Origin of the sequence: Enterococcus sp. DIV1083b (genome assembly GCF_051713705.1) — a bacterium.
In the GTDB taxonomy this organism is placed as follows: domain Bacteria; phylum Bacillota; class Bacilli; order Lactobacillales; family Enterococcaceae; genus Enterococcus_D; species Enterococcus_D casseliflavus.
Genome location: NZ_JBIOQJ010000001.1, coordinates 1,845,258 through 1,897,500, shown reverse-complemented (window position 1 = coordinate 1,897,500; position 52,243 = coordinate 1,845,258). Strand labels below are relative to the sequence as shown.

Below are 52,243 nucleotides of genomic sequence, written 5' to 3'. Positions count from 1 at the left end.
TTTGTTATTACAATGATGTATCATTTTTCTAAAAACAATCACTTAAAATAACTTTTTATGGAAAAAAATGATACACTAGTAGTGAAGTATTTTTAGGAGGGATCATATGACTGACGATGCCAAAAAAGAACAAAAATTTGTTCAAGATCAAGACGTTGTTTCAGTTTCAACGAATGAAGAAGTATCCTTTGGCGATATCAAACAAGTCGCTTCAAAAAATATCGGTCAGATGCTGCAAGACCTGCAAGATTTTGAAGTAGCGATCGAAAAAGAGGATATTCCTGAAATTTATCGTATATATAATGGTCGATTGCATAAACAGCTAAAAGAAACATCAAATCAAAATCATGAGATTGACGAATTACTATCAAGAAAGTTCCATGATAACTTCACCCAAACATTTCCTTTCATGATGCATTGTGCCAAAATATCTCCTACCGTGCATTACTATAAATTAGGGACCTATTATCATGAGCGAGCGACGATTGGTATCGATGCGAGCATTCCAGAAATTTTTGTGATCCCTGAGATAGATGAAGAATGGGAAAAGTTTCAACGAGGCGATCGTGAGATGCTGACAGCCATCGAACAACAAATGGATAAGCTGGAAGCCAAACGGATCACTGCCCTATCAGAAGTAAAGGAAATCCAAAATCAGATCGATAAGCTTACGGCATCCGTAAATGAATTGACTGAGTCAAAGGGCTTTTTCAATCGGACAAAAATCGATGAAGAACTAGAGCAGTTGACTTCTGAGCGAAAAGCATTAGAAGCCAAACGTCGGGAATGGGAAAGATATTCAAATAATGACGAAGAGGTTTTTGCTGAAAAAGAACGCCTGCAACAGCAATACCAAACATTGCGCTTAAAGAAAGCAATCGTGGAAAAAGAATTCCGTCAAATTGATACCTTTTTTGGATCATTTGATGAATTTACGGCAAAAATAATGGCTTTCTTAGCTCACTATACTGGAAAGGAGCTGACTGAAGTTGACGAAAGAAACGCAGACGAATCCTGAGGAATCACAGCTGCTGGAGCAGGAACCGACTCTAGAGGTCCAAACAGAAGGAGCTAATGAAGTCGAGGAAAACGTATCAACAAATGCGACGGACTTAGTGAATGACGGTCCTTTAGTAGAAGATAGTGGAAATGTAGGGGATGATTCTTTTGATTCAGCAAAAGAAGAAACTGACTACGAAGATGATTATTATGCTGTAAAAGCGCAAGATCACCAACGAATCGAATCGCTTATTGAGCAAGCCGAAAACGAACTAGCTGATTTAAAATTGAGAAAATCAATTATGGAAGCTGATTTTTCTGGATTGCTTGCTCATTACCGCCAGTTGATTTTAACAGATCAAGATATTTCGGTGATCGCCAAAAAGACATTGCTTGAATACTATGCCTATGAATTCTTGAAACCATTAAAAACGATTCATTTAACTGCTACTGATAACTATGACACATGGAAGACAAAGCATTTCAATGTCCGTTTTCGTTTAACAGAAACAAAGGAGCTCGAGTTTAGTTTCAAACTTAATCCAGTCAATTCTACGTATCAATCTAATTATTTGACATTGTTGACTATCAATTCAAACTCCCAGTCGGTGGTTGTCAATGATGAACAGATTTTGCATTTAATCAGTCAATGGCATGCGGAGAATATTTTCTCGGTCAATCAGCTTTCGCTCTTTAATTATGATGTCAACTTGGTATTGGCGCATTTAAAAGAATTAGGCTTTACGGTTTCACCAAGCTTGATCGACAATACCCAAACATTGGCTGTCGATATGGAGACGGACTTTGCTGTTGCAGCAGAAGTTCTCGATCAAATTTTCATTATTACAATGGAGAATCAGCAATATGATTTTATCACAGAAAACAAAGGTGAAATTCTTGTTTTACTTGATAAAAATCAACGATTGACGATTCATTTGTATACAGAGTCCACTTTACTAACGATTGATTCAGATCAATGGAAGCGATCCTTATTAGATTTCTTCACAAGCTATCCATTTTTGGTTCCGCTTGTCGTGGAAGGTGAAGAATAAATGTTCTAAATTCATTAAAAGTGCTAGAATGGTTTTTATAACTATTCAGCACTTTTTTTTTGGAAGGAGCAGTATGATGAAAAACAAAGCACTAGGTTTTTATGAAGGACGATCTTTAGATGAGTCAAATGTATTTATTGAAAAGGAAATTCCGATACCCAATTGCCAAGCAAATGATTTATTGGTGGAAGTACAGGCAGTTTCGGTCAATCCAATCGATACAAAAAGACGGCAAATGACTGCTTTAAGTGAAGCGTTCCAGATCCAAGGGTATGACGCCGTTGGGATCGTTAAAGAAATCGGCTCAGCAGTTAATGGCTTTGCCGTTGGTGATCGGGTGTTTTATGCTGGAACCACACAACGACCTGGTGCGAATCAAAGGTTCCAAACAGTTGATTCTCGGATCACAGCAAAGGCACCAGCCGGCTTTTCTGATGGCGATCTTGCAGCTATGCCATTAACGAGTATTACAGCGTGGGAATTGCTTTTTGAAAAATTTGGGTACGTGCCTGAAGAAAACGCGAATGATGGATCGATTTTATTGGTCAATGCCAGCGGTGGTGTTGGCTCAATTGCGGCGCAACTAGCAAAATGGGCAGGATTGACAGTCTATGGCACTGCGAGTCCTAAGAACGATCAGTGGCTTAAAAACAATCAAGTGGATCAAGTACTTAATCATCGCTTGCCGTTGGCTGAACAAATCACTGAGCCTTTTTCAGCCGTTGCAATTTTTTATGACGCCTCGGCCTATTTGCCACAATTAACGAAAGCAATCTTGCCGTTTGGCAAAGTCGGAATGATCGTGAATACGAAAGAAGCGCTAGATTTAAATCCATTTAAAAACCTCGGCATCGATTTTTATTGGGAGTATATGTTCGCAAAAACAGATGCTCAGTTGATGATTGAAACACAAGGGAGCATTTTGCAACGGATCGCCTCGTTACTCGCTGACAAAAAGATCCATACGACTGCGGTCCAAACGTTTGATGGAGGAATTACCATCGAGACCTTAAAGCTCGCTACAAAAGCGGTTGAGCAAGGAACAAAAGGAAAGACAGTGATCACTGGAGGCGTCCGCTAGATGGAAGAAGAGGAAGCGATGCTGTTTTGGGATGAATTTGCCCAAGAATATGCACAGATTCAAAGAGAATCCCAATTGAAAATTGCCGAAGAGGTAGCAGCTTTTTTGGTGGAGCAGAAAGTGTTCCCGATATCGGCCTTCGTTGACTTTGCTGCGGGGACTGGCCGCTACATTTCAGCATTTTATCCTTATGTAGATGAGTATTACGCAATTGATTTTTCAAAAGAAATGTTAAAAATCATTGAAGAAACGACGGAAGATCCGATGAACAAGCTCCATCTGGTTCAGCAGAGCCAAAAAGACTTTTTATCCGCAGACCAGCACTGGCCCTGTATTTTTATGGCAATGAATCCAGCAGTCAGAGACAAAGAAGCATTGCTTCAGTTTCAAAAAAAGGCCCATCAATTGATTATTCTAAGAATGATCGCAGAAGAAGAAAACGTGTTTCAGCCTTATGAAAAAAATCTTTCAGCGAAGAATGACCTGAACCTAAACAATTGGTACAAGAAGTGGTTTTCAGAAGAAGCGATTGATTGGCAGAGTCGGCAATTCGAGTATATTTTGAAGGAAGAGATCGATCAAGAATTATTTCATCTTTATTTTGAGGAGGAGTACTCATCGGAACAACGGCAACAAATGGTTCAACATGTCTTTGGTGAGGCATTGACTGTCGAAAGCCAAACGAAAATCACCTTTGAGCTTCTCATAGCCTAAGTAAAATCACACAATGGGTATCAAAAAAACGAGATTCTGACATAAGATCAAGAAACAGGTACAGGAGCTAGGCTTCTTTTGGCTGCGGACTGGAAACATCTTATGCTGGAATCTCGTTTTACAGTGAATTTGCTACAATAGAAGGTATACGATGCTGCCTAATAACAGTAAAAAAATGATGTTGACGATAAAAAACAGCTTTTGAAACGTTCTCGCTTCTTTTGGTTTGGCTTGTTTCAATAATTTGTACCCAATCAAATTCGCCAAAGAAGCAATCAATGTACCCAAACCACCAACATTGACGCCCAAAAGAACGGCTTTTTCTAAATCGGTGAAAGGAGCAATCAAAATTGCTGCTGGAACGTTAGATATTCCTTGGGAGAGTAAAATACTACCTAAAAAAGCGCGATGCGTTTCTTGAAAATACGGTCGAATGTGATCGGTGACCAGAGATAGGTCTTGAATATTCCCGACGATCAAGAAGAAGCAGAGAAAGGTAAGTAGTAACCGATAATCAACTTTTGCAAATAATCGTTTATTGCTAAACCAAACCACGGCTGCGACGACAAGCACGGCGATTGAAATAGGGAGAATACTAAAAATACCAAGAATCATAAGGACAAATAATCCTGAATTAAGCAGCGCTGGCTTTTTTTCAAAGGGTTCTTCTTGCAGGGCGATTTCCAATGGAGTCTTTGGGATGAGCTGGATCGAAACAAGGAGTAATAGTAATGAAAGTCCCACAAAGGTGCCGGTAGTCCACATGAATTGTGGCAGCGAAATCTGATAGTAAGAAAATAAAAATAGATTTTGCGGATTTCCAAATGGAAACAGGCTGCTTCCTAAATTGGCTGCTACGATCAAATAGACAGCGCCTAATAAGACACTGGTGTGCTGTTGTTCTTTCCTCGTTAAGAGTAAATAGATGGGCAATAAAGTTAAGATAGCCACGTCATTTGTTAAAAACATCGAACTGAAGAAGCTTAGCAAGACGATTGCGCGGATCAAGTCACGCAGATTGCGACTTTTTTCCACTAATTTTTGTCCAAATGCTCGTAAAAGACCAGCTTCTTCTAACCCATTGATTACTAACATTAATCCAAACAGTGATAAAATCACTTTAAAGTCAATAAACGACCAACGGAAGGTGCCGAAAAAACACGCAATAAGTGCTAGTAGCAGGGAAATCGAAAATAATCGATCCGTTCGAAAAAATGCTAACATTCGTTTTCCCATAGTTCACCACCTTTCTTCTCAAGAATTTTACCATTCCTATGCTTTAGGAACAATAAATCACGCTTTTTCCATCGAACTCAAAGACATTCAGGCAATTTTTATAGTTGACAAACGACTCATTAATTGGGAAATTAGTATGTGAAAGGTGAAGGAGGTTCAAGAATGAATGTGATGCAGCTGCTTGAAAAAAATCAGCAGGTACATTTTCAAATTTTGGCTGTTTTTTTTCAGAATGGCTCAGAAGTCTCTTATAAAAAGCTTGCAAGAACGTTATCTATTTCCGCGCCCACTTTGCAAAAAGAACTTCAAAATCTTCATCAAAATTTAGCTGCTTTCCATGAAGACGCAGCTTTGATCTATTCAGAAAATGATCAAGTGCAATTGGTATTGCCTCTTGATTTTTCCCTGAAGCAATTTTTTTATGCCTATCTTTCAGAAGCAATCGATTTTCAGATATTGTCGTATTTGTTTTTTCATCGAGATGAGTCAACGACGAAAATGATGTTAGAACTGATGTTGAGTGAAGCTTCATTGTTTCGTCGATTCAAAGCGATCAATCAGTTATTGAAAGAATTCGACATCCAATTAAAAAATAAAAAATTGATTGGGGATGAAAAACAGATTCGCTTTTTCTATTATCAGTTTTTTTCACAAAGTTATCCCAATGAAGAATTGATCGCTCGCTTGAACGCACCAGCCATCAACAATTTGATTCGAGTCATTGAAAAACAGTTGCAGACAACGTTTAGTCAAGCAGAGCGTTGGAAAGTCGGGCTTTGGTTAGGCATTATGGAAGCCCGTTTTGATTATCGCGGCTCGCAACAGCATGAAGCCTCGTATCCATTGTTGAAGTCATTGGAAAATGAAGCGATGTTCCAGCTTTTGCGGAATATATTAGGGCGCTATCTCAGTCGTTTTGCCGTATCCTGGAGCGATTATGAAACGGTATATTTCTATTTATTTTTATTAGCTGAAGGCTTGATTCGCCCTTCACTGGATGACTCCTTGCAAAAATCACTTTTCTTCCAAGAGATCGATGCGTTAAATGGGGAGCTGCTGCAGGCCATTGGTGATACTGAAAGAAAGACTACGGAAACTTCTACGGAATTACGCGTCTTCTTGACGAGTGTGACGATCCAAGCATTGTATATTCATGGCGGCATTATTGCCTTTGCTGAATTTCAGCCGCAAAGTGTTGCGAATGAGAGCTTGATCGAAGTGGCACAGCAAGCAATCGAACAGTTAGAGAAAAACGTAAACCAGTCCTTTTCTCTTGAGAAAAAGCAGCATTTGACCAATGAATTGCTTTTGATCCGTCAATGGATTCAAGTAAAACAGGAAAAAGCATTTACGGTAGGCATTTTGCTGACTCAATCACGATTACGCAGTGGCTTTTTACGGCGCTTTTTGATCAAAGAATTGGCTGGCTATCCGAATATTCACTTCGATGGGACGAAGGAGAAGGACTATGATCTATTGATCGTTGATCATTCTGAGATCTCGGAAGGCTATCGTTATAAAAAACGATTGATTTTAACAGGTGGTGCAACCCCATTTGAAGAAGAGCGGCTTCATCAAATCGTGGATGAAATACGAAATGAGAACCTTGAAAGCGAGTTGGAAAAGATATGAGAATAGTGATTATTGGAGGCTCTCATGCAGGAATTGCTGCTGCCCGTCATTTAAAAAAAGTTGACCCAAAAGTCGATGTGATAATTATAGAAAAATCAAGCGTTCTTGGTTATGTTGCCAGCAGTTTGAATTTAGTGCTAGAAGGCTACATTCAGCGTTTGGAAGATTCCAAAACGGCTACTGCCAGTGAACTTCTTTCAGAAGGAATCAATGTGATGCTAAATAGTGAAGTCACAAAAATCTTTCCGCAAGAACAAACGGTTCATTTTGTCACATCAACGGAATCTTATCAGCAAGAAGACGAAGTGAGTTATGATGGTTTGATTTTGGCGATGGGATCGAGTACTTTCCGTTCGGAGTTTGCCTCAGATGTTGAAGCACATATAACGACCTACAAAACCATTGGTCAATCAAAACAAGCATTAGAAAAAATTGAGAATGCCCAAACCGTTGCGATCGTCGGTGCTGGTCTGATCGGGTTTGAATTAGCGGAATCTTTAAGCGGACAACAAAAAGCCGTTCATTTGATCGATCGCATGGATACGCTGTTGTTCCGTTATTTTGATCATGAAATTGCCAAAATTTTGATGGAACGCTTTCCTAAAAATTTGCAGATCTATCTTAACAGCAATGTCGCTCATACGATCAAAAATGAGAAAGGCGATTATCAAGGAATTGAGCTGTCAAATGGAACGAAAATTCAAGCTGACGTGGTCGTTTATGCTGTCAATCCACGTCCAAATGTTGCGCTAGTAGAAGATTTTCTGAAACTAAATCTGGATGGCACGGTATCGACAAATGAGTATTTGCAAACGTCTGACCCAGCGATTTATGCAATTGGGGATCTTGTTTCGATCCCATTTAATCATTCGGATAGCTTCTTGTATATTCCTTTAGTAACAAATGCTTACCGCACCGGGATCGTTGCTGCCACCAATTTATTGGCAAATGAACGGGGAACAACGAAAATTCCTTTTCCAAAAATGCAACGGACCGTCGTCAGTAAATTGTTTGGCTATTTCGTCAGCAGTTCAGGTATTAATGAGACTGAGGCACCGTATTACGGCTTTGAAGTAGATTCAGTGACGCAAACATTTCATTCTCGGACATTTTTCGCGACAGATGAGGATTTTGAAGTAACGTTAAAACTGATTTTTGATCAGCAAACGAAAGTGATCATGGGGGGACAAATCATTACGAGTGATCGTGGAAGTTTGGAGATCATCAATACGATCTCAACCTTGATCAATAGCAAGACGACCTTGCACCAGTTAGCAACAATGGATTACTTTTTCAATCCAACCATCTCATTTCCACTGCACTTTTTGAATCAATTGGCCCTTGATGGCTTGTTAAAGTAAAATAGTAAGTCTTGATAAACCTGCGATGATCGCAGGTTTATTTTTTTTGAATTGACGTTATTCGGGAGAAAATAGCGATGGCACGATGAAAAGTATCGCGTATTAAAACCAGGTGAGGTTGTGCTGAACTTCGATGCCAACTGGTATCGCTATCTTTTTGATGAAGAAACTCGTAAAAAATATGACGACCAACGTTTTATGACTGAACGATTTCCGGTAAAGGATTGTTATCGGTAGACGAATATTCCTTGGATGGAAACGTTAGCTCAACAGTACCCTTTATCTGAAAAGCTACGCCCAGCTTGGGATGAGCATGTGTGAACTAAACAGGGGGTTCAACAGATTGAAACGATGGAACGTGTAAATGAATTGTTATTAAATGAAACTCAGAAGTTGAATCTAGCCTTCTCAAGTATTTATTTGATTAAAGCGATTAAATAGACTTCGTTGATAAAAAAAGACGTGCTCACAGTCTTTTATTAGAGAAAAATATCACATAATCCCTTACCTACGCAGATTCGTTTTCACTGAAATTGCTTTGGTAAAGGGTTTTTTTAAAAAAACTTCTTGTGATTTTAAGTGAAATACGTTACCCTATTAAAGAGAGTGAGAATCATTCTCAATAAGGGGGGGCGGGGCATGTTGAAAAAAATCGGATTACTGCTGATCTTGATTCTTCTTGTGGGCTGTTCGTTACTGGTAGGTACCCATGATTTATCATTAAGTGGTTTACAGCAGGGTGATCCGAATCATTGGCTTGTTTTGGTAAAAGTTAGGCTCCCACGGACGATCAGTTTGATCATTGCAGGTGGAATCATTAGTTTATGTGGGAAAATCATGCAGCATATGATGCAAAATAAATTTGTGGCATCTGAGTCGATCGGATTATCTGATAGTGCTCGTTTAGGAATTTTGCTAGTCATGCTTTTTCTGCCAAATGCTTCAAACTTGATTCGGACAACCGCAGCATTTGTGTTTGCTTATGCAGGTGTTTTGTTCTTTTTATTTTTAAGCCAATTTCTACCAAAGAAAGATCCAATGATGCTCCCTTTGACCGGGGTGATGTTCGGTAATATCATCGGTGCCATTAGCAGCTTCTTGGCCTATCGCTTCCAATTGGTTCAAAATGTCTCTTCTTGGCTTCAAGGAAACTTCGCTACTATTATGGCTGGCCAGTATGAACTTTTGTATTTGACGATTCCAGTATTCGGTCTGTTGTATTTCCTAGCTTATGAGATCACGATTGCTGGTTTAGGAGAAAGTGCCGCCAAGAGTCTAGGGATCAATTATCTGTTTTTACGCTTTGCTGTGTTCGCTCTGGTGGCGTTTGCCAGTAGTGTCGTTTTATTGACCGTTGGACAAATCCCTTTTCTGGGGATCGTTATCCCAAATATGATCGGCATGGTGTTTGGGGATCATTTGAAGAATAATCTACTGCTGATCAGCTTTGCTGGAAGTGCATTTTTACTTTTATGTGATGTATTGGCACGCATCGTGATTGCTCCGTATGAGATGCCCGTAAGTGTGGTTGCCGGTGTACTAGGTGGTTGCTGCTTCTTGATTTTGCTGCTGGGGAGGAAGTTTCAATGAAGAAAAAACTCTTTCTTTTGTTCTTTCTGATCCTTTGTGCCGCTACTGCCTATCTGACCTATAACACCTATGGTAATTGGTCATTTGCTTTTGTATTGCGGGGCCGTCGGATCTTCGCCTTTGCTCTGGTGGCGATCGCAATTTCCTTTAGTACGATCACCTTACAGACTGTTACGAGCAATCGCTATTTAACACCAGGAATCTTAGGCTTGGATCAACTATATGTCCTGGTTCAGACCCTGTGTTTCTTTTTTATCGGCGGGATCCAGATGCTAAGCCAAGAAACAGCAGCGATGTTCTTATTCTCTGTCAGTCTGACTGCCATTCTAGGAAGTTTATTGATCGGTTTTTTCTATCAAAAAGCCGTTAACGGATTGTTTTTGTTGTTGATGGCTGGAATGGTCTGCGGCACGATGTTCAGTAGTCTGAGCACGTTTTTGCAAGTCTTGATGGACCCGAATGAATATGATTTACTGCAAGGACGCTTATTCGCTAGCTTTGGCAATATCAATACGCAACATCTCTTAATTGCTGCTGTGATCATTTTGATTGGTAGTAGCTGCCTGATTCTGTGGATTCCAGAATTGAATCTGTTGCATTTAGGAAGCAGGCAAGCCAAAAGTCTAGGCGTTCCTGTTCAATGGCTTCATAGAGGTATTTTATTTTTGATTGCGCTTCTGACAGGTACCGCTACGGCACTCGTAGGTCCAGCTGTTTTTCTCGGCTTTGTAGTGGCAACGATCACCTATCAGCTTTTTCCCACCTATCGCCATAGTTGGTTGTTTGCTGGTGGCAGCCTGATTGGTTTTCTCCTGTTAGTAGGAGGGCAGTTCTTAGTGGAACAAGTGTTTCAATGGCAAACGACCATCGGCACCGTGATCCAATTATTAGGCGGTATCTTCTTTATAAGCAAATTGCTGCTGGAAAGGAAAAAATCATGATCGAAACAAAAAATGTATCCAAAAATTATGCGAAAACACAGGTGTTGACCGAGTGTTCTTTAGCATTACCTGAGCAGAAAATGATTGCCTTTATCGGGCCAAATGGTGCGGGAAAAAGCACCTTACTCTCCTTGGTCAGTCGGATGCTGGACCAGAGAACTGGTGATATTTATTTAGATGGAACTGAGATTCGCCAATGGAAATCCAAAGAGCTAGCCAAAAAAATGGCTTTTTTGCAACAAAGCAATCGCTATGCAGTCAATCTGACTGTAAGAGAACTGGTGGCATTTGGTCGCTATCCGTATAACCGCGGGCAACAATCGGCAGCGGATAATAGGATCATTGATGATTCTTTGGCTAAGCTATCCCTTACCGAATACGCCGATCAATCGATCCATGAGCTTTCTGGTGGTCAGCTACAACGAGTTTACTTGGCGATGATCTTGGCTCAAGATACAGATTATCTGCTGTTGGACGAACCGTTAAACAATCTAGATTTGAAGCACGCCAACCAGCTGATGAAGCTATTGACCACCTTGGTGGAAGACTATCAGAAAACCGTTGTGATCGTTTTGCACGACATTAATTTTGCCGCTCGATACGCCGATCACATCGTTGCTATGAAAGACGGTCAAATTTTTAAAGCGGCCGACACTGAGGCTGTGATCCAGGAGCAAGTGTTGGCATCGTTATATGAGATTTCAATCAAACTGGTACAAGTGGATGGTCGGCAATTTTGCTATACCTTCCAATAAAATGTATTTCTAAGGAGGAAAAAAATGAAAAAAATTGTAGTAAGCTTTATGAGTATTTTCGTATTAGCGGGGTTGACCGCATGCGGATCAAATAATACTGGTACAATCGAATCGACAGGGACACAGCAAAGCCAAACTGCTCAGAGTGAACAGACACCGACAGAGGTTGAAATCACTGATAGCAATGGAACTGTTACTGTTCCTTATGCACCAGAAAAAGTGGTGATTTTTGACAATAGTGCCTTAGACACGATGGATGCGCTTGGCCTTGGGGATCGAATCGTTGCTGCTGCGACCAGCAATTTACCAGATTATTTATCAGCGTATGCAGATGTTGAATCAGCAGGGGGAATCAAAGAGCCTGATTTAGAAAAAATCAATCAACTGCAGCCAGACCTAATCATTATTTCTGGGCGACAACGTGATTTCCAAGAGGAATTGTCTGCAATCGCGCCAACCGTTTTCTTAAGCGTTGACAATAGTGATACTTGGGCATCGATCGAAGCCAACATTACGACCATTGGTCAAATTTTTGGTAAGGAAGAGGAAGCGCAAGAACAACTAGCATCGTTACAAGGTCAGATCGATACCTTGAAGGAGCAAGCGCAAAATGCTGACGAGAAAGCCTTGGTTGTTATGGTAAATGAAGGCAATCTTTCTGCTTTTGGGCCAGGTTCTCGTTACAGTATCTTGTATGATACGTTTGGTTTCCCTGCAGTAGATGAGGAATTAGAGGCGTCGACACATGGACAAAGTATTTCTTATGAGTACTTGCTTGAGAAAAATCCTGATATCATTTTCGTGATCGACCGGACAAAAGCGATCGGCGGCAATGAAAGTGAAAGTGAATTTGTTGCAAATGAAATCGTCCAAGAAACAAATGCTGGGCAAAACGATCAAGTCATTGAATTGGATGCTGCGGTTTGGTATTTAGCAGGTTCAGGCTTGGAGTCGATCCAACTAATGATGGACGATGTCAAACCAGCCGTTGAATAAATAGGTGAGAAAAGCAATCAAGTAATTAGGACACGCGTATCAGTTTACTGAGAATGCGTGTCCCTTTTTATTTTCCTATTTTCTAAGACCTACGACTGATTTTTGATAACTTTCCCTACTTTACTTTACCTGTCGTAGTAATTGTTTTATAATTAGTACGACAGATGAAGTAATTTAGGAGGCGATTGCGTGATCTCGAGTGACGGAATTCGCGGCTATAACGACGCAATCATTTTATCCATTCTTTCCAATGAAGATTCTTATGGATATGAAATATCCAAGCGTATTCGCGAAGGAACAGATGCTTTATATGTGATCAAAGAAACGACGTTGTATTCCGCTTTTACTCGGTTAGAAAAACAAGGATTGATCCGCTCATATCCTGGAGAAGTGACGCATGGCAAAAAGCGGACGTATTACCAGATAACTGCAGACGGAAGAGCAAGCCTTACGGAGAAACTATTGGAGTGGCAGCAGACAAAGATCGTCGTTGACCAGTTCTTACAAGGAGGAGACAAATGAAAACCATTCATGACTATCTAGACAGCTTATTTTTATCAGTACCCATCACACCGGAAACCAAAAAGGCGAAAGAAGACCTCTTAGCGATTATGGAAGACCACTACTTAGAACTGATTCACCAAGGGAAAAGCGAGCATGAAGCCATCGGTGCAGTAATCAGTGAGTTTGGTTCCGTAGATGAGCTGTTGCAAGAGTTAAATGTTTCAAAAGAAGAAGCGCCGATTGATGATTGGTCCGATGCCATCACAGAAGACGATGCGTTTGATTATTGGGGAACTGTGCGACACTTTGCTTTCTCGTTATCTATAGGAATCGGTTTTTGTATCGCATCCCTAGCAGCCTTGATGCTCTTTGTTAGTATATATGCTGAGACCTTTGGAATAATGGTGATGTTTCTTTTTATCGCCATCGGGGTCGGTTTTATTATCTCTAGCAGCTTGCACTTTTCCGGTGCTCGTAAACAGTTGGATGATCGTCCAATAAAAAGGGATGCCAAACGAGAAGCCGCTCAGCAACTCGCAAATTATGAAAAAAGTTTTCGGATTGGTCTTGTTTTAGGAATTGGTGCCTGTATTTTATCACTTGCGCCTGTACTTTTAAGTGAGTTGTTTTATTATTCTGTTGAATTTGGGATTTCCTTGTTTTTCTTGACGGTTGCAGCAGGTGTGTTCTTTATTATTTATGTAAGTATTATCCGTACAGGCTTTGCGAAGCTGGCAACTGAGACGTATTTTATTCGCGACGAAGACCATCCGGGGGATCGAGCAACACGTTATAAATATGGCGAATCCGCTGGTAGAGTTACCTTTTTTCGAACAGTTTACTGGCCAGTGATTTTGGTCGTTTACATGCTTTGGTCCTTCATGTTTCATGCATGGGCTTACTCTTGGGTCATTTTTGTTATTGGTGGTGTCTTAGAGGACTACTTTATCGGACATACGAAAGCAAAAAAATAAGAGACACTTCAATCGAGAGTGCTTTCTTTACTTTTAAAAAAAGGAAGATTATAATACGCCTTGTAACTGAACCAATCAAAAAAGAACAGCGAGAAATATGGTTCTCTCAATGCTTTTTAAAAGTTCAGAATACAAGAAAAGAGGCAATGAATATGTTAGAAATTCATTATCTGAAAAATGGCAGCAAAGAAATAGCAACAGTCGAATCTCCGGAGCGCTTTCTCGCAAGTCAATACTTGGAAGTTCCACCTTTTCAAGACCATTACCCAGTCGAAGAAGTTTTTTTAGACGGTAAGCGGATTACATTGAGGGATCGAACGATCAGTGGATTGTTCAACTATTTAAATACTAAATAAAAAATTGCCTTTTTCTATGGCTCACTTTACTTGGTGAGGAATCATAGGAAGAGGCAATCTTTTTTATTTAATTGAGAATGAGGGGTGTAATTGAGAATCTAACAACTAGGGAATTGAAATGGAAACGATTAGTCAAACTTACAACTATACTCTATTTGTATTGGATAGGAAATAAATATGCTCATTTCTGAGGAGGATAACATTTTTTTTGACTATTTCTGAATAAACTATTGCTTTTTATAGTTAGATATACTAATAATTAATAGAGATTATTCTCAAATAATTATTCTAATTGGAGGAAATGATATGTCATTAATTGGAAAAGAGATTGGTTCATTCGAAGCGAAAGCTTACCACAATGGAAAATTTATCGATGTTTCATCAGAAGATTTTAAAGGAAAATGGAACGTTGTTTGTTTTTACCCTGCAGATTTCTCATTTGTTTGTCCAACAGAGCTTGAAGATTTGCAAGATCAATATGCATCATTAAAAGAATTAGGCGCAGAAGTTTATTCTGTATCAACAGATACTCATTACACTCATAAAGCATGGCATGATCATTCTGATGCCATCAATAAAATCGAATATATCATGATTGCAGATCCTTCTCATGTGATCTCAGAGATCTTTGATGTACTAGATGAAGCTTCTGGGTTGTCTCAACGTGGAACATTCATCATCGATCCAGATGGCGTAGTCCAAACAGTTGAGATCAATGCGGACGGTATCGGTCGTGATGCTAGTGGCTTGATCGATAAAATCCGTGCTGCACAATATGTCCGTACTCATCCAGGTGAAGTATGTCCTGCAAAATGGAAAGAAGGCGAAGAAACTTTAACGCCAAGCTTAGACCTTGTAGGCAAGATTTAGGAGGCTCTCATGGCATTAGATAAGGCAATCAAAGACCAACTGACGCAGTATCTCGCGATGCTAGAATCAGAGGTTGTTTTTGCGGCAACTTTAGGTGAGGATGATTCTTCCACAAAAGTACGTGAATTCTTAGAAGAAATCGCAGAAATGTCGCCAAAAATCACTATCCAAGCTGTAGCAAGTGAACGGACACCAAGCTTTTCGATCAATCGTCCCGGTGAAGAAAGCGGCATCGCTTTTGCTGGTTTACCGTTAGGACATGAGTTCACTTCGTTTATTTTAGCGTTGCTTCAAGTAAGCGGTCGTCCGCCGAAAATTGACGAAGCACTTCAAAAGCGCATCAAAGCGATCGATAAGCCATTACATTTTGAAACCTATGTCAGTTTGACCTGCCATAACTGTCCTGATGTTGTTCAAGCGTTAAATATCATGGCAGTGCTAAATCCTTCCATCAGTCACACCATGATCGAAGGTGGGATGTTCAAAGAAGAAATTGACAAGAAAAAAATTATGGCTGTGCCAACCGTCTTTTTAGACGGTGAAGAATTTGCAAGCGGCCGTCAAACGATCGAACAGTTGTTGGAAAAAGCAGCTGGTCCGACGAGTAAAGATGACTTTGCTGAAAAAGAGCTTTTCGATGTGTTAGTTGTCGGTGGCGGACCTGCAGGCGGAAGCGCAGCGATTTATGCAGCGCGTAAAGGCATCAATACTGGGATGGTCGTCGAAACAATGGGTGGACAAGTAATGGAAACCCTGGGGATCGAAAACATGATCGGTACTCCTTATACCGAAGGACCAAAATTAATGCGTCAGGTAGAAGAGCACATCAACGAATACAATGTAGACGTGATGAAAGGGCAGCGTGCGAAAGATATTCGTCGCAATGATGTCATCGAAGTTGAATTAGAAAATGGTGCAGTATTAAAAACCAAAACGGCCATTTTAGCAACTGGCGCTCGCTGGCGTAACATCAATGTTCCAGGAGAAAAAGAATTCAAAAATAAAGGTGTTGCCTATTGCCCACATTGTGACGGTCCGTTATTTGCTGGGAAAGAGGTTGCTGTCATTGGCGGCGGAAACTCTGGGATCGAAGCAGCGATCGATTTAGCTGGCATGGCAAAACACGTCTATGTTCTTGAATTTTTACCGGAACTAAAAGCGGACCTTGTGCTACAAAACCGTTTGAACACGTTAGAAAATGTGACTGTTATTACGAATGCGGCAACGAAGGAAATTGCTGGATCCGATCATGTCGAACAATTGACCTACGTTGATCGAGAAACGAATGGCGAATTCACATTAGCTGTTGAAGGTGTCTTCATCTTGATTGGCTTGATGCCGAATACCGAATGGTTAAAAGATCGCATCGTTTTAAACGAACGCAATGAGATCGTCGTAGACAAACACGGCGCAACCAATATTGAAGGGGTCTTTGCAGCAGGGGATTGTACCGATAGTGTATACAAACAGATCATCACTTCAATGGGTTCAGGTGCGACTGCGGCATTAGGTGCCTTTGATCACCTGATTCGCTCGTAAGCGCCTTGCATCATTTAAAATCAAAAAACGTCTCAGGGGCTTCTAGGAGCTGCTGAGCGTTTTTTCTTTTTGTAAGGGCAGTTTGGGTGCAGTTGACAGAAGGACAGCTTCTATATTACAATGAAAAAAACTCGTTCAAAAAAGAAAGAGGTATATTGATGAGTGTCGTAGGTATCTAATCAGCCAATTAAAACAAATAAGCAAAAACAGACTGTTTATTTGTTGTGCCTGTAGATACCGATAAAAATCGTTATTGATGAATCAGGTGATGGGAAACTATCGCTTTTTTTGTACACTTTTTTGGACGGGGATCTGATCGGAATCCTCAGGCACAAGAAAGGATAACTCATGAAGATACCTCAAGCAACTGAATTTGAACAAATTAAAGAACAAGTAAGTAAAAAAATAATCAGCGATTACGGCAAGGCGCGCTTTGCGAATGAAAAACCAGCAGCGACGATCCACTCTGCCCAAAAACGAGTGACAGAGACCACTGAAGCGATGGCGCTATTAGCCGCTGGTCGTCAAGTGCCTTTTATGGGGCTACAGCATGTCTTACACCATACGGAGAAAATTGAAAAAGGGTTTGTTTTAGAACCACAGGAGCTTATCGAATATGGAGACTTTTTACGGTCTTTTCGAATCATCCGTCAATTGTTCGAAAAGAATCAATCGATTGCCCCAAGATTACATCAATATGCACAAGGGTTAGAAGACTTTTCTGAAATCGCCGAAATGATTTTCCAAAAGATTCGCAATGGTCAGGTTGATAGTAATGCCAGCCGAGAATTGCGGAAAATTCGCGGTACGATCGAAAAATATGAAGCTGATCTGAAAAAAGTTTTTGCAAAGTTTTTTAAGGAAAGTCGCTATTTACAAGAAAATCGTGTCATCAAAAAGAACGACCGATATACGTTACCTGTGCGTGCTGAATTTCAACAGCAATTTAACGGAACGATCATCGAACGTTCCAATAAACGAGCGACTGTCTTTATTGAACCGGAGGCAGCTGCCCGTTTAAATGATCGATTGATCTTGGCGCAAGCAGAAGAAACAGCCGCTCAATACCAAGTGTTGTCAGAGTTGACAGGGGCGATCGCCGAACAAATGAACGCCGTGTTTACCTGTCTTGACATTTTAGTTGTGCTGGATATTATTTTTGCTCGGGGAAAATATTGTCGAGAAATCAACGGGCAACCGATAACTATGACTGAGGAAGAAGTTTTGCTTCTTGATCAAGTCCGTCATCCTTTGCTGGGACGTGATGCGGTTCCTCTTTCTTTAAAACTTGGCGAAGAAAACCGCTGCATGGTCATCACGGGTCCCAATGCTGGAGGCAAGACCGTCGTCTTAAAAACCGTTGGACTTGTTTGCGCCATGGCTCATTATGGCTTATTTCCAGCGCACAATGGCAAAAGTACTGTTCCGTTTTTAAAAAGTCTTTGGATGGATATTGGCGATCAACAAAGTCTGGAAAATTCTTTAAGTACCTTCTCTGGACACATGTCGAACATTGCTCAGATTATGAAGAATGCTACCCGACACAGTATTGTTTTATTGGATGAAATCGGCAGCGGCACTGAGCCCAATGAAGGGGCTGCTTTGGCGATCGCCATCATGGAATCCATCTATCGCTCAGGAGCTTTAATGATCGCAACAACGCATTATGGTGAAATCAAGCAGTTTGCCGTCGATCATCAAGATTTCGAAACAGCGGCAATGGCTTTTGATGCCAAAACCTTGACACCAAAATATCGTTTGCTGACGAATGCAGTCGGTGATAGTAATGCGTTTTGGATTGCCGAAAAGATGGCGATCCCCGCTGACGTAGTCCAAACAGCAAAGGAATATTTAAAGCATAAAACCTATTCTTTTGAGAAGCAGCTTTTTGAAAAGGGGAAGAAACAACCCCCTCAACAAGAAGCCAAGATAGATCTTATTTTTCAAAAAGGAGACTTGGTCTTTTCAACAGAACATAACCAGCGCGGACTTTTTTATGAGTATTTGGAACAAGGACAAGCGAAAATTTCAATTGAGAAACACTTTTTTGTTGTTGTCGCACGTCGCTTGCAACTCCTCACAAAGCGAGAGGTGCTCTATCCCGCAGGTTATGATCTTGATCAGCTATTCGTTGAGTTTGCGCAGCGCAAGTTTACTCGAGATATTGAACGGGGATCTAAAAAAGCGCAGAAGCAGTTACGAAAAGCAGCGCAAGAACGGCAAACCAATCGACCCGTGGATTGATAGATTAAGAAAACTTTCAATCGATAGACCAAAATCAAGCAAGCAGTCCTTTTTCAGCACCTAGAAAAAGGACTGCTTTTTTTAAATGTTCGTTTTTTTAATAACGTCCTTTATCGATGCCGTTCCTTTGTTTGGATGATTATTTTGGTTGTTTTTTCTTTATAGAGCAGAAAATATTCGAAATATCTAAATTCTTTAAGAAAAGTTAAAGAAAAATAAAAATAACAGAGAATTGGTTGTATCTTTATTCGAGGAAGGGTACCATTCATATTGGATTGAAAAATAACATATAACCTTGTTAGGTGAGGCTCCTATACAAACACAAGCTATTGCGCAGAAACGTCGAAAGACGCCAATGTGTAAAACAGGAATTGTCGGATTAAGGCTTTTCATAAAATAGCTAAGAGAGCAAATGACTTTCTTTACGTTGTATAGTGCTAAAACTCGGACGATGAGATTGCTGCTAAAGTCTGACGTCCTAAGAGAAGTGAGACTTTTTTGCTTTTCTTTCTGATGGATGACGAAGCTCATAGAGCAAAATAACTGGTACCGTCTGAACACCTACTCCAAGGCAAGAGGAGTGGAAGCAATGATAGAAAAAAAGAAGATCGATTGGCTGCTGATCATAGCTTATTTGCTATTGAGCCTTATCGGTCTTTTAATGATTTATAGTGCAAGTTCATACCGTTTATTAACGAGAGATCAACCACCAGCGTCGCTATTTATCCGTCAATTGGTCTTTTTGTTACTTAGCTGGGTTCTTTTATTCATTATTCAGCGGACGCGAAGAGAGATTTTGCTTAGCAAATACTTAGCGATCGGTCTGCTAGCATTTGGGATCTTTACCTTGCTCTTAGCTCGTTTGCCCTTTTTCGGTGTCTCTGTTAATGGGGCACAACGCTGGGTCTCGATCGCAGGGATTCAATTTCAACCATCAGAGATTGTGAATGTAGGGATGGTCTTGTACCTTGCTCATTACTTTCAAACTGCAAAAACCACCTTGCAGGAAATGAAACGTCCGCTTTTCGTTTTGTTTTTGTGCTGTGTGTTGATCCTGTTTCAACCGAAAATAGCCGGTGTGATGATTTTGCTTTTTTTAGCATTTGTCATGATAACTACGGTACAAGTCCCCGTGAAGCTGACGGCTCTTTTATTTGGTGGCTTAGTGATCAGTCTATTCTTGGCTGCCCTGTTGATCATGTTTTTAGGCGACAATGATTTATTGCCTCATATTTTTATGCACGTATATAACCGAATTCGCCTAGTAGGTGATCCATTCTCCGACCCTTACAATCAGGGGTTCCAAATGATCCATTCTTACTATGCTTTATTTAATGGAGGGCTTACTGGTCTCGGTTTAGGAAACAGTATTACGAAAAAAGGCTTTTTACCAGTTGCGGAAACCGATTTTATTTTTTCCGTTTTAGTAGAAGAGCTTGGCTTGCTTTTCGGGATTTTTGTTATTGGCTTATTATTCGTAATCATCTTACGTTTATTTATTCGTTCCGCAGCTATTGAAAACCCTCAGATTGGATTGATATTGCTAGGAACAAGTACATTACTTTTGTTGCAAACAAGTATCAATATAGCCAGTATTTTAGGGTTGATGCCGATGACGGGGGTACCGTTACCATTTATCAGCTATGGTGGCTCCAGTTACTTTATTCTTTCATTTGCCTTTAGTATGTGCCTGAAATTAGAGCGAGAGGAGGGCAAACGAAATGAAGTTCCTCAAACGACATGATGCAAACTATGCCTTGCTGCTACCCGTTTTTCTGCTTTTTTTGCTAAGCATTTGGGTCCAGCATCAAGCTTCTGTGATGGATGGCAATGATCCTTCTGGAATCGTTTTTCGACAGATCGTTTTTTGTGTTCTATCCGCCATCGCGCTCTTCGTTACGAGTTTGATCCCAACCAATTTGCTCTTACGCTTTTCGGGTCTTTTGTATGTATTGGCGCTAGGTCTGATGGCTTCTCTTCATTGGTTCTACGATCAAACGATGTTTGAGCAGACGCATACCAAACGCTGGATCAGAATCGGCGACTTTACCATTCAGCCCTCAGAGTTTATGAAAGTGGCTTTTATGCTTTTTATGGTCTATCTCACCTTAGTATATGAAAAACGAAAAGCCGAACGGACCATTAAATCTGATTTGATCTACGTCACTAAGATCTTGCTTTATAGTATACCGACATTTCTATTGATGTTTATGCAACGGGACTTTGGTACGAGTTTAGTGTTTATTGTGATGTTAGGGGCTTTATTTATTATCTCGGGTGTTCATTGGAAAATTTTGACCGTAGTGATCGGTTTGATCGCAGCCCTCGGCGCTATTTTATTGCTGCTCGTGTTTACGGAATGGGGCAATCGTGTCTTGTTTCGACTTCATTTCTCGCAGTATCAATTAGACCGAGTGCGAGCTTGGGCAGATCCCCTAGCTTACCAAGACTCTATCGCGTTCCAACAAGTTCGCAGTATGTGGGCGATTGGCTCAGGAGGCTTATTGGGAGCGCCTGACACCCATACGACAGTGTACGTGCCGGTTCGTGAATCAGATATGATTTTTACAGTTATTGGTGAAACCTATGGCTTTTTAGGAAGTACCTTAGTGATCTTCTTGTATTTTTATCTCATCTATCAAATCATCTTCGCAGCGTTAAAAACGAATAACAAGGCGTCGGTCTATATCGCCATCACGTACGTTTTTGGCTTAGTCTTTCAGATCTTTGAAAATATCGGAGCGGCGATTGGGTTGCTGCCATTAACGGGAATTCCTCTGCCATTCTTAAGCCAAGGAGGAACCTCGTTGATTGCGATCAGTATTGCGATGGGAATTATTTTCGGGTTAGAAAAATTCCCGACTAAAGCGAAGAAACGATCGTACGCATTAAAAGAAAGTAGGGGATTAACATGAGCAAGACAGCAAAACAAGGGGTGATAGGTGGACTGCTTTGTAGCTGTTTCGCATGGTTGTTTTTCCTTGTAGCAATAGAGCCGCAGTGGTTCCAAACGCTTGATACCCTGTTTTCCCACGTGCCTCAATGGCGGACGGCTACAGTAGAAGCGATTTTTGTTCCGCTTGCTAGCACGGCAACGATCGTCCCGATAGCGGCTATTCATTTTCTATTGGCAGCAATTTTGTTTCTTCGGAAGAAAAGGATCGAGAGTTTTTGGTTGATGGGAAATATGATCATAATCAGTGGTGTTGGCCAAGTGATCAAGAAATTCGTTGATCGCCCAAGACCGGAGTTTGCTGACAGTATGGAACGGGCGTCCGCCAGTTTTCCAAGTGGCCATACACTATTAGCGACCACGCTAATTATTTCTCTCCTCTTTTTCTTCGCACAAACAGCGCCTGGCAAAAGAGGCAAACGTCCTATTAGCCAAAAACTAGCTATGTTTTTGGGATTGGTTTATTTACTGCTTATTATGATGAGCCGCTTGCTATTTGGGGTTCACTATCCTAGTGACTTGTTAGCGAGTATCTTGTTGGCAAGTGGAATCAGTTTTATCACATCTGCTTTTGTATTTTCGTTCAAAAAAAGTGTGCGTAGGGGGAAGTAAAATGAGTACAGCGAAAAAACTGATAATTGTCTTCTTAGTACTGTTGATGGGCATCGTATCCGCCGGAACCGCCTATGCTATTAGGGTGTATTTTCAAGTAGAGGATGTCGTGGAGTCTATCCATCGACCGATCGAAGGGCGAGAAGAGGCGGAGGTTATCGAAAACGTCGAGCCCTTAAGTCTTCTCTTGTTAGGGATCGCCAATGACTCTCGTCGCAAAACGGATTACCGGGCAAACACGATCATGGTAGCGACGTTGAATCCTGCTACACGCAAAACGACCCTCACAAGTATTCCTCGAGATGCTTATGTGGAGATCGTTGGGCAAGGCTATCAGGATAAGATCAATCATGCCCATTCATTCGGTGGCGCAAAAATGATGATCGAAACTGTCGAACAATACTTGGATATACCGATTCATCATTATTTCTCCTTAAACATGGATGGGATGGCAGATCTTGTCGATGCGATTGGTGGAATCACGGTTGAAAATGAATTTGCTTTTACGGCAGAAAAAATCGATTATCCAGAGGGGACGCTCGAATTAGATGGCTGGGAGGCACTTCAATATACTCGTATGCGCAAAGATGACCCCGAAGGTGACTATGGACGCCAACGTCGTCAGCGAGAAGTGACAGAGATTTTGGCCAATGAATTAGTTTCTCTATCAAGCGTGATGCGGATTCAGGATCTGTTAACGATTATTGGGGAAAATGGTGAAACAGATTTAACGTTTTCTCAGATGAGTCAACTATTCACCCAATATCAATCGGCACTCGTTACTGTCGAATCTTACCAAATGGCGGGTACTGGGTTCACTGGCGATGGCTTTAGAGGTGAATACGGTATCTCTTATCAAGAAGTGTCGCCTGAAGAACAACAAGCGACGAGTCAGCGTTTAAAAAGCGAATTAATGCTTGATTAAGTAAGCCTTGGGTTTAATTAGTAATAACACCACTTCCTCTTTGTTCCTCTAGTAAATCGTGATTAGAGTTGACATCTGCTTTTCCTCAGGATACTCTTTAGTCAAGCAAAGCAATTCGGCTTGAAGGGTAGCAAGAGCCTGTTCGGAAAAGGACTGTTAACTCTTTATTTGTTGCTATATCGTTTGGTTAAAAGTTACAAGGGGGGAAAAGAATGACTATCATCTTTAAAGATCAATTACCAGCGGATTCAAATCAGATACTCGCTTTGTATAAATGTGCTGGCTGGGTCGCCTATACGAAAGAGCCAGAGCGACTATTAAATGGCCTAGCTCAGTCGCAGGTGATCACTGCCTATGTTGAAGAGCAGCTAGTCGGACTTATTCGATGTATAACCGATGGACAAACTATTCTTTATATTCAGGATCTGTTAGTAGCGCCAGCGTTCCAACGTCAAAAAATTGGCCAGCGATTGCTCAAAAAAATGCTGGCGAGATATCCATCGATTCGACAAAAGGTTTTGATCACGGACAACACAGAGAAAACGCGCCGATTTTATGAGTCTTGCGGCTTTTCCTCTGTAGAAACGCAGCAAATTGCAGCATTTATTTATTCACCTAAAAACGAGTAAATAGCCAGAAACCCGATCGCTAGTTGAAAATGGTCAATTTATTAACGGTTTTATGTTTGATGAAGGAGTGGGAGAAATGAAGCTGCGATTTGCGTTATTTGTGTTAAGTTTAGTGATTGGTGTTGGCGCATGTGGAGGAAGCATGCTGGCGTTTATGAGTATTGAGCCATTAAGGAAAGGACAGTCATTTGCTGGATTGGAATCGTCCATGCTCCAAGGAACGCCATTTACAACATTTCTGATTCCCGGGGTGTTTTTGCTAATTGTGTTAGGACTGGGCAATTTATTGGCAGCTATCCGATTGTGGCGCAACCAAGGGTATCATGGCGAATTGCTTTTAGGCATCTGTTTAGTTATCTGGATCATTGTTCAAGTGATTTTATTAAGGGGCGGGAATGTTTTGCATCTGATTTTCTTAATGTTAGGTTTACTCCAGCTCGGTGTGGCAGCTTACTGTATCAAACACTTGCAACTCTCGGTTCCTTTTTCTGCTCATCAAAATTGATTTTGCAGAAGGGTTTTATGGGTAAAATAATTAAATTAATCAAAAGTTTCCTGTGAAAAACGTGGATTTTTGAAAAAATATTCGCAAAAGGATCATTCGCTTAAAAAATTATGATAAACTGAAAGAAGTGAACGTATTTTCTAGAATCAGGAGGATCAATTATTGGAGTTTCTTAAAAAATCAAAAATTTTTGCAGGTCTGGTGATCGTCTGCCTTTTAGGGATCGCCGTCTGGATCTATTCAAATATACTGTTTGTTTTTCGACCATTAGAAGCAATCTTTTCTAGTGTCTTTTTACCTGTACTGATATCAATTTTTATTTTTTATATCTTTTTGCCTTTCTTTAATTGGGTAAAAAGAAGGACGAAAAAGAAAAGCATCGCGCTGTATGCGACACTGTTGTTGATCGTTTTTGCAGCTTATTTGATCATTCAGGTGATTGGACCCGCATTAGCCTATGAGATGGGACGCTTTATCAATCAAATACCCGTTATTATCAATTTAGTGATCGATAACATCGATCATTCCTATTTGGAGGAACTTTTCGGTCCTTTCATTGATTCGATCGATATTTCGCAAGCGAGTAATTTCGCTTTGCAGTTTATTACAGGGGCAACGAATAGTCTGACGAGTTTGATCTCCATCGTTTCTCACTCAGCAATCGTTTTGTTTACGATCCCACTGCTCTTAGTCTATATGTTTAAAGACGGTGAGAAAGTGCCAGACTTTTTAGCAAACAAAACACCGAAAAAGTACCAAGGTTTGATGCGTCAGTTATGCAGTGATTTCCACCAAGCAGCGTCTGCTTATATTGGCGGGAAATTGCTTGTATGTTCGTACGTTGCCGTTTCCAGTTATTTGATTTTTTCTTTGCTAGGTTTGCAGAATGCGTTGCTTTTAGGCCTGATTTGCGGTGTCTTGGATATCATCCCATACTTCGGACCATTTATCGGAGCGGCACCCGCATTTCTATTTGCTTTAAGTTTAGATATCCGGACTGCCATTTTATTGGTAGTGGGCATCACGATCATTCAATTGGGTGAATCGTATCTAGTTTCACCTCTAGTAATGAATAAAGTGTTGCATATCCATCCGATTATTGCGGTGTTCTTATTATTGATCGCCGGCAACTTGCTGGGATTTGTTGGTATGATCGTTGCACTTCCAGTGTATTCGATCATTATGGCGATGTCTGGCACGCTACTCCGTTTTTTCCAGGAATGCAAACTAGAACGTTCTGTGATCGATAAGGAGTCATTGTAACAATAAAACTTGCTGTTGAAGAAATCTTCATCAGCAAGTTTTTTGTTTTAGGTGACACATAGCACGGTAGAAAGACTCATGATATACTGATTGAAACGAAAACGACGATAGGAGTGAGGAAATGAAGGTTTTGTGGAATGATCAGATCGTTGATCGAGAGGCAGTGAGAATTGATATCGAAGACCGTGGCTATCAGTATGGTGATGGGATCTATGAAGTTATCCGAATATATAATGGCCACTGTTTTATGTTAGCGGAGCATATGGCTCGATTGGAAAGCAGTGCACAAAAAATTAAGCTAACGTTACCCTATTCGATTCCCCAATTGACTGAAAACCTAAAGTTACTCATAAAGACTGAAGGAATCACAGAAGGAGAAATCTATCTTCAGATCACCCGAGGAATCGCTTCTCCGAGAAATCACGAGTTTCCACCAGCTGGATCGGTCAAAGGGGTGGTGACGGCAAATGTGATCCCCTTTGAACGACCAGATGAAATGCAGCAAGCAGGGCTTTCGGCAACCGTCCTTCCTGATGAACGCTGGTTGCATTGTGATATCAAATCATTGAGTTTGTTAGGGAATCTTTTGGCGCTGGATCAAGCGATCGAAGCTGGTTTCGATGATGCGTTACTGCAACGAGATGGCTTTTTTACAGAAGCATCTGCATCCAATCTTTGGTTTGTCATTGATGGGATCGTCTATACTCATCCGGACGGGCGTTTGGTGTTACCAGGTATTACGAAAATGAAGGTCCTTCAGTTGTGTCGCCAATTAGAAATTCCCTATCGAGAAGAACCCGTCCCGATTGAGGCACTACGCGACACGCAAGAGTGTTTCTTGACCAACTCAGTTTGGGAAATCGTTCCGATCGTTGCCATTGATGGGAAACCAGTTGGCACTGGCGTATTGGGTTCAATCACGAAACAATTGCAAGCAGCGTATATCGCTGCCACAAAGAATAAAAGCGATTCATTGTGATTATTCAATAGAAACCACCTAAAAAAGCTTTGGCAACACCCAGTATTTTTAAGGCTGGGTGGGACCAAAGCTTTTTCTTGCGTTGAAAATTATTTCTTACCATTCACTAGGGTTCCACAACTTCCCGTCAAGTTCTCCTTGTTTCAATTCGATGCGGGTTTCTTGCTGCTGCAACAACTGTCCCAGCTCTTGCAAAAATGCTTTTTCGTGGTAATCAGTGGTTTCTTGAATGGATTGTTCTATCAGCGGTGTTAGCCAATCATGACCCATCAAAGCACCTCCATTTCAGCTAAAGCATCTTCTAATTCGTTCAACGTTTCATGGTTTTCCTGCAACAGGGATAGCAAAGGAGAAAGCGGCGGTTTTTTAGAAACCAAATGTGCCAGTTTCTCAGCAAACCATTGTTGCTTTTGGTCAAACGTAAAGGGAGCGGGCATCGATAATAATTGCTGATAGGCAATGACAAAGGCACGCTTTTCTTTTTCCGTTTTATACATCAGTTGGTCAAGGACAACGATGGGTAACACGGTCATTTGGTGTTTTTTTGCCATCAGTACGAGTGGATGCAAAATTTCGTTAAAGGTCGTATTTTCTCGACCGCCTAACTGAAATTCTTTGGCAGCAACACCAGTAGAAACGGCAAAACTGATTTCTTTTCCCACCAAAGCAGGCGCGCAATTTTCCCAAACCGTATCGATCCAAGCTTTCATTTTTGCTGGAACACTGTACCAATATAAGGGGAATTGTAAAACCAAACGGTCACAGTTTTGCAGCAGCGCCTGTTCATCGGCAAGAGAAAAGTCAGAAAAATCATCAAGAAAGTGTATGGTGACATTAGAAAGTTTGGCACTTTCACTGAAAAAACGTTGGGAAAGAGAGTTGTGGAAATCTGGGTGGCTAGCCACCACTAAGGTTTTTATCATGAGATTGATCATCCTTTCCTACTACATGTACCATATTTTACCAGAAAGGGAAACTAGTCTGCTTTGCTTTTCGTAGTGTTGGTTCTCTTTTAGTTTGATTTAAGGTACCTCGTCTATATTCATTGTTAAGGAAGTGTCAGTAACAACTTACACGTGAAGGAAATGGGGGAATAGAGGATGGAACCAAACGATCCCTTGATCAAAGGTCTAGCAAATGTAGTAATGTTCGCCGCCAATACAGTGGAATATGTCGAAAATAAACTTGTCAGTTGCCGACAACGAATATCTGGAAAGCAACCCTCAAAAGAAAGTGACTATGGCAATGGGCAAGAGTTTACAGAATTGACTGCGCAAAAATGATAGATAGAGAGAAAATAGAAGAAGTGGCTCACCTTTTACCTGGTGAGTCACTTTTTTGCTGTCAAGTTCTTCATCATCAGTTGGTACTTTTCTTGATGGAAGGTATAATGAGTAAATGAAGCATAGTGGAGAGGAGAAGAATAAAGAAACAGTAGAGAGGAGAAGCAGGTGATGAACCATTTATACAAACGAATCCAATACAAAATCCCTGAGCTAAACCGAGTAGAACGAACCGTCCTTAACTATTGTTTGAGGGCGCCTGAGAAAGTTTCGGAAATGACGGCCGATGAGTTAGCTTCTCAAACCTATACTAGTCAAGCAACGATCAGTCGAATGGCGAAAAAGCTTGGCTTTACGGGTTTTCAAGAATTCAAATTTTCATTGAAAAGTTATCAAAGCCTTGAAAGAAACGAGTCTGCTTCCCAAGCCTCTCTTGGCTTATCCCCACTGATCAAGCAAATGATTGACCAGCTGACGACATCCTTATCAATGATTGAAGAAGCTGACTTTCAGCGTGCCGTGGAAATGCTGCAGCAAGCACAACGAATCGAATTTTTCGCTTTAGGGCAAAGTGCGCCGGTCGCATTATCTGCAAGTCGAAAATTGCGCTTTTTAGGTAAAACAGTGGGTGCATCAACGGATTGGGATGAATTGACAACCATCGCGAACCAACTATCAAAAAATGATTTAGCTCTTTTTATTAGTCATAGTGGAGAAACGATCGGGATGCTAAATTATGCTACTCGTTTGAAACAAAGAGGCGTGCCAATTTTAGCCTGTATTGGTCAACCAAAAAGCACGTTAGAAAAGCTTGCCACCTTCTCTTTTCCTGTTGAAATGACAGCGATTTATCATCATGAAGTCGATTTGAGCCCGCGGATCTCCTTAGCGGCGTTACTGGATATTTTAATTATTCAATACGCCAATCAAATCGAAGCAGGACTTGATCCTGAATGACCATTCCATTTTGTGAATGGTCATTCTTCTTTGGGGAACTGTATTGTAAGCCTTCTTGATATCGTTTACATTTTAAGAGATAAAAGTGTTAGGAGGAAATGATATGCAAAAAGGAAAGAAAGCAAGCTGGATGGAAATTTTTCAAGGACTTGGGAAAACATTTATGTTGCCAGTCGCTTTACTCGCATTCATGGGTTTATTTTTAGGGATTGGTAGTTCATTTTCATCTTCTTCAACGATTGACGTTTTCCCATTTTTAGGTGCCCCTTGGCTCCAAGTGGTTTTTCGTTTCATGTCAACGATCGGTGGGTTTGCCTTTAGTTACTTACCCGTCATGTTTGCGATGGCGATTCCTTTAGGTCTAGCAAGAAAAGAGAAGGGAGTTGCGGCATTCTCAGGCTTTGTGGGCTATGTCGTGATGCATTTATCCATCAATTTTTATTTGCAAAAAACGAATCAATTAGCTGCTGCAGATCAACTACGAGAAGCAGGGCAAGAGATCGTTTTTGGCATTCAAACATTATCAATGGGTGTTCTAGGAGGTATTATCGCAGGATTGATCGTTTATAAATTGCATATGCGCTTCTACCATTTTCAATTGCCAGATAGTTTTGCATTCTTTTCAGGAGCACGTTTTGTTCCAATCATCACCTCGCTTACTTTAGCTATGGTCGGGGTGATCATTCCGATGATTTGGCCGTTGTTTGCTATGATCATCACAGGAATCGGACATTTGATCCAACAAGCTGGTCCTTTCGGTCCGTTCTTATTTGGTTCAGGTGAGCGCTTGTTACTGCCATTTGGATTACACCATATTTTGGTTTCCATGATTCGCTTTACCGAAGCCGGGGGAAGTCAGCTGATCGATGGTCAGCAAGTCTTTGGGGCGTTGAATATTTTTTATGCGGAATTACAAAACGGCTTGAGCATCTCACCAAGTGCAACTGCGTTCTTGTCTCAAGGGAAGATGCCAACCTTCATGTTTGGCTTACCGGCAGCAGCATTAGCTATGTACCACACGGCAAAACCTGAGAATCGTTCAAAAATAAAAGGTTTATTGATTTCAGGCGTCATTGCAACTTTTGTGACAGGAATTACTGAACCAATCGAATTTTTATTCTTATTCATCAGCCCTTTATTATGGATTTTTCATGTCATCATGACAGGTGCTGGATTTATGGTAATGAGTCTATTAGGTGTCACGATTGGAAATACCGATGGGGGCGTGCTTGATTTTCTTATCTTTGGCGTGATGCAAGGCGCATATACAAAATGGTGGCTCGTTCTGATTGTAGGAGCTTGCTGGTTTGCCCTTTATTACTTTGTCTTTAAAACAGTAATCCTTCGCAAGAACTTGAAGACACCTGGTAGAGAAGAGAACAGTGATCAAACGAATGAGTTGGAAGAGGAAATGACCTATTCTGGAAAGAGTGGCTATGATGCCCATGGTATTTTGGCAGCATTAGGGGGAGCAAGCAATATTGATTCTTTAGACAATTGCATTACACGGCTACGCCTCGTTCTAAACGATGGTACATTGGTTGATGATGAACGGCTGAAAAAACTAGGTGCGCTTGGGGTCGTTCACTTAGATGATACTAACGTTCAAGTAATCATTGGAACGAAAGTAACAACAGTCAGAAATCAACTTGATGCGATTCTTTAGCAAAATTGTCAAGTAGTAGGAGTGAAGAAAATGTTTTTTGATGAACCAATCAATCGTAAAGGAACCCAGTGTACTCAATGGGATTATGTTGAAGACCGTTTTGGTGAAAAAAACTTGTTGCCATTTACGATTTCCGATACGGATTTCAAGGTGCCAGCTGCAGTTGAAGCGGCACTTATCAAGCGGATGCAGCACCCGGTTTTTGGGTATACACGTTGGAATCATAATGAATTCAAGCAAGCGGTCTGCAAATGGTATTCTGAACGTTTTAACAGCATGATCAAAAGCGATTGGCTGGTCTACAGTCCTTCTGTTATGTATAGCGTTAAACAGCTCGTCACCCTACTCAGTGAACCAGGAGATGGGATCATTGTTCAGACGCCAGCGTATGATGCGTTTTATAAAATGATCAAAGAGAACAAAAGAAAAATCGTACCTAATGCACTCATCTATAATGCTAAGTCGTATCGCATTGATTTCGAAGAGCTAACAAGATTGATGGCACAGCCTGAAAATAAAGTTCTTCTCCTCTGTAGTCCTCATAACCCAACTGGGAGAGTCTGGCAAAAGGATGAGTTGCAACGAATCATCGAATTGGCGAAAACCCATGATGTATTTATCATCTCTGATGAGATCCATATGGACATTGTAAGAAAAGGACAAAGGCATCAACCGATCATTGATTTGTTGCAAGAAAATGTAGCCCTTGTTACTTCGGGAAGTAAAACATTTAATTTCCCAGGGTTGATTTATTCTTATGGAATCATTCCTGATCCCAAGTTGCGTGAGCGCTTCTTAACTCAGTTAAAAGAAGCCGATGGGTTGAGCTCCACCAGTATTTTTGGCATGACCGCAACGATTGCTGCCTACGATAATGAAAGTAAGTGGGTGGATCAGCTCAATGACTATCTTGATGGTAACATTGCTTATGTGATCGCTTATTTACAGGAACATCACCCAGAACTCGTGGTCACGAAAAGCGAAGCCACGTATCTTATGTGGATTGATTGTACAGCACTGGGTTTAACGATGGCGGAATTGCAGCAACGAATGATTCGAAAGGGGAAAGTCGCGATTATGTCAGGAGAGATCTATGGGAAAGAGGGGAGAAATTTTTTGCGCCTAAACATTGGCTGTTCGCGAGAAAAACTCATTGATGGCTTGAAGCGATTCACATTGAGTTTGACATAAAAAAGAACCCACTGAGCGATCAGAAAGATCCTGTATTCTTTCTGATCGCCAGTGGTTTTTTAGTCTTTCGTCGTGCGGGGAGTCATTGCAGTAGTAACGGGGATTGGTTCAACGACATGGAAATAACCTTCTTTGTCTTGAATGATCAGCATATCTTGCTGACTCTTGCTCTTGATGATCTCACCTTTAACAATTTCGTTGGTGACAGTCCGATAAATGCTTGTAGTCATGTTCATTCCTCCCAACGGTTTTTACCAATTGCTCTTCAATAGGGGGACCAGTACAAATCAATTGCTTGATTTGTACCAGCAAGGAAAAAGAAAACGAATTGGTATCTTTAGTATAGGAGAGCAATGTTTAGATTGCTGCAATTCCATGTAAAGTTTTTGTTAATCCTTTTATTTTCAGCGATTGACTAATCGGCTAAAGAAAAACGCAAGGCCATTTTATTACTGCCAGACTCCACCATTTTTCCTAGTAACGTTGTTGCATTTTTTAAATACAGTTCGGCCATCTCAGCGTTGGCTTCTTCAAGCAGACGAGTAGGCTGCTTGTCAGCGGAAGCTTTACGATCAGTTTCTTTTTGGATGCGGCGACAAGCCGCCATCGTTTCCATTTCAAAACGGTTAGCAAGATCACTATAGCGATCGTAGTCGCTGTCCCCAATCAACGCCAAGGTGCGTCCTAACCAATAGCTATTGGTTGGATCGTAGGTCTTTGTCGTATCGCAATAGCCAAGCGGGGTCTTAGTGATAGCTGCATAAAAAGGCACAACGCCGTTGAAGGTATTGGGGCCAAAGGCAAGCCAGTGAATGCCAGCGATTGCTGCGGGCACGTGGTTGCGGATCTGTAAAATATGGACTTGCTGGTTGCGATTGAGAGCAATCGATCGAAATTGTGTTTTTTGTGTCTCGGTCCCTGTACCGTAAGGGTCAAAAGGCGTATTTTGGAAGTGAGAGCTCAATGCCCATTTTACATCTTCCACGGATAGCTTTTGTTTTGGATAGCATACAAACGGGAGCTCTTGATCGATCGGTTCAGCAGCTGTTCCGCTAAAGTGTTTTTGAATGTACCATGCCCGCGGGTTATTGTAACGGGTATCTTTTTCTGATGAGCTGCCAAAAATATGGCGTAGATTAATGCCTTCAAAATCAGGATTCAATTGATAGTCTTCAATCAACTGTTCGAGATCCTGCGAACACAACGTCATTTCTGAGGCGAAGTCGAAGTGATCAATGTTTAGGCGATTGGGTGCCACGACATAGGCATCATCTGGTATACGAACAGCTGCCCAGTGATGTCCACCGATGGTTTCCATATACCAGATTTCCTCCGCATCAGAAAAAGCGATCCCGTTGGCTTCATAGGTCCCATAGGTTTCTAAGAGTTCCCCTAAGCGTAAAACACCTTCTTTAGCGGAATGGATGTAAGGCAGTACGATGCTGACGAAATCAGCTTCCCCGATACCATCTTCCACATATGGATCAATAGCCAAAACGCGTGAATTGGTTGTAATCGTTTCTGTTGCAGTCATGGCGATATTTTCTTCATTGATTCCTGAAGCTGCCCAAACTCCTTGCGATTCATCTGCTTCAGGGGTTGAAGTATAGCGTAATGATTTTGCTGGCAAACTGATTCGACAGTCGCTTAAAACAGCGTAAAATTCATTTCCTTGCTGTTCTGGAGTGATGACGACGAATTTTTGCGGTTCCGAACCGCTTCCAGAATCTTCATTGCGGGCAATCATGGTCGAGCCGTCGATCGATGCTTTTTTTCCTACTAGTAAAGTGGTACAGGACGCTTTTTTTCTATCCATCTTTCCAACACTCCTTCATTTCTTCTTACGAATGATTGAAGCTAGTATACCCATAGTCTCATGGTTTTACAATGCTTTCTATAGAGAGGAACAAAAAAATTTCGCCTTTTTTATTAATTTTTAGTAGAATAAGGTGTTGTAAAAAAAAATCAAAGGAGCCATTATTATGAAGAAAACAGTTGTTTTTAGTTATATTTTTTTACTAAGTCTGGTTTTTGCCGGCTGTGCCAAACCATCGATGGATGCGGGAAACTCCTCCAGTGAATCTTCGTCAGTCCAACAAAACGCCGAAGAGCGCACTGCCCAAATCAGCTTCAATAATAAAAGTGAAGAGCAAGACCAGGAGATCGAAACCAAAACGGTCACTTTTAAAGAAGGGGTTTCTTTGATGACTATCATGAAAGAGAACTTTGACTTGGAAGAAAATCAAGGGATGATCACCAGCATTGACGGTTTAGCGCAAGATGAAAAAGCTGGCTATTATTGGACATATACGATCAATGATGAAATGATTACAACTGGGGCAGATGATACCTTTTTAGGAAACAACGATAAAGTGGTTTTCACCTATGAAAAATTCGAATAAACCTCTTGCATTTGCTGGAAAAGAAATTGCTTATTTAGGGCTGCTTGTGGCAGCGGCCGTCGTCGGCAGGTCACTTTTTCAACCCTTACCCAATGTTCAACCAATGACGGTGATCTTTTTATTAGTAACCATCCATTTAGGTCTTAGTCGTGGATTGATCGTTTGTCTGCTCTCGATGCTGATTACCAATTTTTACATGGGAATGGGAATATGGACGATTGCTCAATTAGTTAGCTATGCAATCATTATTTTGGGGATGTATCTGTTGTCAAAAAGCAAGCTGTTTATGAAACGGTTGCTTTTACAAGTCAGCTACAGTGTATTTGCAGGGGTTGCTTATGGCTTTGTGATATCTTGGATCAGTGTCAAACTTTATGGGTTTCCTAGCTTTTGGGCTTATTATTTTCAAGGATTGAGCTTTGATGCCCTCCACGCAATAGGCAATGGCATTTTTTATCTGTTACTAGCACCGATCTTTCTGCGGCTTTTCCAACACTACTATCCAAAGAACAACAGCGAAGGGCACTAAGCGCTTCGCTTTTTTTGTTGAGTTAGCTAGTGTCGGGCAAAACGTCCATGACTAGAGGAAAAAGTCTTTGACGATCAAATGAGGTGAAAGGGGTTATGTGAGGAAACAAGCAGGCATATTGTTGTGCAAAAGCGGTTTCTGCAGGTATCCTTAAGGTATCTAAGGAAGGATGTGGCTTTTGATGAAATGGATCGTGAAAAAAGATGATTTAGAAAGCTACCGTGCGAAGTTCCATGGAAAACTGGCTGGTTATGCCGAGGAAGCCAAAATGATTGCCCTGCCAACACCAAAGTATTTTATCGTGGTGGTTGACGAAGAAAAAATCCACTTGATTCAGTTAGATCTGCAATTTCATGAAAAAGGGATGCAGACAATTATGATCCACGAGATCACAAAATTACAACTAGGCGGTGTGGTAAATAAAAAAGTCCAGATTCAGACACCTTCGACCACTGTCAAACTAATGATCAAACCGTTGGCGATCGGTATCAAAGAGGAGCAAAAAGCCTTGATCGATCGGTTTACTAGAATGTCGCGATAAACATCGGAGGAACATGCGGGAAAAATCAGCTGGATTTTTTCAAAAAAAAGCAAGGGCAGTTGCCTGCACTTGCTTTTCGTGAGTACTGTTATTCTGGTGTACCGACGATTTTAATAAACTCATCGATATTCTTGATTTTCATATGCTTGATCACTAACTGTTCCCGCTTGTTCCATTTTCCTTCGACTTCTAATTGGTATTTATTTAAAGGAAGGCGTAAGACATAACTGGCTAAGTAGCGATCCTTAATAATGCAATTCACGATTTTGTGGTCTTCTAAAAGTTGGATACCTGTTAGCATCATTGGCGTTTCTTGAAAAACACGGCTATTGACTAACAATCCAGTGTGGGTTTCGTTCATGGGATCTTCCTTTCTGATAAACCTGGGATAAATCATCTTTCTGTCTGTTATGTTACCTGATTTGCATCAGAAAGGCAATTCCTATAATAAATCCTCGTTATTATGTGCTACGTAAAAAGAAAGGAGGCAAAAGGAATGGTTGGGTATAACCGTTTCTCAAAAGAGTTTCAAAAGGCTTCGAAAGAACTCCGTGAGGGGAAGAAGTCCAAAAATGCCAATAAAGGGCTGCGAACACGACAAAAAATCGCTGCTGAAAAAGAACAAAAAGCACAAAATGCTTTTTCGACTGGTTTTTTGATCGGTTCCTTCAGAGAAATATTCCGCAAGAAATAAGCAAGTTCCGCTGCCAAAGCGGGACTTGCTTTTTGTTTAGAATAAATAATTGAAGAAGACACCGTTGAGAAAGGAAAAGCTCAGATAAAATAGAAAAAGTGTCACGATGTCCAGGGGTAGGCCTTTCAGAATTGGCGGAATTGCGGCAATTTGATTTCGTGTATGAACCCCTGACAAAGCACAGGAAAAGAGAAAATACATGCCTACAGCAACAAATAAATTGGTTAAATAATCGGTATAGGGAAATTGGGTCACAGTGGCGATCGTCAGCAAGATGACACTGACTAGGGTCGTCTTTTTTAGATCATTCGTCAAGAAACGTTTTTTTGCTGGAACGATCAGTAAGCATAAACTGGCAGTAATCAAGGCGATGATGGCAGCACTTACCAAATTGGTGACCACTTGATTGCCATAGACAAAGCGATTTTGAAGCAAAAGATAAAAACTTAAACCGCTCAACAAGTATGCGACTGCAATGATCCCTGACAGGAAAACCACCCGTGTCGTCACGTTCGGTTTTTTTTCTTTGACGGTCGGCGCCAAATTTTGACAGGCGTAATTTGTGAGTAGAATGACTAGGAAGACCACTAGTCGATTGGCGATCATCATATGAGAACGCTCCTTTCTTGCGTTTTAGCTCATGATTTTAAGGTTGAACGGGGTCTTTTTTCCTTCCCCTAAAATGCGAAGGCGTAAGAAGCGATCGATGAGTGGAGTAAAACAATTCATGATCAAGATGGCATAGCTCATGCCTTCGTTTGTGAAACCAAAGAAACGGAAGAGGACAACGAGAAGCCCCACGCCTAAGGCAAAAAGATTTTCTCCTGCTTTTGTTCCTGGAGTCGAAGAATAATCAGTCGCCATATAGATCGCACCCAACATGGCACCACCGCTGATGATATGCCCAATCACCGTTTGCCAACTGCCAGTAAAAAGTCCTTCTGGACCAAGGATAAAAGCAAAGAGCCCGATCGTTGCAAAAATAATCAGCGGGATACGAAGGGAGATGATTTTCTTGTAAACGAGAAAAATTCCACCCAGAAGTAAAAGCAAGGCACTGGTTTCACCGATTCGTCCCCCAGTAAATCCTAAAAAAGCATCCAACAGATCAGAACCGCTTAAGGTGTCCCCGGCCTTCATGACAGCTAATGGCGTAGCACCGGAAACGACATCGTTCGCCGTAGCTTGCGAAACCACATCAGGAGCGATGCTGCCAAAAGGTGGATCTGGCCAACTGATCAAAAACATCTGGTTATAAAACAAGCCAATCAACAAGGCGCGACCGCCAAGGGCTGGATTTAAAAAGTTATAGCCGATACCGCCAAAAAATTCTTTGACGATGATCACGGCAAACGCCACCCCGATCACTGGGAAATACCAAGGTGCGGTCGGTGGAAGATTCATCGTTAAAAGCAATGCCGTCACAACGATACTTAGATCGAAACGAAATGGCCGTTTGATGAGGTAGGACCAAATTCCGTCGGCGGCAAACGCCGTGGCTAGCGCAATGAAAAACAACCCATATACCTTGAGCCCGAAAAGGTAGCCAGAGAATAAAACTGCTGGTAGTAAGGCTAGTACTACACAGCCCATGATTTTGACTGTTTCGTCATTGCTGCGAATATGGGGGCTTGGTGGTGTTTCTTGGTTTTTTCGTTGCTGAAAGAGGCGCTCGCTATCGGAATCCTTGTAGTAATCAGGCACTTTCCTTCGCCTCCTTCTGCAGCTGTGCAACCTTGCCTTTTGCGGCAGTGATGTTGGCAGCTAAGGAACGTTTGGCTGGACAGACAAAGGTGCAAGCACCACAATTGATACACGCTTCTGCCAGCAATTCTTCACATTTTTGATAATCGCCTGCTCGATAGAATTGATCGATCTCCATCGGCATCAGGCGCATCGGACAAGCTTCGACACATTTATTGCAGCGAATGCAGGGGTTTTCGGCATATAGCCAATCGGTTTCTTCATTAAAAACAACGATCCCGTTGCTGCCTTTGGTGACCGGAACCTTTAATGTTTTGACGGATTTCCCCATCATGGGGCCGCCAAGAATCAGCTTGCTGGGCGCACCTTGAAAGCCGCCGGCAAAATCGATCAACTCTCCTGCGAGTGTTCCTAAAGGATTTTTGACGATGCGTGGATGTTGAACATCACCAGTCACGGTTGTATAGCGTTCAATCAGCGGTTTGTCATAACAGACCGCTTCAGCGATGGCAAAGCTGGTGGCAACATTGATCAATACGATCCCAATATCGGCAGTCAAGCCGCCTAAAGGTACCTCCTGATCGGTCAATAACTCTACTAACTGCTTTTCACCACCGGTTGGATAAACAGTTGGGACAGTAACGACTTCTATCGTGTCATCCTCTGCACTTGCGGCTTGCATCGCTGAAATGGCTAGCGGTTTATCATCCTCGATGCCAATGATGATTTTTGGATCAGCTAACAATTTTTGGGCAATTTTTGCCCCTTGGATGATTTTTTGGGCTTCTTTTTGCATTAAGAAGGCATCACTGCGCAAAAAGGGCTCGCATTCAGATCCGTTTAAGATCAAGGTATGGATTTTTTTATTTTCATCAATACTGAATTTGACATGGGTGGGAAACGTTGCACCGCCTTTGCCGGCGATACCGCCTTGACGGATTTTTTTGAGGATCGTTTCGTTAGCAGCAGATTGCCAGTTGAATGGGGTAGACAAAAAATCATTATCGAAGGCATAATCGTTTTCAATGATGATGGTTTTTCCTTCTTCATTGTTTTGATTTGGCCAATCGACAATATCGACGATTTTGCCCGAAACAGATGCATGGACTTTCGCAGATACAAAGGCATCTGCTTCAGCGATCACTTGCCCTTGCTTGACGTACTCACCAACGGAAACCGTCGGTTCGACAGGGGCACCAATATGTTGTGCCAAAGGGATAAAGACCATCGTGGGTGAAAAGGTAAGGATTTCATCTTGTTCGATCATTAATTTTTCTTTTAACATTTGTAACGGGGGACTTAGTGAAATTCCACCAGTAAATGTTCTCATAGCCAACACTCCTTTTTTCTCCTAACTTTATTCTAGCATGCCATCCGCATTCTCAAAACCATAAACGCTTACATTTCACAAGAAAAACTTATTTCGGTTGACATATGATTGTTTGTTCATATATAATCAGGGTATAAACATGATTGATCGTTCATATGTTCGATGGAATAGAGGAGGTTTTGATGATGGCTGAACATACTTGTCAACACGAGCACACAAAAACGAAGGGACATACGCATACCCATGATCATGGGACGTTTCCTCGTAAAGTTTACTTCGCGGGGGTAATCTTCTTTATAGTGGCGCTGTTTATTTCGAATCAATGGGTAAAAGACGGGGTTTATTTTGCTGCAGTTCTATTAGCGGGCTACCACATTTCGTGGGAAGGGATCGAGGATACCGTAAAAAGCACAAGAATCAATCGGCGCTTTACGCCAAATGTACATCTATTGATGTTATTAGCAGCGATAGGGTCAATGATCATAGGCAATTTTAATGAGGCAGCCTTACTGATTTTGATTTTTGCTGGTGCTCACTTTTTAGAAGAATACGCGGAAGGGCAAAGCCGACGAGAAATCACCAATCTTCTCAAATTGAATCCAACGGAAGCACGTTTGATGGGCCCAGATGGGAAAGCCAAAAAAATTGCTGCTTCAGAGATAAAAAAAGGGGATATTTTACAAGTTTTGCCTGGTGATCAGTTAGCAACAGATGGGGTGATTCTTTCTGGCACGAGTGCCATCAACGAAGCTTCCATCAATGGCGAGAGTATACCGCGAGAAAAAACAGCGGGAGACGAAGTTTATGGCAGTACCATCAATGGCAATGGAACATTTTTGATGGAAGTCACAAAAGACAGCTCGGAAACGGTCTTTGCCAAAATTCTTTCAGTCGTTGAAGCGGCACAGTCGAATCAGTCACCAACAGAAACACGAATCAAAAAAATCGAACCAATCTATGTAACCATTGTTTTCATTGCAGTCCCTTTGTTCATCTTAACAGCACCGTTTCTACTTGGTTGGGATTGGTATACCAGTTTTTATCGCGGGATCGTGATGATGATTGCAGCGTCTCCTTGTGCGTTAGCGGCAAGTGCGGTACCTGCTAGTTTATCTGCGATTTCAAATCTAGCGAAAAAAGGGATTCTTTTTAAAGGCAGCAACTACTTAACGAATTTTGCTCAGATCAAAGCGGTGGCATTTGACAAAACGGGCACGTTGACCGTCGGAAAACCAACGGTCACGGATGTCATTTTCGCTGAAGCCATCGATCAAGCAGAGGCCGCTTCCATCATCGTTTCGCTGGAAAAACAAGCCAATCATCCATTGGCAGATGCGATCGTTACTTATTTTGAGAAGAACAATAAAGGGCAGCAAAGCGAACAGCTGACGGTTACGAATGAGATTGGTTCCGGTTTAGTAGCCGTCTCAGGAACAAAAACCTATCGATTAGGAAAAAGAACCGAAAACTCCCAGTTAACAGGTTCGTTGGAGCAACAGTACCGTCACCTGGAGGCGCAAGGAAAAACGATGGTCGTTTTTTCCATTAATGAAGAGGTTGTCGCAATCATCGCTTTGATGGATGAGCCGAACGAACAGGCAGCTTCTGTGATTCGTTATTTAAAAAATGAAGGGATCCATACCGTTATGATCACCGGAGATAGTGCGTCTGCTGGGGAAGCCATCGGAAAGCGGCTAAATGTTGATCAAGTGGCGGCTAATGTGTTGCCTGAGAACAAAGCGGAAGCGGTTCGAGCACTCCAAGAAGCCTACGGACAAACCGCCATGGTGGGGGATGGCATCAATGATGCGCCCGCACTTGTTCAGGCAGACATCGGTTTTGCGATGGGGGAAGGGTCAGATGTTGCTATCGAAGTGGGGGACGCCGTGATCATGAAAAATGATCTTTCACGCTTCGCGTATGCCTATCGCTTAGCGAAGAAAATGGATCGAATCATTTGGCAAAATATTTTCTTCTCCATGTTTATCGTCGCATTATTAGTCGGGTTGAATCTATTTGGAAAAATGAATATTGGGCTGGGGGTATTTGCCCATGAAGGAAGTACGTTGATTGTATTGTTTAACGGGTTGCGCCTTTTGCGCAAACTGCCAGATGCATAAAAAAAAGCGGCTATCGAAGGATAGCTGCTTTTTTAATGACTGAATTGTGTCGAAGTTGGAAAATCAAAGGCATCGATTTTTTGCAATCGATTTTCGATCCTTCTTAAAATCCCTTCAGAGGAATCCAACGGTTTGATTGCATGATAAGCAGTCAGTAACAGGTCTTTTTCTTTAGCGGGACGGTTTTCGATGCGGTAGATATTTGCTAGTCGTTCCACGTATTCATAATGACTATAGTCTGTTTTGTTGATCAAGAAATGCAAGAGATCTTTTGCTTTTGCGTAGTCTTCTTGAAGATAAAAACTGATTGCTTCACGATACAATTTGATATCAAGTTCTTCGATCTGGTCAGGGGTTGCTTTAAGCGCACGCCACTCATTGATCGAGATTTTTCGTACGACTTTGCCAGTTGCATCGGTCAAAAAAATTACCGGTACATCGTTTGGATGTTTTGCTTCTTGCTTGATTTTCTTCATGTCGCACCTCCCGCGTGTCAATGGACTGACTGTTTGATATCTCCTATTTTAAAAGGAATAGCGGGAAAAGTCTACATGTAGATGTTAGATTCGTAGGAAATTTTAAAACATTCTCATTTATTAGGCTCTTTTTCGTTGAAAATGGTTGACCGCATCGGAGGCACCCATGAAAATCAAGATCCCGCCAAAAATTTGAAAGAATAACAACCAAGTGGCGAAGGGATTCAATACTAGGATGATCCCTGCAGCAATGATCAATAGACTGATGATCAAGCTAGTGATATAAGGTAAACCAATGCGTTTTTGGTTAAAGCTTGCAATCAATCGGGTGCAACCGCTGATGGTGATCATGATTCCTAAGAAAAATGGCACGATGGCAAGTAATCCTTTGGCAAAAACTAAAATCGCAGCTGCCGCAATCAACAGTAAGATACCAGAGACGGATTGCACATTGCGATAGCCCTTTTGTTTTTCTTTGTAGCTCGTATACAAGCTAATGATCCCTAAACATGCAATATACCCGGCAACAAGATAAACGATCGTGTTGAAGACAGATCGTGGTGCAATCAAGATGATGAAGCCAAAGACGATATATACGACGGCACGAAGTAAATCATAGCGTTGTAATTTATCAAAAAATGCATTCATGATAATTCCTCCTTTTTTTCCTATTGTACCGAATTCTTGTTAAAATAGATATCAAAAAACCTACGAAATAGGCTAAGCCTTTTGTATCAGATGGTTTTTTGGTAGAATAAGGAAAAGAAAACAGAACGGAGAGTATTATGAGTGGGTTAACGCTAGTGATGTGTGCCTTTACGATCGTTTTATACCTTTATTTATTCGTGGTAAGGAAAGACATTCAATTTCTTGCTGTGGAGCGCAAACTAAGCAAGGTCGCCATTACGATTTTTTCAGTAATGATTATCCTATCTATGGTGATGATGGAAGAGGCACTTGATAATCGGGTGCGAGGGATCGTTTCGGGTTTGGTCTTTTTGAGCTTTGTTTTAGATAGCCGCGGCTTAGCACTTGATCGAATCATTGTCCATCCAATGAGTATCAAAGGGGTACTATACCAAGAGATCGATCGAGTCGTTTTATTTCAAGAAAAGGAAGGGCAGCCCATCAAGATGAACTATTTTCGAAGAGGGATGAGAGGCCCATTAATGAAATTCAAGCAGCCATTAGCAGAATTGGTTGTTTTCTTGTCAGAACACTTGAATGAAGGGACACCGATCGATATTTTAGTCGATCATGATCAAGGAACAAAGGACTAAAAGACCCTCGATTACTGCCAGTTTAAGGCGTAATCAAGGGTCTTTTTTTAGGTTGAAAATTGATTAATGGAACACGCGGAAGCGCTCATCGTCACTTAGAAATTCTTTTTCGTTCGGTTCGCTTTCTTTTGAACCAAAGACTAGTTGCGCCCGCAGTTGCCAATTTTCAGGAATTGACCATTCAGCTGCAACAGCGTCATCGATGACAGGGTTGTAATGCTGTAAGTTGGCACCTAATCCAGCTTCTTCTAAAGCGGTCCAAGTGTTCGCTTGAGCGATCCCATTCGATTGTTCTGCCCAAACGGGAAAGTTCTCTGCATATAGCGCAAATTGCTCTTGCAAATTTTTCACGGTATCCGTGTGAATAAAGAATAGAACGGTTCCGTAACCCGCTTTAAAACCAGCAAGTTTTTGTTTTGTCGCTTCAAACGCTTTGGGTGGTGTCAATGGTTCTAACGCAGCCTCTGTTAATGTCCACAATTTTTCATGGGCTTCACCAAATAAAATCACGGCTCTTGGTGATTGTGCGTTAAACGCAGTTGGACTATTTTTCACTGCTTCTTTCACAATGTCTTCGATTTCAGTGTCGGAAAGAGCCACATTTTTACCTAGCCCATAGATTGAGCGGCGCTGTTTGATCGTATCAAGAAATTTTGTCATCGTATTCCCACCTTTTCTATTGTCATAGAGTGAAGTATACATCCTTACTTAATGTTAGTAAAAGAAAATGCTTGGCACGTCAAAAAGTCAGGCAAACGCACCTGACTTTTTCTTATTGGGCATCGATAGCAATGAATTTAACGGTCACGTATTCTTCAGGGCCATATTTGCCGTTTTCACGACCAAAACCGGAATGCTTGACGCCACCGAAGGGAGCCGCCGGATTTGAGATCGCAATGTCATTGACCCCAACCATCCCATATTGGAGGTTTTGGGCTACATCCGAGATCGTTTGCAAATTCGTTGAAAAGAAGTAGGAAGCTAGTCCAAATTCCGTATCATTTGCCGCAGCGATGACTGCTTGTCGATCCGTAAATGAGATCAATGGGATCACGGGTCCAAAGGTTTCTTCATAGTAGATAGCCATCTCAGAAGTAATCCCATCGATGACCGTTGGTGCGAAGAAGTTGCCTTTTTCGTATTCACCTTCAGTAAGCTTCTTACCACCGAGTAAAACTTTAGCTCCTTTATTTACTGCATCTTCCAACTGCTCGATGACTTTTTCAACGCCTGCTTGGTTGATCAAAGGACCAACAGTAGGGTTTTCCAGACCATTGCCGACCGTTACGGATTCCATTTTCGCTAGTAATGTTTTGGTAAAGGCGTCTTTGACGGACTCTTCGACAAAAATTCGATTGGGGGATGTACAGACCTGACCGTTGTTACGGAATTTTGCTGCAATTAATTTTTCAGCAGCTAAATCTAAATCAGCATCAGCAAAAACAAGAAACGGGGCATGACCACCTAACTCCAATGAAACTTTTTTCAGAGTTGGTGCAGCTTGTTCGTATAATTTCATCCCAACTTTCGTGGAGCCAGTAAAGGTGATTTTTTTGACTTGTTCATTTTCGGTCAATTCTTTCCCAATTTCAGAAGAATCTCCTAAGACAATATTGACGACCCCGTCAGGAAGGCCCGCTTGTTGAAAAAGTTCACCTAAAGCCAATGCTGATAGGGGTGTTTCTTTAGATGGTTTCATAACAAGGGTACAGCCAACGGCCATAGCAGGCGCAATTTTTCTTGCAATCATGTTAGAAGGAAAGTTCCAAGGCGTGATCGCGCCAACAACCCCGATCGCTTCTTTGCGTACCAGCCAATGATTGTGTTCAGGGGCTGGAATCACTTCGCCATAGACCCGTTGCGCTTCAGCTGCATTCCAACGGAAATTGTCAACATTGGATTGGATTTCCGCCTCCGCTTCTTTTAATGGTTTTCCTTGTTCCATACTCATGATTTTTGCTAAACGATCGCTTTCTTCTTCCATCAAATCAGCAATGGCGTTCATCAAATCGGCACGTTCTCGAGGGGAGCGTTTTGACCATTCGGGAAAAGCAATCGCTGCGGCATCGATTGCTTGCTTGGTTTCCTCGATCCCTCCTTGACTGACTTTTACGAGTTCTTCATTAGTGGCAGGATTGGTAACCGAAACCGACTCTTTTGTTCCTTCAAGCCATTTTCCGTTAATCAATAACTTTGTTGGTACTTGTGGTAACTGTTGGTTCATCTTGGCACTTCCTTTCAATAATGGGTTCTTATTAAACCCTAGCACGGATCAGAAAGGATGACAATTCATATGCAAGTCTCTTGATTCTCCAAATTTTTGTAAAGAACCAAAGGGGAAATGTCCTGCTCCTATCATTTTATGGTAGAATAGAAAAATAAGAATGTTTGTTCGATTCTTGGAAAATATAGTAAAATATTCAAGGAGTGAGGGACGCGTGCAACAAGTAAAAGAGCTTTTAAAAACAGTAGGATTTGTCGTGATCTTCACTTTATTCCTCTTGTTATTAAGACAGTATGTCTTTACTCCTGTGATCGTAAAAGGAGATTCGATGGACCCCACATTACATGATGGTGAGCGGGTAATTGCTTTGAAAAATACCGAGATCGAACGTTTCGATATCATAACGTTTGAAGCACCGGATGAAGCAGGCAAAAATTATATCAAACGCGTGATCGGTTTGCCTGGCGACCAGGTTTCCTATCAAAACGATACCCTTTATATCAATGGACAAGCATATGATGAATCCTACTTGGATGAATTCAAAGCAGCTGTCACAGATGGCTTTCCATTGACCAGTGATTTTGATATGGGGTTATTTGGTGTTGAAGTCATTCCTGAAGGTCAAATTTTAGTGTTAGGGGATAACCGCCGAATTTCCAAAGATAGTCGTCAATTAGGTCTGATCGATGAAGCAACGATTTTGGGTGATGTAAAATTTGTATTCTGGCCAATTGCCGATTTTGGTATGCTAGGCAAAGAGTGAAATTCTGCGACCGTTTTTTTGTTTTTAAGGAGATTCTTTTAAAAACAAAGACGCATTTGAAAAAACGTGCCGCTGATTTTTAGTGTTTTTTTAAAAGACGATGGAGAGAAGGAGTCCTTTCATGAGTTTACGATTTATCCTTGGCGATGGCCGTTGTCGTCATGATCAAGCAGTGATAGAAAATGCAAAAAGCTGGTTAGAAAAAGACCATCAAGAAGTATTTTTTCTGGTACCTAACTACAACAAATTTGAACGAGAACGCGAGATCCTTCAATTACTTAGAGAGGATCGCGTAGAAGATTTTGCTTCTATTCGCGCGCAAGTGTACAGTTTTCACCGTTTGGCATGGTTTTATCTGCAACAAACCGGCTTGCTTTCTCAAAATGCCATCACTGAAAATGGTGCCTCCATGATCATGCGTAAGCTGCTTTTGGAACTAGAAGAAGAACTCGTCTTATACCGTGGTGAGATCAACAAAGCGGGTTTTATCCAACAATTGTTGGCGTTCTATCAAGAAATGCATACAAGTCGATTGGGGATCGAAGATTTATTGGCAGGTGGTGCTGCACCAAGCGCAACCCAAGACGAGGAGAAAAAATACAGTGAATTAGCGAAAATATTTCAACGATTTGAACAAGAACTTCTGGAGCGTGCATTACAAGTCGAACAACCGATCACCTTGTTGACACGCTTTCTTGAAGGTTCCTTGCTGGATGATTCTCCAGTGGAGCAAGCAATGCCTAACGCAGTGTCAATAAACAAAGCGCCAGATCTTTCCCATGCCTTATTTATTATCAGTGGGTTTTCCGCTTTTTCAACACAGGAACAGCAGCTGATTCAAGTGTTGATGAAAAAAAGTCATGTCATTATTGATCTTTTTCTGGATCGTGGGTATCCACAAGAGCTGCCTTCACCGTTAAATTTGTTTTATGAAGCAGGGCGAACATATTATCAATTGATCAGTTTTGCCCGAGAAAATCAAGTGCCGATTTATTTGGATCAGAAACTTTCGGTCAACCAAGAGGTGGACAAGGAAGCGAAGGGATCGATGCAACAGGCGTATAATGAAATTGAAACATTTTGGCGGCAGACCCAGTCACAAGTCAACTATCAGCAACAGTCCTCTGTGAAGGACTTTCTGGCAGTTTGGAAAGTTGGGAATCCAGAAGAAGAGATCCGTCAGATTGCAGCGTCGATCCGTGGGATGATGAGCGATAAGAAACGGTACTCAGCATTACGATACCGAGAGATCCAATTATTGATCGCCGAACCAGAAATCTATCATCAATATATTCCTAAAATTTTTACTGAGTTTGAGATTCCTTTTTATATCGATGAAGAGCAGATGATGGCGCAACATCCATTGGTTGAGTTTTTGAATGCTTTTTTTGCTTGTCAATCCTATGGCTTTCGCTTAAATGATATTTTACGGTTGCTTAGAACGGAACTTTACTTACCGGCAGCCTATCGCTCCGAAGCAGATTGGCTCGTTGGGCGTGACCAGTTTCGTAAGTTGGTGGATATTACCGAGAACAAAGCGCTGGCTCATGATTTCCAAGGAGCGAGTTGGACGAGAAACGAAGATTGGGAACTGATCGAGTATTTACAATCGGAAGAAGAGCAGACGGATAAAGTGGATTTGACAGCGTATACCAACCAGTTGCGCAGGGCCTTTAAGCAAGATGTTGCTGATACTCTTGACTGGCTGACGGCCGCTAGAACGAACCGCGATGCGGTCGAACTGCTGTATCGCTTTTTACTGAATGCCGGTGTTGAAGAACAACTGCGGCATTGGCGAGATCAAGCGATCCAGCAAGGGAAGTTGGATCAAGCTCGTAATCATGAACAAGCATGGCAAGCCTTGATGGATTTGCTGGATGAATATGCTGCGATCTATGGGGAAGAGTCCTTTGATTTTGCGCTCTTTGAGGATGTCTTATTGACTGGCTTAGAAAATGTCACATTCGGGAAGATCCCAACAGCGATCGACCAAGTCAACATCAATCGCCTTGATCTGGCACGTCCAAAGCAAGCAAAGATCACATTTGCACCGGGATTGAATGAAACGGCGTTGCCAAGAAAAATAGAGAACAAAACGTTGTTGACGAATGAAGAACGTCAGCATTTCAATCAGTTGTTCAATGGTGAAAAACACCTTAGAGATACAGTGGTGGAAGGCAGTGTCAAAGAGCCATTTGCCTTCTATTCTGTCTTGCTTTCAGCAACGGAACACTTATCACTGTCCTATGCCGTTAATTTTGATACCCAGCAAAACATCAAAATGTCGCCTTATTTAGATCGCGTGGTCAAACGTTTGGATGTCCCACTGCAAGAGCGAGGGATATTGACGCTAGTCAGTGACCCAAGAAACTATGTCGGCAGTTACCGTGGCCTGATCTATCAAATCAATAACCTCAGTCAGCAAGCGCAAAAAAACAAAGAGAATTTACCTAGGGTCTGGGAGCAGCTGAGACAAGCACTGCTGCGTTCGGAATGGACAGATTTAGCTGCCCAAGTATTTGAAAGCCAAACTCATCAAAATATTCCGATTCCTTTGTCTCAAGCACAAGCTGCGGCACTATATGGACCATCGATCTACAGTTCCATTTCTCAGATGGAGACGTTCTATCAGTGTGAATACAAGTATTTCGTCAGCTACGGATTACGATTAAAAGAACGGGAAGTTTATGGCTTAAATCCAGCAATGACCGGTGAGTTTTTCCATGATGCGTTGGACCGCTTTGTCAAAGTCCTGATTGCTGAAAATATTTCCTTAACCCAGTTAACTGCTGACCAACGCGTGCAATTTGTGGAAGTCGTTTTGCAGGAAATTTTTGGCGAAAGCCGTTATCGCTTACTGACGAGCTCTGCTCGGATGAATTTTATTCGGTATCAATTAGGCAAGACGATTCAGCGAGTAGCGTGGGCATTAGCGAAACAAGGACAAAAAATGCATTTTAGTCCTGAAAAGACGGAGGTGCTATTCGGTCAGATCGCTGGCTCAAATGGGATCAATGGGATCGAATTGCCATTAAGTTCTGGCGGGAAACTGCATGTGCGGGGGAAGATCGATCGTGTCGATACGGCGAAAACGGAAGAAGAACAATGGCTTTCTGTTGTTGACTATAAATCTAGCAGCCGAGATTTTGACCTTTCTGAAGCATACTACGGACTTGCGATGCAGTTGATCACCTATCTCGATGTCGCATTGACGGATGCTGTCCAACTGGTTGGTTCGCCAAATGTGCGACCAGCGGGGGCTTATTATCTGCATGTGCATAATCCGCTTTTGGACGGACAAGAAGCCAGTGAAGAAGAACGTTTAAAACGTTTCAAGTATGACGGGTTGTTTATTGACGAACCGGCTGTTTTCCCGTTGCTAGATGAGGATGTTGAAGCCAGCAAAAATTCACCGATATTTCCTGTTCGAAAAGACAAAAACGGCAATTATCAAAAAACAACGCAGGCGAAAAACAAGTTTTATACAGAAGAAGAGCTTGAACTGTTAAGAAAACACAATCGGAAAAACATGCAGCAAAGCGGTGAGAAGCTGTTGAGCGGTGAAATCGCCTTAAACCCGTCTTATAAAATAAAAGACAAAAAACGGGCGTGTGAATTTTGTCCGTTTCGCAGCATCTGTGACTTTGATGTATTGTTGAAAGAAAATGAGTACCACCGTTTAGAAAACTTATCTAAAGATGAGATTATCCATCGCTTAAGGGAGGAAGAAGATGAGTAAGATCCCTTTAAAACCGCAAAATGAAACCTTTACGGATACCCAATGGCAAGCCATTTTTGATAAAGGGGATAATATCCTCGTTTCCGCTTCAGCGGGTTCAGGAAAAACCACCGTTTTGGTTCGGCGAGTGATCGAAAAGCTAAAAGCAGGAACGACGATCGATTCTTTACTGATCGTGACCTTTACCGAAGCAGCTGCTCGAGAAATGAAAGAACGGATTCAAGTGGCACTGCAACAGGCCATCAATCAAGAAAGTGACGAGCAAAAGCGCCAGCACTTCGTTCGTCAGCTGCAGCTGTTGCCGACAGCTAACATTTCTACCTTGCATGCGTTTTGTTTAACTGTGATTCGGCGTTTTTATTATTTGATCGATTTAGATCCCAATTTCCGCATGATGACTGATGAAACCGAAATTTTATTGATGAAAGAAGAAATCTGGACACAGCTGAGAGATCAACAATATGAAGCCAATGATGAAGCCTTCTTTCGTTTGACGGAAAATTTTTCAAGTGATCGTTCTGATGAAGGCGTCGGGGATCTGATCCTGTCTCTCTATGACTTTGCCCGAGCCAATCCAGATCCAGTCAACTGGCTAGCTCATCTAAGTGATCACTATATCGGCAAAGAAACCTTTGCTGAAAATATCTTGTATCAATCGCAAATAAAACCGACTTTGCAAGAAAATTTGAAGACAGCGGCGCATTTGCTGCAGGCGGCGCAAGACTATGCCCGTTCTGATGAAGCGATGGAAAAAGCGGCACAGTTGATCGATACCGAATTGGGCATGGTGGAAACCTTAAAGGCTCTGCTGGATGCAGACGATGTCGATGGCTTCTATGAGCAGATCCAAACATTGCGTTTTGGTCGTTACCCAGCTTTTCGCAAACCAGAACAAAAGGAATTGTCCCAAGAAATCAAGCCCTTACGCGATGATGCGAAAAAATTGGTCGAGCAATTGAAAGCCACCTTCCCGTATCCACCAGCTGAAATGATGGAGTTGCTTCATCGATCAGCACCTGTCGTTGAAAAAATGGCAGCGATGACCGAAGCATTTATGAAAGCATTTCAAGAAAGAAAGCTTTCAAAAGGCCGTTTAGACTTTAATGATTTGGAACATTTCACCTTGCAGATTTTACAAGGAGATGGCAGTGGAAGTGAGGCGTCGACCTATTATCGTGATCGCTTTGAAGAAGTTTTAGTCGATGAATACCAAGACGTCAATCGGCTGCAAGAGGCAATTTTATATTGGGTGAGACAAGTCGATCATAACCCTGGCAACATGTTTATGGTGGGGGATGTGAAGCAGTCGATCTATTCGTTTCGACTAGCAGATCCGACGCTATTTATCGAAAAATACTTGGCATTTGAAACAGAGAATGGTGGGCGAAGAATCGTCTTAGCAGAAAATTTTCGTTCTCGCTCCGATGTATTGGATTTTACGAATCTAGTTTTTCAACAGCTGATGGATGAAAGGGTTGGACAAATCCCTTACGATGAGGCGGCAGCCTTGATTACCGGTTTTCCTGATTTTCCAGAAAGCGAGGCCTTTGCAACAGAGCTCTTGTTATATGAAAAAGAGCATGAATCCGAAGAACAATTGATCGATGACAAAACAGAAGGTGAAATGCAGATCACTGCCTTGAAGATTCGAGAGTTGATTGAATCAAACTTCATAATCTATGACAAAAAAGCCAAAACAAATCGACCAATCACTTACAATGACATCGTCTTATTGACCCCCACACGTAAAAACAATCTTGTCATTTTGGATGTCTTTAAGCAGTTTGGGATTCCGATGGCGGTCAATGATGCTCAAAACTATTTTCAGGCAACGGAGATCCAAACCGTCGTTTCTTTGCTGCAGATCATTGATAACCCGTACCAAGATATCCCGCTTGTGGCGGTCTTGCGTTCGCCAATCGTCGGCCTAACAGAAGATCAATTAGCTGAAATCCGTTTAGCGAATCGTTCCAGCGACTACTACGATGCAGTATTGGATTACCATGGGCAACAAGAAGCGTCACCCTTGTGGCAAACGGTCGATGGGTTTTTAACAAAACTGGAACAATGGCGAGAGGAAGCACGACGATTACCAATCCCAACCTTGCTTTGGCAAATCTATGAAGATACTGCCTATTTGGATTATGTCGTGGGACTGCCTGCAGGTCAGCAGCGCTATGCCAATTTAGCGGCATTGGTCCACAGAGCGGAGAAATACGAAAAGAGCAGTTTCCGTGGGTTGTACCAATTCATTCGCTTCATCGAAAAAATGCAAGAAAAAAACAAGGACTTGGCAGAGCCGTTAGCTACACCAGTAGAAGATGCGGTTCGTGTGATGACCGTCCATGCAAGTAAAGGTTTGGAATTTCCTGTCGTCTTCTTATTGGATACAACAAAATTCTTTAATTACCAAGATTTTCAAAAACGCTATATCTTTGAAGAACAGCTGGGGGCTGGGATCCAATATGTGGAACCCGCAGAAAACCTTAAATTTGAAACACTGCCGTTTCAAGCCATCAAGCAAGTTCGTTTGAAAAAAGCCTTGTCAGAAGAGATGCGAAAATTATACGTAGCATTGACACGAGCAGAGCAGAAGCTTTTCTTAGTAGGCTCCTATAAAAATCAAGCGGATGC

50 protein-coding genes and 1 riboswitch (1 of these 51 running past the window's edge) are annotated in these 52,243 nt (G+C 41.7%); of the genes, 37 read left to right on the top strand and 13 right to left on the bottom strand.

Annotated features, from left to right (window positions below; genetic code table 11):
- Nucleotides 1-106: 106 nt before the first annotated feature.
- From IGI69_RS08780 to IGI69_RS08765, 4 genes are all read left to right on the top strand, one after another.
- Nucleotides 107-1,018, top strand: coding sequence for a hypothetical protein (locus IGI69_RS08780; RefSeq protein WP_438740493.1), 912 nt, complete (start codon nt 107-109; stop codon nt 1,016-1,018).
- Complete coding sequence (locus IGI69_RS08775; protein ID WP_221693121.1) at nt 990-2,051, top strand: hypothetical protein; 1,062 nt, start codon at nt 990-992, stop codon at nt 2,049-2,051. Before IGI69_RS08780 ends, IGI69_RS08775 begins: the two co-directional genes overlap by 29 nt.
- A gap of 73 nt (nt 2,052-2,124) precedes the next feature.
- The gene (locus tag IGI69_RS08770) at nt 2,125-3,132 is read left to right on the top strand and encodes a zinc-binding alcohol dehydrogenase family protein (RefSeq protein WP_375354311.1); all 1,008 of its coding nucleotides are present in this window, start codon (nt 2,125-2,127) and stop codon (nt 3,130-3,132) included.
- Nucleotides 3,133-3,846, top strand: coding sequence for a methyltransferase domain-containing protein (locus IGI69_RS08765; protein WP_438740490.1), 714 nt, complete (start codon nt 3,133-3,135; stop codon nt 3,844-3,846).
- Between the two features lie 132 nt (nt 3,847-3,978).
- On the opposite strand, the gene IGI69_RS08760 is transcribed toward IGI69_RS08765, so the two are convergent.
- On the bottom strand, nt 3,979-5,082 hold the full coding sequence (locus tag IGI69_RS08760) for an SLC13 family permease (protein WP_438740488.1): 1,104 nt from the start codon (nt 5,080-5,082) through the stop codon (nt 3,979-3,981).
- 162 nt (nt 5,083-5,244) lie between these two features.
- Between IGI69_RS08760 and IGI69_RS08755 the strand changes: the two genes are divergently transcribed.
- The 20 genes from IGI69_RS08755 (at nt 5,245) to dat (ending at nt 26,710) form a co-directional block, all read left to right on the top strand.
- On the top strand, nt 5,245-6,714 hold the full coding sequence (locus tag IGI69_RS08755; RefSeq protein WP_438740486.1) for a helix-turn-helix domain-containing protein: 1,470 nt from the start codon (nt 5,245-5,247) through the stop codon (nt 6,712-6,714).
- Nucleotides 6,711-8,075, top strand: a complete 1,365-nt coding sequence (locus tag IGI69_RS08750; RefSeq protein WP_438740484.1) for an FAD-dependent oxidoreductase — start codon at nt 6,711-6,713, stop codon at nt 8,073-8,075. The genes IGI69_RS08755 and IGI69_RS08750 overlap by 4 nt, the downstream gene beginning before the upstream one ends.
- Before the next feature lie 639 nt (nt 8,076-8,714).
- Nucleotides 8,715-9,665, top strand: a complete 951-nt coding sequence (locus IGI69_RS08745; RefSeq protein WP_438740482.1) for an ABC transporter permease — start codon at nt 8,715-8,717, stop codon at nt 9,663-9,665.
- Entirely contained in the window at nt 9,662-10,606 is a 945-nt protein-coding gene (locus IGI69_RS08740) for an iron chelate uptake ABC transporter family permease subunit (protein WP_438740480.1), read from the top strand. The genes IGI69_RS08745 and IGI69_RS08740 overlap by 4 nt, the downstream gene beginning before the upstream one ends.
- On the top strand, nt 10,603-11,361 hold the full coding sequence (locus IGI69_RS08735) for an iron ABC transporter ATP-binding protein (RefSeq protein ID WP_438740478.1): 759 nt from the start codon (nt 10,603-10,605) through the stop codon (nt 11,359-11,361). The genes IGI69_RS08740 and IGI69_RS08735 overlap by 4 nt, the downstream gene beginning before the upstream one ends.
- A gap of 24 nt (nt 11,362-11,385) precedes the next feature.
- Nucleotides 11,386-12,357, top strand: a complete 972-nt coding sequence (locus IGI69_RS08730; protein WP_438740476.1) for a siderophore ABC transporter substrate-binding protein — start codon at nt 11,386-11,388, stop codon at nt 12,355-12,357.
- A 189-nt stretch (nt 12,358-12,546) separates the two neighbouring features.
- On the top strand, nt 12,547-12,879 hold the full coding sequence (locus tag IGI69_RS08725) for a PadR family transcriptional regulator (protein ID WP_005226229.1): 333 nt from the start codon (nt 12,547-12,549) through the stop codon (nt 12,877-12,879).
- Nucleotides 12,876-13,835 carry a permease prefix domain 1-containing protein gene (locus tag IGI69_RS08720; RefSeq protein ID WP_438740474.1) on the top strand — a complete coding sequence of 320 codons (960 nt, stop codon included), beginning with the start codon at nt 12,876-12,878 and terminating at the stop codon, nt 13,833-13,835. The genes IGI69_RS08725 and IGI69_RS08720 overlap by 4 nt, the downstream gene beginning before the upstream one ends.
- A 152-nt stretch (nt 13,836-13,987) precedes the next feature.
- Nucleotides 13,988-14,191, top strand: a complete 204-nt coding sequence (locus IGI69_RS08715; protein ID WP_010748444.1) for a hypothetical protein — start codon at nt 13,988-13,990, stop codon at nt 14,189-14,191.
- 306 nt (nt 14,192-14,497) lie between these two features.
- The gene (ahpC, locus tag IGI69_RS08710) at nt 14,498-15,061 is read left to right on the top strand and encodes an alkyl hydroperoxide reductase subunit C (RefSeq protein WP_005226227.1); all 564 of its coding nucleotides are present in this window, start codon (nt 14,498-14,500) and stop codon (nt 15,059-15,061) included.
- Nucleotides 15,062-15,070: 9 nt separating this feature from the next.
- Entirely contained in the window at nt 15,071-16,600 is a 1,530-nt protein-coding gene (ahpF, locus tag IGI69_RS08705; protein ID WP_015509798.1) for an alkyl hydroperoxide reductase subunit F, read from the top strand.
- 348 nt (nt 16,601-16,948) lie between these two features.
- Nucleotides 16,949-18,844, top strand: a complete 1,896-nt coding sequence (locus IGI69_RS08700; protein WP_438740472.1) for an endonuclease MutS2 — start codon at nt 16,949-16,951, stop codon at nt 18,842-18,844.
- A 287-nt stretch (nt 18,845-19,131) separates the two neighbouring features.
- A riboswitch (M-box (ykoK) riboswitch) is annotated at nt 19,132-19,307 on the top strand.
- 126 nt (nt 19,308-19,433) lie between these two features.
- Nucleotides 19,434-20,588, top strand: a complete 1,155-nt coding sequence (locus tag IGI69_RS08695) for an FtsW/RodA/SpoVE family cell cycle protein (protein WP_034868647.1) — start codon at nt 19,434-19,436, stop codon at nt 20,586-20,588.
- On the top strand, nt 20,566-21,759 hold the full coding sequence (locus tag IGI69_RS08690) for an FtsW/RodA/SpoVE family cell cycle protein (RefSeq protein ID WP_005226223.1): 1,194 nt from the start codon (nt 20,566-20,568) through the stop codon (nt 21,757-21,759). The genes IGI69_RS08695 and IGI69_RS08690 overlap by 23 nt, the downstream gene beginning before the upstream one ends.
- Nucleotides 21,756-22,409 (top strand): phosphatase PAP2 family protein, encoded by a 654-nt coding sequence (locus IGI69_RS08685; RefSeq protein WP_438740469.1) that lies wholly within the window; start codon nt 21,756-21,758, stop codon nt 22,407-22,409. Before IGI69_RS08690 ends, IGI69_RS08685 begins: the two co-directional genes overlap by 4 nt.
- Nucleotide 22,410: 1 nt before the next feature.
- A complete protein-coding gene (locus IGI69_RS08680; RefSeq protein WP_438740467.1) occupies nt 22,411-23,334 on the top strand; it encodes an LCP family glycopolymer transferase in 924 nt (307 codons plus the stop codon).
- Between the two features lie 212 nt (nt 23,335-23,546).
- On the top strand, nt 23,547-23,963 hold the full coding sequence (locus IGI69_RS08675) for a GNAT family N-acetyltransferase (RefSeq protein ID WP_438740465.1): 417 nt from the start codon (nt 23,547-23,549) through the stop codon (nt 23,961-23,963).
- Nucleotides 23,964-24,039: 76 nt separating this feature from the next.
- Nucleotides 24,040-24,468 carry a hypothetical protein gene (locus tag IGI69_RS08670; RefSeq protein WP_438740463.1) on the top strand — a complete coding sequence of 143 codons (429 nt, stop codon included), beginning with the start codon at nt 24,040-24,042 and terminating at the stop codon, nt 24,466-24,468.
- Nucleotides 24,469-24,630: 162 nt separating this feature from the next.
- Complete coding sequence (locus IGI69_RS08665) at nt 24,631-25,731, top strand: AI-2E family transporter (protein WP_438740461.1); 1,101 nt, start codon at nt 24,631-24,633, stop codon at nt 25,729-25,731.
- Nucleotides 25,732-25,852: 121 nt separating this feature from the next.
- Nucleotides 25,853-26,710, top strand: coding sequence for a D-amino-acid transaminase (gene dat, locus IGI69_RS08660; protein ID WP_438740459.1), 858 nt, complete (start codon nt 25,853-25,855; stop codon nt 26,708-26,710).
- Nucleotides 26,711-26,806: 96 nt separating this feature from the next.
- Here dat and IGI69_RS08655 read toward each other — a convergent pair whose 3' ends face one another.
- A complete protein-coding gene (locus IGI69_RS08655) occupies nt 26,807-26,980 on the bottom strand; it encodes a hypothetical protein (protein WP_005226215.1) in 174 nt (57 codons plus the stop codon).
- Nucleotides 26,980-27,645, bottom strand: coding sequence for an NAD(P)H-dependent oxidoreductase (locus IGI69_RS08650; RefSeq protein ID WP_438740457.1), 666 nt, complete (start codon nt 27,643-27,645; stop codon nt 26,980-26,982). Before IGI69_RS08650 ends, IGI69_RS08655 begins: the two co-directional genes overlap by 1 nt.
- 165 nt (nt 27,646-27,810) lie before the next feature.
- Between IGI69_RS08650 and IGI69_RS08645 the strand changes: the two genes are divergently transcribed.
- The 4 genes from IGI69_RS08645 (at nt 27,811) to IGI69_RS08630 (ending at nt 31,807) form a co-directional block, all read left to right on the top strand.
- Entirely contained in the window at nt 27,811-27,993 is a 183-nt protein-coding gene (locus IGI69_RS08645; RefSeq protein WP_438740455.1) for a hypothetical protein, read from the top strand.
- A gap of 171 nt (nt 27,994-28,164) precedes the next feature.
- Entirely contained in the window at nt 28,165-28,950 is a 786-nt protein-coding gene (locus tag IGI69_RS08640; protein ID WP_438740453.1) for a MurR/RpiR family transcriptional regulator, read from the top strand.
- A 103-nt stretch (nt 28,951-29,053) separates the two neighbouring features.
- Nucleotides 29,054-30,616, top strand: a complete 1,563-nt coding sequence (gene malX / locus IGI69_RS08635; protein WP_438740451.1) for a maltose/glucose-specific PTS transporter subunit IIBC — start codon at nt 29,054-29,056, stop codon at nt 30,614-30,616.
- Between the two features lie 30 nt (nt 30,617-30,646).
- Nucleotides 30,647-31,807 (top strand): MalY/PatB family protein, encoded by a 1,161-nt coding sequence (locus IGI69_RS08630; protein WP_422704176.1) that lies wholly within the window; start codon nt 30,647-30,649, stop codon nt 31,805-31,807.
- A 59-nt stretch (nt 31,808-31,866) separates the two neighbouring features.
- On the opposite strand, the gene IGI69_RS08625 is transcribed toward IGI69_RS08630, so the two are convergent.
- Both IGI69_RS08625 and IGI69_RS08620 read right to left on the bottom strand, forming a co-directional pair.
- On the bottom strand, nt 31,867-32,037 hold the full coding sequence (locus IGI69_RS08625; RefSeq protein ID WP_010748430.1) for a hypothetical protein: 171 nt from the start codon (nt 32,035-32,037) through the stop codon (nt 31,867-31,869).
- 185 nt (nt 32,038-32,222) lie between these two features.
- Nucleotides 32,223-33,623 carry a C69 family dipeptidase gene (locus IGI69_RS08620; RefSeq protein ID WP_422704177.1) on the bottom strand — a complete coding sequence of 467 codons (1,401 nt, stop codon included), beginning with the start codon at nt 33,621-33,623 and terminating at the stop codon, nt 32,223-32,225.
- A 166-nt stretch (nt 33,624-33,789) separates the two neighbouring features.
- Between IGI69_RS08620 and IGI69_RS08615 the strand changes: the two genes are divergently transcribed.
- The 3 genes from IGI69_RS08615 (at nt 33,790) to IGI69_RS08605 (ending at nt 35,279) form a co-directional block, all read left to right on the top strand.
- Nucleotides 33,790-34,209, top strand: coding sequence for a DUF4430 domain-containing protein (locus tag IGI69_RS08615; protein ID WP_005226209.1), 420 nt, complete (start codon nt 33,790-33,792; stop codon nt 34,207-34,209).
- On the top strand, nt 34,193-34,738 hold the full coding sequence (locus tag IGI69_RS08610; RefSeq protein WP_201689200.1) for an ECF transporter S component: 546 nt from the start codon (nt 34,193-34,195) through the stop codon (nt 34,736-34,738). The genes IGI69_RS08615 and IGI69_RS08610 overlap by 17 nt, the downstream gene beginning before the upstream one ends.
- A gap of 169 nt (nt 34,739-34,907) precedes the next feature.
- Nucleotides 34,908-35,279 (top strand): hypothetical protein, encoded by a 372-nt coding sequence (locus IGI69_RS08605; protein ID WP_005226207.1) that lies wholly within the window; start codon nt 34,908-34,910, stop codon nt 35,277-35,279.
- An 88-nt stretch (nt 35,280-35,367) separates the two neighbouring features.
- Here IGI69_RS08605 and IGI69_RS08600 read toward each other — a convergent pair whose 3' ends face one another.
- Nucleotides 35,368-35,640 carry a hypothetical protein gene (locus IGI69_RS08600; protein ID WP_005226206.1) on the bottom strand — a complete coding sequence of 91 codons (273 nt, stop codon included), beginning with the start codon at nt 35,638-35,640 and terminating at the stop codon, nt 35,368-35,370.
- Between the two features lie 135 nt (nt 35,641-35,775).
- Here IGI69_RS08600 and IGI69_RS08595 point away from each other — a divergent pair, with 135 nt between their 5' ends.
- Nucleotides 35,776-35,973: a hypothetical protein gene (locus IGI69_RS08595; protein ID WP_015509783.1), complete on the top strand. Its 198-nt coding sequence runs from the start codon at nt 35,776-35,778 to the stop codon at nt 35,971-35,973.
- Nucleotides 35,974-36,009: 36 nt separating this feature from the next.
- Here the strand turns inward: IGI69_RS08595 and IGI69_RS08590 are convergent, their stop codons facing one another.
- The 3 genes from IGI69_RS08590 to rsxC are packed head-to-tail and all read right to left on the bottom strand — an operon-like array spanning nt 36,010 to nt 39,007.
- Nucleotides 36,010-36,582: a hypothetical protein gene (locus tag IGI69_RS08590; protein ID WP_015509782.1), complete on the bottom strand. Its 573-nt coding sequence runs from the start codon at nt 36,580-36,582 to the stop codon at nt 36,010-36,012.
- A gap of 24 nt (nt 36,583-36,606) precedes the next feature.
- On the bottom strand, nt 36,607-37,677 hold the full coding sequence (locus IGI69_RS08585; protein WP_438740448.1) for an RnfABCDGE type electron transport complex subunit D: 1,071 nt from the start codon (nt 37,675-37,677) through the stop codon (nt 36,607-36,609).
- Entirely contained in the window at nt 37,670-39,007 is a 1,338-nt protein-coding gene (gene rsxC / locus IGI69_RS08580) for an electron transport complex subunit RsxC (protein WP_034857394.1), read from the bottom strand. The genes IGI69_RS08585 and rsxC overlap by 8 nt, the downstream gene beginning before the upstream one ends.
- A gap of 185 nt (nt 39,008-39,192) precedes the next feature.
- Here rsxC and IGI69_RS08575 point away from each other — a divergent pair, with 185 nt between their 5' ends.
- Nucleotides 39,193-41,127 (top strand): heavy metal translocating P-type ATPase, encoded by a 1,935-nt coding sequence (locus IGI69_RS08575; protein ID WP_421758609.1) that lies wholly within the window; start codon nt 39,193-39,195, stop codon nt 41,125-41,127.
- Between the two features lie 32 nt (nt 41,128-41,159).
- On the opposite strand, the gene IGI69_RS08570 is transcribed toward IGI69_RS08575, so the two are convergent.
- Together IGI69_RS08570 and IGI69_RS08565 are read right to left on the bottom strand one after the other, a co-directional pair.
- Nucleotides 41,160-41,603, bottom strand: a complete 444-nt coding sequence (locus IGI69_RS08570; protein ID WP_005226200.1) for a hypothetical protein — start codon at nt 41,601-41,603, stop codon at nt 41,160-41,162.
- Between the two features lie 120 nt (nt 41,604-41,723).
- Complete coding sequence (locus tag IGI69_RS08565; RefSeq protein WP_438740445.1) at nt 41,724-42,251, bottom strand: HdeD family acid-resistance protein; 528 nt, start codon at nt 42,249-42,251, stop codon at nt 41,724-41,726.
- Between the two features lie 137 nt (nt 42,252-42,388).
- On the opposite strand from IGI69_RS08565, the gene IGI69_RS08560 reads away from it, so the two are divergent.
- Entirely contained in the window at nt 42,389-42,883 is a 495-nt protein-coding gene (locus IGI69_RS08560) for a hypothetical protein (protein WP_005226198.1), read from the top strand.
- A 63-nt stretch (nt 42,884-42,946) separates the two neighbouring features.
- Here the strand turns inward: IGI69_RS08560 and IGI69_RS08555 are convergent, their stop codons facing one another.
- Entirely contained in the window at nt 42,947-43,543 is a 597-nt protein-coding gene (locus tag IGI69_RS08555) for a nitroreductase family protein (RefSeq protein WP_438740443.1), read from the bottom strand.
- Between the two features lie 112 nt (nt 43,544-43,655).
- Nucleotides 43,656-45,107, bottom strand: a complete 1,452-nt coding sequence (locus IGI69_RS08550; protein ID WP_142968473.1) for an NAD-dependent succinate-semialdehyde dehydrogenase — start codon at nt 45,105-45,107, stop codon at nt 43,656-43,658.
- 214 nt (nt 45,108-45,321) lie between these two features.
- Here IGI69_RS08550 and lepB point away from each other — a divergent pair, with 214 nt between their 5' ends.
- From lepB to addA, 3 genes are all read left to right on the top strand, one after another.
- The gene (gene lepB / locus IGI69_RS08545; protein WP_373193440.1) at nt 45,322-45,870 is read left to right on the top strand and encodes a signal peptidase I; all 549 of its coding nucleotides are present in this window, start codon (nt 45,322-45,324) and stop codon (nt 45,868-45,870) included.
- A 121-nt stretch (nt 45,871-45,991) separates the two neighbouring features.
- Nucleotides 45,992-49,609: a PD-(D/E)XK nuclease family protein gene (locus tag IGI69_RS08540; protein WP_438740440.1), complete on the top strand. Its 3,618-nt coding sequence runs from the start codon at nt 45,992-45,994 to the stop codon at nt 49,607-49,609.
- Nucleotides 49,602-52,243, top strand: the 5' portion of a protein-coding gene (gene addA, locus IGI69_RS08535) for a helicase-exonuclease AddAB subunit AddA (protein WP_438740438.1). 1,036 nt of this gene lie beyond the right edge of the window; only the first 2,642 of its 3,678 coding nucleotides appear in the window; it begins with the start codon at nt 49,602-49,604; its stop codon lies off the right edge, out of view. The genes IGI69_RS08540 and addA overlap by 8 nt, the downstream gene beginning before the upstream one ends.

Excerpts from the sequence above, each read along its gene's own strand:
- IGI69_RS08540 (WP_438740440.1), top strand. The coding sequence starts at position 45,992 with ATGAGTTTACGATTTATCCTTGGCGATGGCCGTTGTCGTCATGATCAA.
- IGI69_RS08675 (WP_438740465.1), top strand. The coding sequence starts at position 23,547 with ATGACTATCATCTTTAAAGATCAATTACCAGCGGATTCAAATCAGATA.
- IGI69_RS08615 (WP_005226209.1), top strand. The coding sequence starts at position 33,790 with ATGAAGAAAACAGTTGTTTTTAGTTATATTTTTTTACTAAGTCTGGTT.
- IGI69_RS08745 (WP_438740482.1), top strand. The coding sequence starts at position 8,715 with ATGTTGAAAAAAATCGGATTACTGCTGATCTTGATTCTTCTTGTGGGC.
- IGI69_RS08655 (WP_005226215.1), bottom strand. The coding sequence starts at position 26,980 with ATGGGTCATGATTGGCTAACACCGCTGATAGAACAATCCATTCAAGAA.
- IGI69_RS08640 (WP_438740453.1), top strand. The coding sequence starts at position 28,165 with ATGAACCATTTATACAAACGAATCCAATACAAAATCCCTGAGCTAAAC.
- IGI69_RS08610 (WP_201689200.1), top strand. The coding sequence starts at position 34,193 with ATGAAAAATTCGAATAAACCTCTTGCATTTGCTGGAAAAGAAATTGCT.
- IGI69_RS08645 (WP_438740455.1), top strand. The coding sequence starts at position 27,811 with ATGGAACCAAACGATCCCTTGATCAAAGGTCTAGCAAATGTAGTAATG.
- IGI69_RS08720 (WP_438740474.1), top strand. The coding sequence starts at position 12,876 with ATGAAAACCATTCATGACTATCTAGACAGCTTATTTTTATCAGTACCC.
- IGI69_RS08755 (WP_438740486.1), top strand. The coding sequence starts at position 5,245 with ATGAATGTGATGCAGCTGCTTGAAAAAAATCAGCAGGTACATTTTCAA.
- IGI69_RS08750 (WP_438740484.1), top strand. The coding sequence starts at position 6,711 with ATGAGAATAGTGATTATTGGAGGCTCTCATGCAGGAATTGCTGCTGCC.
- malX (WP_438740451.1), top strand. The coding sequence starts at position 29,054 with ATGCAAAAAGGAAAGAAAGCAAGCTGGATGGAAATTTTTCAAGGACTT.
- IGI69_RS08650 (WP_438740457.1), bottom strand. The coding sequence starts at position 27,645 with ATGATCAATCTCATGATAAAAACCTTAGTGGTGGCTAGCCACCCAGAT.
- IGI69_RS08735 (WP_438740478.1), top strand. The coding sequence starts at position 10,603 with ATGATCGAAACAAAAAATGTATCCAAAAATTATGCGAAAACACAGGTG.
- IGI69_RS08740 (WP_438740480.1), top strand. The coding sequence starts at position 9,662 with ATGAAGAAAAAACTCTTTCTTTTGTTCTTTCTGATCCTTTGTGCCGCT.
- IGI69_RS08690 (WP_005226223.1), top strand. The coding sequence starts at position 20,566 with ATGAAGTTCCTCAAACGACATGATGCAAACTATGCCTTGCTGCTACCC.
- IGI69_RS08730 (WP_438740476.1), top strand. The coding sequence starts at position 11,386 with ATGAAAAAAATTGTAGTAAGCTTTATGAGTATTTTCGTATTAGCGGGG.
- IGI69_RS08605 (WP_005226207.1), top strand. The coding sequence starts at position 34,908 with ATGTGGCTTTTGATGAAATGGATCGTGAAAAAAGATGATTTAGAAAGC.
- IGI69_RS08680 (WP_438740467.1), top strand. The coding sequence starts at position 22,411 with ATGAGTACAGCGAAAAAACTGATAATTGTCTTCTTAGTACTGTTGATG.
- IGI69_RS08630 (WP_422704176.1), top strand. The coding sequence starts at position 30,647 with ATGTTTTTTGATGAACCAATCAATCGTAAAGGAACCCAGTGTACTCAA.
- IGI69_RS08575 (WP_421758609.1), top strand. The coding sequence starts at position 39,193 with ATGGCTGAACATACTTGTCAACACGAGCACACAAAAACGAAGGGACAT.
- IGI69_RS08620 (WP_422704177.1), bottom strand. The coding sequence starts at position 33,623 with ATGGATAGAAAAAAAGCGTCCTGTACCACTTTACTAGTAGGAAAAAAA.
- IGI69_RS08780 (WP_438740493.1), top strand. The coding sequence starts at position 107 with ATGACTGACGATGCCAAAAAAGAACAAAAATTTGTTCAAGATCAAGAC.
- IGI69_RS08550 (WP_142968473.1), bottom strand. The coding sequence starts at position 45,107 with ATGAACCAACAGTTACCACAAGTACCAACAAAGTTATTGATTAACGGA.
- IGI69_RS08765 (WP_438740490.1), top strand. The coding sequence starts at position 3,133 with ATGGAAGAAGAGGAAGCGATGCTGTTTTGGGATGAATTTGCCCAAGAA.
- IGI69_RS08625 (WP_010748430.1), bottom strand. The coding sequence starts at position 32,037 with ATGACTACAAGCATTTATCGGACTGTCACCAACGAAATTGTTAAAGGT.
- ahpC (WP_005226227.1), top strand. The coding sequence starts at position 14,498 with ATGTCATTAATTGGAAAAGAGATTGGTTCATTCGAAGCGAAAGCTTAC.
- IGI69_RS08695 (WP_034868647.1), top strand. The coding sequence starts at position 19,434 with ATGATAGAAAAAAAGAAGATCGATTGGCTGCTGATCATAGCTTATTTG.
- ahpF (WP_015509798.1), top strand. The coding sequence starts at position 15,071 with ATGGCATTAGATAAGGCAATCAAAGACCAACTGACGCAGTATCTCGCG.
- rsxC (WP_034857394.1), bottom strand. The coding sequence starts at position 39,007 with ATGAGAACATTTACTGGTGGAATTTCACTAAGTCCCCCGTTACAAATG.
- IGI69_RS08595 (WP_015509783.1), top strand. The coding sequence starts at position 35,776 with ATGGTTGGGTATAACCGTTTCTCAAAAGAGTTTCAAAAGGCTTCGAAA.
- IGI69_RS08770 (WP_375354311.1), top strand. The coding sequence starts at position 2,125 with ATGATGAAAAACAAAGCACTAGGTTTTTATGAAGGACGATCTTTAGAT.
- IGI69_RS08560 (WP_005226198.1), top strand. The coding sequence starts at position 42,389 with ATGAGTGGGTTAACGCTAGTGATGTGTGCCTTTACGATCGTTTTATAC.
- dat (WP_438740459.1), top strand. The coding sequence starts at position 25,853 with ATGAAGGTTTTGTGGAATGATCAGATCGTTGATCGAGAGGCAGTGAGA.
- IGI69_RS08670 (WP_438740463.1), top strand. The coding sequence starts at position 24,040 with ATGAAGCTGCGATTTGCGTTATTTGTGTTAAGTTTAGTGATTGGTGTT.
- IGI69_RS08760 (WP_438740488.1), bottom strand. The coding sequence starts at position 5,082 with ATGGGAAAACGAATGTTAGCATTTTTTCGAACGGATCGATTATTTTCG.
- IGI69_RS08555 (WP_438740443.1), bottom strand. The coding sequence starts at position 43,543 with ATGACAAAATTTCTTGATACGATCAAACAGCGCCGCTCAATCTATGGG.
- IGI69_RS08570 (WP_005226200.1), bottom strand. The coding sequence starts at position 41,603 with ATGAAGAAAATCAAGCAAGAAGCAAAACATCCAAACGATGTACCGGTA.
- IGI69_RS08700 (WP_438740472.1), top strand. The coding sequence starts at position 16,949 with ATGAAGATACCTCAAGCAACTGAATTTGAACAAATTAAAGAACAAGTA.
- IGI69_RS08565 (WP_438740445.1), bottom strand. The coding sequence starts at position 42,251 with ATGAATGCATTTTTTGATAAATTACAACGCTATGATTTACTTCGTGCC.
- IGI69_RS08590 (WP_015509782.1), bottom strand. The coding sequence starts at position 36,582 with ATGATGATCGCCAATCGACTAGTGGTCTTCCTAGTCATTCTACTCACA.
- IGI69_RS08685 (WP_438740469.1), top strand. The coding sequence starts at position 21,756 with ATGAGCAAGACAGCAAAACAAGGGGTGATAGGTGGACTGCTTTGTAGC.
- IGI69_RS08715 (WP_010748444.1), top strand. The coding sequence starts at position 13,988 with ATGTTAGAAATTCATTATCTGAAAAATGGCAGCAAAGAAATAGCAACA.
- IGI69_RS08600 (WP_005226206.1), bottom strand. The coding sequence starts at position 35,640 with ATGAACGAAACCCACACTGGATTGTTAGTCAATAGCCGTGTTTTTCAA.